Source organism: Bartonella sp. AP3QHHD (assembly GCF_042195765.1).
In the GTDB taxonomy this organism is placed as follows: Bacteria; Pseudomonadota; Alphaproteobacteria; order Rhizobiales; family Rhizobiaceae; genus Bartonella.
Genome location: NZ_JBHIPC010000111.1, coordinates 57,672 through 115,342 on the forward strand (window position 1 = coordinate 57,672; position 57,671 = coordinate 115,342).

44 protein-coding genes and 2 pseudogenes (2 of these 46 cut by a window edge) are annotated in these 57,671 nt (G+C 37.5%); 33 read left to right on the forward strand and 13 right to left on the reverse strand.

Annotated features, from left to right (window positions below; all coding sequences use genetic code 11):
* Positions 1 to 573 carry the end of a lytic transglycosylase domain-containing protein gene (locus tag ACFIL7_RS09380; RefSeq protein ID WP_375636265.1) on the forward strand. 1,521 nt of this gene lie to the left of the window's left edge, so 573 of the gene's 2,094 nt are visible here — the last part of the coding sequence; the start codon falls outside the window, past its left edge; its stop codon occupies positions 571 to 573.
* A 976-nt stretch (positions 574 to 1,549) separates the two neighbouring features.
* Here ACFIL7_RS09380 and ACFIL7_RS09385 read toward each other — a convergent pair.
* The gene (locus tag ACFIL7_RS09385; protein ID WP_375661839.1) at positions 1,550 to 2,320 is read right to left on the reverse strand and encodes an energy transducer TonB; all 771 of its coding nucleotides are present in this window, start codon (positions 2,318 to 2,320) and stop codon (positions 1,550 to 1,552) included.
* A gap of 243 nt (positions 2,321 to 2,563) precedes the next feature.
* Between ACFIL7_RS09385 and ACFIL7_RS09390 the strand changes: the two genes are divergently transcribed.
* From ACFIL7_RS09390 to ACFIL7_RS09410, 5 genes are all read left to right on the forward strand, one after another.
* The gene (locus ACFIL7_RS09390; RefSeq protein ID WP_375676869.1) at positions 2,564 to 4,741 is read left to right on the forward strand and encodes a TonB-dependent hemoglobin/transferrin/lactoferrin family receptor; all 2,178 of its coding nucleotides are present in this window, start codon (positions 2,564 to 2,566) and stop codon (positions 4,739 to 4,741) included.
* 263 nt (positions 4,742 to 5,004) lie between these two features.
* Entirely contained in the window at positions 5,005 to 6,048 is a 1,044-nt protein-coding gene (locus ACFIL7_RS09395) for a hemin-degrading factor (RefSeq protein WP_375683539.1), read from the forward strand.
* A gap of 18 nt (positions 6,049 to 6,066) precedes the next feature.
* Positions 6,067 to 6,969: a hemin ABC transporter substrate-binding protein gene (locus tag ACFIL7_RS09400; protein WP_375634174.1), complete on the forward strand. Its 903-nt coding sequence runs from the start codon at positions 6,067 to 6,069 to the stop codon at positions 6,967 to 6,969.
* 5 nt (positions 6,970 to 6,974) lie between these two features.
* Complete coding sequence (locus ACFIL7_RS09405; protein ID WP_375617630.1) at positions 6,975 to 8,072, forward strand: FecCD family ABC transporter permease; 1,098 nt, start codon at positions 6,975 to 6,977, stop codon at positions 8,070 to 8,072.
* Entirely contained in the window at positions 8,069 to 8,902 is an 834-nt protein-coding gene (locus ACFIL7_RS09410; protein ID WP_375634176.1) for a heme ABC transporter ATP-binding protein, read from the forward strand. Before ACFIL7_RS09405 ends, ACFIL7_RS09410 begins: the two co-directional genes overlap by 4 nt.
* 1,153 nt (positions 8,903 to 10,055) lie before the next feature.
* On the opposite strand, the gene ACFIL7_RS09415 is transcribed toward ACFIL7_RS09410, so the two are convergent.
* A complete protein-coding gene (locus ACFIL7_RS09415; protein ID WP_375679824.1) occupies positions 10,056 to 11,030 on the reverse strand; it encodes a tail fiber protein in 975 nt (324 codons plus the stop codon).
* Positions 11,031 to 12,895: 1,865 nt separating this feature from the next.
* Between ACFIL7_RS09415 and thiC the strand changes: the two genes are divergently transcribed.
* The 9 genes from thiC (at position 12,896) to ACFIL7_RS09460 (ending at position 24,604) form a co-directional block, all read left to right on the forward strand.
* Positions 12,896 to 14,731 (forward strand): phosphomethylpyrimidine synthase ThiC, encoded by a 1,836-nt coding sequence (thiC, locus tag ACFIL7_RS09420; RefSeq protein WP_375617627.1) that lies wholly within the window; start codon positions 12,896 to 12,898, stop codon positions 14,729 to 14,731.
* Positions 14,728 to 15,678: a glycine oxidase ThiO gene (thiO, locus tag ACFIL7_RS09425; RefSeq protein ID WP_375617626.1), complete on the forward strand. Its 951-nt coding sequence runs from the start codon at positions 14,728 to 14,730 to the stop codon at positions 15,676 to 15,678. The genes thiC and thiO overlap by 4 nt, the downstream gene beginning before the upstream one ends.
* 3 nt (positions 15,679 to 15,681) lie before the next feature.
* Positions 15,682 to 15,879 (forward strand): sulfur carrier protein ThiS, encoded by a 198-nt coding sequence (thiS, locus tag ACFIL7_RS09430; RefSeq protein ID WP_273791115.1) that lies wholly within the window; start codon positions 15,682 to 15,684, stop codon positions 15,877 to 15,879.
* 4 nt (positions 15,880 to 15,883) lie between these two features.
* A complete protein-coding gene (locus tag ACFIL7_RS09435; protein WP_375617625.1) occupies positions 15,884 to 16,657 on the forward strand; it encodes a thiazole synthase in 774 nt (257 codons plus the stop codon).
* Positions 16,654 to 17,259, forward strand: a complete 606-nt coding sequence (locus ACFIL7_RS09440; protein ID WP_375634178.1) for a thiamine phosphate synthase — start codon at positions 16,654 to 16,656, stop codon at positions 17,257 to 17,259. Before ACFIL7_RS09435 ends, ACFIL7_RS09440 begins: the two co-directional genes overlap by 4 nt.
* Positions 17,250 to 18,008, forward strand: coding sequence for a hydroxymethylpyrimidine/phosphomethylpyrimidine kinase (locus ACFIL7_RS09445; RefSeq protein WP_375634300.1), 759 nt, complete (start codon positions 17,250 to 17,252; stop codon positions 18,006 to 18,008). The genes ACFIL7_RS09440 and ACFIL7_RS09445 overlap by 10 nt, the downstream gene beginning before the upstream one ends.
* Positions 18,009 to 18,455: 447 nt before the next feature.
* Positions 18,456 to 19,295 (forward strand): uracil-DNA glycosylase family protein, encoded by an 840-nt coding sequence (locus ACFIL7_RS09450; protein WP_375634182.1) that lies wholly within the window; start codon positions 18,456 to 18,458, stop codon positions 19,293 to 19,295.
* A 73-nt stretch (positions 19,296 to 19,368) separates the two neighbouring features.
* Positions 19,369 to 21,996, forward strand: coding sequence for an aminopeptidase N (gene pepN / locus ACFIL7_RS09455; RefSeq protein WP_375683540.1), 2,628 nt, complete (start codon positions 19,369 to 19,371; stop codon positions 21,994 to 21,996).
* Positions 21,997 to 22,282: 286 nt separating this feature from the next.
* A complete protein-coding gene (locus ACFIL7_RS09460; protein WP_375634187.1) occupies positions 22,283 to 24,604 on the forward strand; it encodes an ATP-binding protein in 2,322 nt (773 codons plus the stop codon).
* Here the strand turns inward: ACFIL7_RS09460 and ACFIL7_RS09465 are convergent.
* Positions 24,601 to 25,125 carry a methylated-DNA--[protein]-cysteine S-methyltransferase gene (locus ACFIL7_RS09465; RefSeq protein ID WP_375620707.1) on the reverse strand — a complete coding sequence of 175 codons (525 nt, stop codon included), beginning with the start codon at positions 25,123 to 25,125 and terminating at the stop codon, positions 24,601 to 24,603. The genes ACFIL7_RS09460 and ACFIL7_RS09465 overlap by 4 nt on opposite strands.
* Positions 25,126 to 25,572: 447 nt before the next feature.
* On the opposite strand from ACFIL7_RS09465, the gene ACFIL7_RS09470 reads away from it, so the two are divergent.
* The 4 genes from ACFIL7_RS09470 (at position 25,573) to ACFIL7_RS09485 (ending at position 31,407) form a co-directional block, all read left to right on the forward strand.
* Positions 25,573 to 25,773 carry a hypothetical protein gene (locus tag ACFIL7_RS09470; RefSeq protein WP_375634312.1) on the forward strand — a complete coding sequence of 67 codons (201 nt, stop codon included), beginning with the start codon at positions 25,573 to 25,575 and terminating at the stop codon, positions 25,771 to 25,773.
* 167 nt (positions 25,774 to 25,940) lie between these two features.
* Positions 25,941 to 29,426, forward strand: a complete 3,486-nt coding sequence (gene carB / locus ACFIL7_RS09475; RefSeq protein WP_375634189.1) for a carbamoyl-phosphate synthase large subunit — start codon at positions 25,941 to 25,943, stop codon at positions 29,424 to 29,426.
* Positions 29,427 to 29,673: 247 nt separating this feature from the next.
* Positions 29,674 to 29,883 (forward strand): cold-shock protein, encoded by a 210-nt coding sequence (locus tag ACFIL7_RS09480; protein WP_012754908.1) that lies wholly within the window; start codon positions 29,674 to 29,676, stop codon positions 29,881 to 29,883.
* Between the two features lie 321 nt (positions 29,884 to 30,204).
* Positions 30,205 to 31,407, forward strand: a complete 1,203-nt coding sequence (locus tag ACFIL7_RS09485; protein ID WP_375634192.1) for a pyridoxal phosphate-dependent aminotransferase — start codon at positions 30,205 to 30,207, stop codon at positions 31,405 to 31,407.
* A 1,060-nt stretch (positions 31,408 to 32,467) separates the two neighbouring features.
* Here ACFIL7_RS09485 and ACFIL7_RS09490 read toward each other — a convergent pair.
* Positions 32,468 to 33,373, reverse strand: coding sequence for a LysR family transcriptional regulator (locus ACFIL7_RS09490; protein ID WP_273791217.1), 906 nt, complete (start codon positions 33,371 to 33,373; stop codon positions 32,468 to 32,470).
* Between the two features lie 42 nt (positions 33,374 to 33,415).
* Complete coding sequence (gene trxB / locus ACFIL7_RS09495) at positions 33,416 to 34,372, reverse strand: thioredoxin-disulfide reductase (RefSeq protein WP_375634193.1); 957 nt, start codon at positions 34,370 to 34,372, stop codon at positions 33,416 to 33,418.
* Positions 34,373 to 34,682: 310 nt separating this feature from the next.
* Here trxB and ACFIL7_RS09500 point away from each other — a divergent pair, with 310 nt between their 5' ends.
* Positions 34,683 to 36,077, forward strand: coding sequence for a TrkH family potassium uptake protein (locus ACFIL7_RS09500; protein ID WP_375634194.1), 1,395 nt, complete (start codon positions 34,683 to 34,685; stop codon positions 36,075 to 36,077).
* 1,202 nt (positions 36,078 to 37,279) lie between these two features.
* Here the strand turns inward: ACFIL7_RS09500 and ACFIL7_RS09505 are convergent.
* A complete protein-coding gene (locus tag ACFIL7_RS09505) occupies positions 37,280 to 38,338 on the reverse strand; it encodes a glycosyltransferase family 4 protein (protein ID WP_375642832.1) in 1,059 nt (352 codons plus the stop codon).
* 17 nt (positions 38,339 to 38,355) lie between these two features.
* Complete coding sequence (gene greA / locus ACFIL7_RS09510; RefSeq protein WP_007347010.1) at positions 38,356 to 38,829, reverse strand: transcription elongation factor GreA; 474 nt, start codon at positions 38,827 to 38,829, stop codon at positions 38,356 to 38,358.
* 338 nt (positions 38,830 to 39,167) lie between these two features.
* Between greA and ACFIL7_RS09515 the strand changes: the two genes are divergently transcribed.
* From ACFIL7_RS09515 to ACFIL7_RS09525, 3 genes are all read left to right on the forward strand, one after another.
* Positions 39,168 to 39,482 (forward strand): SH3 domain-containing protein, encoded by a 315-nt coding sequence (locus ACFIL7_RS09515; RefSeq protein WP_375612971.1) that lies wholly within the window; start codon positions 39,168 to 39,170, stop codon positions 39,480 to 39,482.
* Positions 39,483 to 39,742: 260 nt separating this feature from the next.
* Complete coding sequence (uvrB, locus tag ACFIL7_RS09520) at positions 39,743 to 42,052, forward strand: excinuclease ABC subunit UvrB (protein WP_375634198.1); 2,310 nt, start codon at positions 39,743 to 39,745, stop codon at positions 42,050 to 42,052.
* A gap of 628 nt (positions 42,053 to 42,680) precedes the next feature.
* On the forward strand, positions 42,681 to 43,469 hold the full coding sequence (locus ACFIL7_RS09525) for a BA14K family protein (RefSeq protein ID WP_375642833.1): 789 nt from the start codon (positions 42,681 to 42,683) through the stop codon (positions 43,467 to 43,469).
* Positions 43,470 to 43,538: 69 nt separating this feature from the next.
* Here ACFIL7_RS09525 and ACFIL7_RS09530 read toward each other — a convergent pair.
* Positions 43,539 to 43,849: pseudogene (locus ACFIL7_RS09530) on the reverse strand (MBL fold metallo-hydrolase); the annotation flags it as partial.
* A 4-nt stretch (positions 43,850 to 43,853) separates the two neighbouring features.
* Here ACFIL7_RS09530 and ACFIL7_RS09535 point away from each other — a divergent pair.
* Both ACFIL7_RS09535 and ACFIL7_RS09540 read left to right on the forward strand, forming a co-directional pair.
* Positions 43,854 to 44,252 (forward strand): annotated as a pseudogene (locus tag ACFIL7_RS09535) (sensor histidine kinase); the annotation flags it as partial.
* Between the two features lie 472 nt (positions 44,253 to 44,724).
* A complete protein-coding gene (locus ACFIL7_RS09540; RefSeq protein WP_375634202.1) occupies positions 44,725 to 45,348 on the forward strand; it encodes a BA14K family protein in 624 nt (207 codons plus the stop codon).
* A gap of 67 nt (positions 45,349 to 45,415) precedes the next feature.
* Here the strand turns inward: ACFIL7_RS09540 and ACFIL7_RS09545 are convergent, their stop codons facing one another.
* A complete protein-coding gene (locus tag ACFIL7_RS09545) occupies positions 45,416 to 46,066 on the reverse strand; it encodes an MBL fold metallo-hydrolase (protein WP_375634204.1) in 651 nt (216 codons plus the stop codon).
* Positions 46,067 to 46,210: 144 nt separating this feature from the next.
* On the opposite strand from ACFIL7_RS09545, the gene ACFIL7_RS09550 reads away from it, so the two are divergent.
* Together ACFIL7_RS09550 and ACFIL7_RS09555 are read left to right on the forward strand one after the other, a co-directional pair.
* Complete coding sequence (locus ACFIL7_RS09550) at positions 46,211 to 46,915, forward strand: response regulator (RefSeq protein ID WP_375612976.1); 705 nt, start codon at positions 46,211 to 46,213, stop codon at positions 46,913 to 46,915.
* A gap of 8 nt (positions 46,916 to 46,923) precedes the next feature.
* Positions 46,924 to 48,264 (forward strand): ATP-binding protein, encoded by a 1,341-nt coding sequence (locus ACFIL7_RS09555; RefSeq protein ID WP_375683541.1) that lies wholly within the window; start codon positions 46,924 to 46,926, stop codon positions 48,262 to 48,264.
* A 45-nt stretch (positions 48,265 to 48,309) separates the two neighbouring features.
* Here ACFIL7_RS09555 and ACFIL7_RS09560 read toward each other — a convergent pair whose 3' ends face one another.
* Both ACFIL7_RS09560 and ACFIL7_RS09565 read right to left on the reverse strand, forming a co-directional pair.
* Positions 48,310 to 48,810: a YbjN domain-containing protein gene (locus tag ACFIL7_RS09560; protein WP_375634206.1), complete on the reverse strand. Its 501-nt coding sequence runs from the start codon at positions 48,808 to 48,810 to the stop codon at positions 48,310 to 48,312.
* A 403-nt stretch (positions 48,811 to 49,213) separates the two neighbouring features.
* Positions 49,214 to 49,459 carry an accessory factor UbiK family protein gene (locus ACFIL7_RS09565; protein WP_273791228.1) on the reverse strand — a complete coding sequence of 82 codons (246 nt, stop codon included), beginning with the start codon at positions 49,457 to 49,459 and terminating at the stop codon, positions 49,214 to 49,216.
* Between the two features lie 321 nt (positions 49,460 to 49,780).
* On the opposite strand from ACFIL7_RS09565, the gene lgt reads away from it, so the two are divergent.
* From lgt to ACFIL7_RS09585, 4 genes are all read left to right on the forward strand, one after another.
* Positions 49,781 to 50,659: a prolipoprotein diacylglyceryl transferase gene (lgt, locus tag ACFIL7_RS09570; RefSeq protein WP_375634208.1), complete on the forward strand. Its 879-nt coding sequence runs from the start codon at positions 49,781 to 49,783 to the stop codon at positions 50,657 to 50,659.
* Complete coding sequence (locus ACFIL7_RS09575; RefSeq protein ID WP_375634210.1) at positions 50,634 to 51,713, forward strand: class I SAM-dependent methyltransferase; 1,080 nt, start codon at positions 50,634 to 50,636, stop codon at positions 51,711 to 51,713. Before lgt ends, ACFIL7_RS09575 begins: the two co-directional genes overlap by 26 nt.
* 102 nt (positions 51,714 to 51,815) lie before the next feature.
* Positions 51,816 to 52,607, forward strand: coding sequence for a peptidoglycan editing factor PgeF (pgeF, locus tag ACFIL7_RS09580; protein ID WP_375634212.1), 792 nt, complete (start codon positions 51,816 to 51,818; stop codon positions 52,605 to 52,607).
* A gap of 489 nt (positions 52,608 to 53,096) precedes the next feature.
* Positions 53,097 to 54,029 (forward strand): ribose-phosphate pyrophosphokinase, encoded by a 933-nt coding sequence (locus tag ACFIL7_RS09585; protein WP_375606345.1) that lies wholly within the window; start codon positions 53,097 to 53,099, stop codon positions 54,027 to 54,029.
* On the opposite strand, the gene ACFIL7_RS09590 is transcribed toward ACFIL7_RS09585, so the two are convergent.
* The gene (locus tag ACFIL7_RS09590; RefSeq protein ID WP_375634214.1) at positions 54,026 to 55,525 is read right to left on the reverse strand and encodes a helicase HerA domain-containing protein; all 1,500 of its coding nucleotides are present in this window, start codon (positions 55,523 to 55,525) and stop codon (positions 54,026 to 54,028) included. The genes ACFIL7_RS09585 and ACFIL7_RS09590 overlap by 4 nt on opposite strands.
* Positions 55,526 to 55,817: 292 nt before the next feature.
* Here ACFIL7_RS09590 and ACFIL7_RS09595 point away from each other — a divergent pair, with 292 nt between their 5' ends.
* Both ACFIL7_RS09595 and pth read left to right on the forward strand, forming a co-directional pair.
* The gene (locus ACFIL7_RS09595) at positions 55,818 to 56,447 is read left to right on the forward strand and encodes a 50S ribosomal protein L25/general stress protein Ctc (protein ID WP_375683542.1); all 630 of its coding nucleotides are present in this window, start codon (positions 55,818 to 55,820) and stop codon (positions 56,445 to 56,447) included.
* 76 nt (positions 56,448 to 56,523) lie between these two features.
* Complete coding sequence (gene pth, locus ACFIL7_RS09600) at positions 56,524 to 57,150, forward strand: aminoacyl-tRNA hydrolase (RefSeq protein ID WP_375634216.1); 627 nt, start codon at positions 56,524 to 56,526, stop codon at positions 57,148 to 57,150.
* Between the two features lie 193 nt (positions 57,151 to 57,343).
* Here pth and ACFIL7_RS09605 read toward each other — a convergent pair whose 3' ends face one another.
* On the reverse strand, positions 57,344 to 57,671 hold the 3' end of the coding sequence (locus ACFIL7_RS09605; protein ID WP_375634218.1) for a L,D-transpeptidase. The gene runs 416 nt beyond the window's last position; 328 of the gene's 744 nt are visible here — the last part of the coding sequence; its start codon lies off the right edge, out of view; the stop codon is at positions 57,344 to 57,346.

The following is a 57,671-nucleotide window of genomic DNA, read 5'->3' on the forward strand; positions in this document are numbered from 1 at the left end:
AGCCTCAGAATCGGAAAAATGGCTGCTTTCCTAGGAAAAAATGTCGGAGCACTCTCTCATCCTCTGGGAGCTATACCAGACTCTGCTCATATTTCTGTAGAAGAAAAATCGCTTATCTATGCCATTGCACACAAAGAAAGCGAATTTAATCCAACAGCCATATCACAAGCAGGTGCACAAGGGATACTCCAATTGCTTCCTACAACTGCAGAAGCACTAGCAAAAAAATACTCAATCGCATGGTCTCCTAAAAGATTTAGCAGTGATGCGCGTTATAATGTGACATTAGGCACCCATTTTCTCAATGAACAATTGGAACGTTTTAATGGATCCTATATACTAACTCTTATTGGCTATAATGCGGGTCCCCGTCGAGTCAATGAATGGATAAAACGTTATGGCGATCCTCGAGGTCAATCTCTCGATAACGTCATTGATTGGATTGAACGTATTCCTTATACAGAAACACGTAATTACGTGATGCGTGTCATGGAAAATTATGGTGTCTACAAAGCAAGACTCACTGGGAAAATAGATATAAAAACCGACTTGCTTTCTGGTCGACGGAAATAATATGCCTTAACTTCCCAAATAGCATTTGAAAGCGTTGATAAGAAGTGTTTTTATTCCTTTTTAAATAGTACCATACCCACTTTCTTAGGACGTATAAGAAAGTAATTTTAATTGATTCAGTATTAATAAATTCGAAATGATGAATTATCATTATAAATCAACAGGTAGTACAAATAATTCATTTCTTCTCAACATAGATGACAATATCATAGAGATTACAAATATAAGAGAAGAGTGAAACAAATAGCTCATCCTTTTACTGTTGCTTATTAGTCAATATTCAAATCTTGTGAAACAGCTTATTTTAAGACTATTTTTTCTGCTTACAATATTTCTATACCCAATAGGGGCGCATTATTGTGTATATCGTTTAGATTATCTCTGATAACAGAAAGAGAGACACATTGAGTTAGAAAGCCTTAAAGACAAACAATTCTCTTCTGCCCCTTCCCTTTTCATTCGGTTTTACGACTTTTAAATATGTCAATATCTTTTAATAATAAAGATGAATCTTTGCTTTTTTCTCATTTTTACATATAAGCTCACATCCTTTACACAAAACAGAGCATCCCCAAATAGTATGTTTTTCTTATTTATATTATTGTTTTATTTTAATGTTTCTAAGTCCATTTCACAACGGTGTATCTGAAAAGTACTTACGAAAATCCTCTCACGAATGGTATAAAAATCGATTAGACACGATTAACCTTTAATTAATAAAACCTATAGCTCTATCATCCCTTAACTCCCAATGTTGCAAAAGCCCTTTCATTTAGAGCACTCATAAGAAGTATATTCACTGCTTTTTAGAAGTTTTTTATTCATGCTCCTCCTCAACTTGTATCATAAGTAAGCAGATGGTTTTGATTGATTCAACATCAAAAAAATTCGAATAAATTATATTTGAACTTTCATCAAAATTATAAACAATCATTATAAATCAATATATTATAAGAAAAGCGCCCCGCATAAAAAATCAGCTAAATATTAGGGATACTCTAATTGTTTTATTCACTTTTGATGGTGGTGGTGGTGGAAAAGAACCAACGCGTTGAAGGGCTGCCATCGCTAATCGATCAAGTTCCGGATCACCAGCAGAGACTGCTACACGACTAGAAAAAATACTCCCCTGCTCATGCACCATAAATTCTAACTTCACCGTTCCTTTTGTACGATTGGTGCGCTGTCCCACAATATAATTTTTTTGCCTTTCTAATTGTGACTGTACCTTTGCTAACCACTCCATTAACAACATATCTTCAAGCCCTGCTGTACCACCGCCCTTGTTGATGGAAGAAGAACGTACCGCCTTTGCATTGGAGCGCTTTACTACAGCCTTTGGCATCGGTATTGTTTTTTTGATAAACGCTTTATGCTCCACTTTTTGAGGTAGGGGTTCTTCCAAAGGCTTTAAGTCATCTTGTTCTACTATATGCTGAGGTTCTTCCGATTGAACTTCATCCACGGATTCCAATCCTTCTGACTCCTGCTCTAGGAGATCAGACTGTAATACTTCTTGCTCTGTATTAATATCCGACTCTCTATGAATATCTGGCAAATCTGTATCAACATCCGGATATACAGTTTCTTGCACAAAATTCAGCATAATCTCCGACGAGAGCAAACCATTACTTATACCAGTACTTTGAAAATAAAACTGTGCTGCTAATAATACATGCAAAAAGAAAGCCCCAATAAATGCACCAATCCAAAGAGTTAATAATTGTTTCGTATTTGCAAAATTCATCGTTTCTTCTGCCACTATTTTAAGCTTAATATTGGTGTTCAATCTCATTAAAACAGGCTATTTTGAAATTGCAACTTTTTTCTTGACTGATTTTGTCATGTTTAATATGGTCTTCTAATGATTTTGTGCCGTTGTCAAAATCATTCCTACTTGGCTGGCAAGTTTTAATCAGTGAGTCCAGCCTTTTTGTATTAAAAAAATTTCAAAACAGAGAGGGGATGGTTAAAAGGGTTATGATGTGTTATGCAAATAAGACGAAAAAATATCTATAAAAGCTGTGTAATTTTAAGTGCATTATCGGTCTGTATACCTTCATTTGTTTTTGCACAAAATAAAGATGGAAGTGCTGTCACTGAACTTAAACCAATCCTTATTAAAGGAAAAAAAATAGAAGATGCTTCAAATTCAATAACCATTCTGACTGATCGTAAGACCAACAAGAATATTGATGAAAGACAAATAACTGATGTTTATGATGTGAGTCGTCTTAATCCTTCCGTATCCTATAACTCAGAAAATAACAGTTTCGTTATTCGGGGTTTAGATGCAAACCGTGTTCTTACGACAATGGATGGTATTTCTCTTCCATGGTTTAATGATATATTCCGTGGTGGAGGTGGAAACACAACTTTTGATTTCAATGCTCTTTCTACGTTTGATACTATTCAAGGATCAGATTCTAGTCTTTATGGTTCTGGCGCCTTAGGGGGAATCATTGCGTTGCGTACTCTTGATCCTGAAGACCTGATCGTGGAAGAAAAGAATTGGGGAAGCCTTATAAAAGGTGGTTATAATTCTGTTGATAACAGCTGGCGCATCGATCAAACTTTTGCTGTGCGTAATTACCGGACATTTTTACTTTTTCAAGGATCTTATGTAGAAGGTCATGAGCGCAAAAATATGGGAACAGTAGAAGGGTATGAAGAACGCACGCGCAAAAACCCTTCTCACTTTGATAAAAATAACTTGCTTTTTAAAATTCATCAATATTTGAGTGATAATCACCGCCTTGGTTTTACCGCAGAGCGTTTTGGTCATAATAGTAACACACATGAATTAAATTCGTCTAAAAGATACGCTCCAGGTTCCGTTTATGAGCAGGATAATAAACTTCGTGAGCGCTTTTCTCTTTCTTATAATTATAATGGTAATGGTGATGCAGTTCTTGATGTGTTTAATGGGCAGCTTTATTGGCAAAGGCAATCAAGTCGTTACGTTATGACAGGCGTTCGTGTTTCAGCACCCAAAGGGGATTATTTGAGAGATAATTTCTTGCGTAATATCAATTATGGTTTCAATGCTGATGCCCTTAAAAAAGTGGATTTTGGCACTATAAACCATACGTTAAAGTTTGTAATGAATGTTTCGTCATCTAAATTTCATCACTATTTGTTAGGTAAAGACAACTGTCATATAAAAGAATACGCTCGGGGATGTCTTTTTGTTCCTGCTAATCGATCAGATTCACCAGACACAAATGGTTACAATTTAGGTTTTGTTTTTGAAGATGAAATTGGGTTGGTTGATGATCGTTTTCGTGTAATACCGGGAATCCGGTATGATTGGTACAAATATGTTCCTCAGAAAACACCTTCTTATGAGAAAGCACTGATTTCTGATAAATTTCCTCCAGAAAGAAGTGGTTCACGCTTTTCTCCTAAATTACGCGTGGAGTGGGATGTTCGTAATCAAGTAACGCTCTATGCTCAGTGGGCACAGGCTTTTCGTGCACCACGTATTTCAGAACTTTACGTCTCTTATATCAAACCTTCTGCTTATTATGTGAAAGGGAATCCTGATCTTCAACCAGAAACAAGCAATGGGTATGATGTTGGTCTACGGTATGGAAATGTAAATTTCGGTGGTTCCTTCAATGCCTTTTTCAATCAATATAAGAATTTCATAGATACTGAGGATAGAGGGCCATCAGAGGAATTTAGATTTGCGCGTCGGCATTACATGAATCGTTTTCACGTGCAAATTTTTGGTGTTGAAACAAAAGCCCATTTAGTTCTTAAAAATGGTTTTCATAGCAATGTTGCTCTTGCTTATTCACAAGGAAAAGATCTTGATAAAAAGGAGTATCTTAACTCAATTCCTCCTTTGAAAGCAGTTATCGGATTAGGATATGCAAAAGAGGTTTGGGGAAGCGATATTATCCTTACTTTGGCAGCTAAACGTGACAAAGTAGCCGGAGAATCTGATTACCAAAAAATTCCAGGATATCATGTCGTTGATATGACAGGGTGGTGGAAACCATTCGGTGAAACGGGACCTATTCTAAGAGCCGGTGTTTATAATCTTTTCAATACAAAATATTGGAATGTATCTGAACTTCCTTCAGGTAAAAGTTCAACACCAAAAGATTATTATAGCCAGCCTGGTCGTAACTTTAAGGTGTCGTTTGTACAAAAGTTTTAGTCACTTCTGTTAATTATTCGGTCAATAAAATCGTATTGATAAAAGGATTAATTATTGTGTTTCTATTTTCAACATCTTTTAAATTACAAAGATTTGGTAGAAAAGTTTTAATTCTTTCTGTTTTATCGTTTTTTGATTGCTCAGCTGTTGGCGATAGAGTGTTATTTTGTGATAGATTGAACTCTTAAAAGAATTTAATTTATTGCCTTGGAATTGTAAAATTTGAAAGTTAGTTTTTGAGTTAAGTAACATAAGGTAAATTCATGGCACATACAGCTGAGATGATTCTTCGTTTGCGTGAAGAAAAAAAAGAAATGCGAAACCGCGATTTTGCGGTTTCGATTGGTATATCTGAAGCAGAGCTTATTGCGGCTTATTGTACCATTGGAAAAGCAAAAAGGCTACAAACTGATGTTGCTACTCTCTTAGAAAATGCACCTCGACTTGGAACCGTCATGGTCTTAACTCGCAATGAATATGCTGTTCACGAAATAACGGGACGCTTTGAAAAAATTGTTCAAAACGAACATATTCCTATCACACTTGGTGAAATTGATTTGCGTATTTTTACAAAACAATGGAAGTTCGGTTTTGAATATGATGTCGTTATTCTTGGAAAACCTACAAAAAGTCTGCAATTCTTTGATCAACATGGCGTTGCTATTTTAAAGGTCTATTCTAAAGATATGACAAATATGGAAGCGTGGAATAAACTTGTTGAAAAGCTCCTTCTTGAAGATCAGTCTCCTGTTCTTAACATTCTTCCCGTTTTTCTCCCAGCCCAATGTGACATAACAGAATTGGATATTGAGAGTTTTCGGGATCGTTGGCGGAAAATGACAGATGTACACCAACTTCACAAAATTATTTCCGAATTTAAAATTAATCGACATCATGCTGTAAAATATGTTGGTAATGAATTTGCCGATGAATTACAGGTAAATGCTGTTGAAATAATGCTTAACCAAGTCGCACAACAAGAACTGCCAATCATGTGTTTTGTTGGGAATAAAGGGTGTATTCAAATTTTTAGTGGGACTGTAAAAAATATTAAGCAAATGGGACCTTGGCTTAATGTTCTTGATCCAAGATTTGACCTTCATTTACTCACGTCCGGAATTGCTAGAGTATGGCATGTTCGCAAACCTACCCGTGATGGTTATGTCAGTTCACTTGAAGTTTTCGATAAAGATGATGAGATGGTTATTCAATTCTTTGGCGTACGCAAGGAGGGTCAAAAAGAACGTGAAGATTGGCGTTCTTTATTGAATAGTTTGCCATCATGCCAAGAAAACAGCAGTAACTAAGATAAGATAAGGTTAGACATGTTCATATCTCTTTTACATAGGTTATCAAACCTTTTTCTTATGTGTTTACTGCTCTCTCTTACTTGTTTTTCTAAACAAGTAATTGCTGAACCTGCAACGCGTTTTCCTGAAAATGCTCGAATTGTTTCTATCGGCGGAGCACTTACAGAAATTGTCTATGCATTGGGAGCCCAAGATCAACTTGTCGCCCGTGATAGTACAAGCGTCTACCCACAAGAAGCGCTCAAGCTTCCTGTGCTTGGATATATGCGTGCTCTTTCACCTGAGGGGGTTTTATCACTTGCTCCAGAGGGTATATTGCTTGTTGAAGGAAGTGGTCCCGCTTCAACAATTGATATTCTCAAAAAAACATCGATACCTCTGGTGATCATACCAGAAGACTACTCCCGTGAAAATGTGATAGAAAAGATTCGCCTCGTTGGTCAAGCCATTCATCGGGAAGTGCAAGCCGCGGCGTTAATTGAGAAATTGAAGCGTAATTTTTTAGACAACGATGCGCTTTTGGCGAAAGTAACAACACCAAAGCGTGTTCTTTTTGTTTTCTCTGTGCAAAATGGACGCGTCATGGCATCTGGAACAGGTACTGCAGCTGATAGTATGATCAAACTTTCAGGCGCTATCAATGCTATCACCGATTATAAAGGATATAAACTTCTCAACGGCGAAGCATTATTGAAATCAGATCCTGATGTTATTTTGCTTGTAAAACATGGTGCAAGATCAACCAGCATTGATAAGATTTTAGCCATACCGGCAGTTCAAGCAACAACTGCAGCGAAAAATCATGCCATAAAACAGATGGATGCTATGTATTTTTTGGGATTTGGTCCACGTACTGCAGACGCATCAAGAGAACTTATTGAGATACTTTATGGTGCACATCAAAACGGTAAGAGCTGATAAAAATGGTAGACGGTACATCCAGGATGCATTTACCTAAAGAAAAAGAAGGTAAAAAAATAAACCGTTCAAAACAGGGGAAGATTTTATTATTAAGCTTAATAATATTCCTTATTTTCAGTATTTTTGGTGGGCTCTTGAATGGTGCAGCAAAGGTTTCTTTCGTTGATCTCCTCCATGTGATGCTTACACAAGATTTTTCGGTAAGTAGTAAAACGCGTGATTACCTCGTGCTCATCGACATAAGGCTTCCCCGTGTTATCTTGGGATTATTGATTGGAGCAGCTTTAGCTGTCTCCGGTGTTCTTATGCAAGGGCTTTTTCGTAATCCTCTTGCAGATCCCGGAATTGTAGGTGTATCAGCAGGTGCTGGACTTGGAGCAGTCTTAGCAATTGTTGTCGGCATTGCTTTTCCTGTTTCTTTTGCACCTTTTCTAGAGCCTTATAAAGTTATCATAGGTGCTTTTTTTGGTGGACTTTTATCAACGATTATTCTCTACATAATAGCAACGCATAACAGCTTTACCTCTATTGCAACCATGCTGCTTGCTGGCATTGCTCTTGGTGCATTAAGCAGTGCTGTTGTCGGAACATTGATTTTTGTCGCAAATGACCAACAACTGCGTGATATCACTTTTTGGAGTCTGGGCTCTCTTGCGGGCGCTACATGGTTGAAAGTATGGCTCGTTCTCCCTTTTATCGTTATTGGTCTTCTTTTCTCTCCCTTTTTATCACGAGCACTTAATGCCCTTGCTCTTGGAGAAGCTGTTGCTGGCCATATTGGTTTCCATATTCAACGCGTCAAAAATATTGCTATTCCTCTTGTTGCTCTTATGTGCGGCAGTGCTGTTGCTGTCAGTGGTGGTATTGGTTTTATTGGTATTATTGTTCCTCATATTTTACGTCAGCTCATTGGTCCTGATCATCGCTATCTCATTCCTTGCTCTGCTCTCTTGGGAGCAGCATTACTTATTTTTGCTGATATGTTTGCACGCTTAATTGTTGCCCCCGCAGAATTGCCGATTGGGATTGTAACAGCACTTTTTGGTGCACCTTTCTTTCTATGGATCCTTATATGCAAACGAGGAACAGACTTTTCATGATTGAAGCGACAAATATTTGTGTTCAGCGCGGAAAGAAGCAGATTCTTAAACACATTAATCTTCAAGCTAAAAGTGGTGCTTTTACCATTATTATTGGTCCTAATGGATCAGGAAAAAGTACTTTTATCAAAGCTCTGAGTGGTGAAATTCCTTACAGTGGAAAAATAACCTTAAATGGTTATAATGTATGCCAAACAAAAACTCATGTAATGGCAAAAATGCGCGCTGTACTACCACAATCAACAACGCTCGTATTTCCATTCTTAGTCCATGAAGTTGTAGGGCTTGGCCTTTCTGTAAACCAATTTAGCATTGCCAAAGCCGAATTGCAAAATCTTATCCAGAAAGCTTTAGAGTGCGTTGACCTTTCTGATTATGGCAACCTGTATTATCACCAATTATCAGGCGGAGAACAAGCTAGAGTGCAACTTGCCCGTGTACTTTGCCAAGTCTGGAAACCTGTTCATAATGGGATTCCTCGCTGGATGATATTAGATGAACCTATTGCTAGCCTCGATATTCAACATCAAATCATCGTTATGGATATTGCTAAACAATTTGCTCATTCTGGTGGCGGTGTTCTTGCTGTTCTTCATGACCTCAATCTCGCGGCACATTATGCAGATAACATGATCTTGCTCAAGGAAGGTAAGATTTATTGCGAAGGAAATGCAACTAATGTTTTGACAACACAAAATCTCCGCAATGTTTATCATTGTTCTTTAAACGTTTCTGAATTACCTAAAGAAGATATCCCTTTTATACTCCCTCAAACGACATCCTCCTATGAAATTAGATCTCTAAGCTATCGGCTTCAATCTAAAAACTAAAGTCCATAGCAAAATAAAACACGCAAATATTCAAGAATCTTTTTTATTTTTATATGAATTCCTTTTTGTCATCTATCATAAAAAAAGAAGACCAATTACCCTAAAGATATTTTTTGAAAAAAATACCAGTTTAAAATCTTTCAAGATTTTACGTAACTAAAAACATGTGAAGTTTTGTTTTGTTATCAAATTTTTAGATAATACGAATTTATACAACATAAATATGCGTTTTCTCACTCTTTCTATCACTTTTATCTTTATAAAAATGATTCAAGAAATACATACAAATGCCTTTGTTATAATAACGGGTGTATTATTTATATCTTCTAAGGACTATATAGAAATCAAGTACCTTTCTTCCCTCCATAAAAGATTTATTTGTAGCTTTAATGGTAATGTTTTCTTTATAACACATATACTTTAGCTTTTTTTATAAATAAATATTGATTTACAATGATATTTTTACTTTTCTCTCTCTATTAAAAAATTGTTTATTGGCATATTATAAAGAATTAACCTATTGAATAAAAACTTTAAAATAAACTCAATAACGCTTCTTGTAAGCCCCCTAATGCAAAAACAATACGGAATATAGGGATGAGGAGAGAGTATAGAAATAGCGTTGCTCTGCTGCTTCACAAGCATAACGATGATTCCACTCAAAGGGGTACACTATCATTTACAGATAAAGCCTCCTACCATGGCAATGCAAAGAAATGAAATCGACAACAAGGTGAAAAATATCTTTATAAGATGAATTAACTCATACAGGGTTATGCTATTTTTGCACAAAAAACGCTAAAAATATTGTACTTTTTTATGCCTCAGGTTGAATAATTTTATTACCTTCCCCTATCAAAACACCTTATGAAAAAATATATCTCCAGATCTCTTCACGGCACAGTTTAAATGATTTTTACACATTTTCCCTATGTTATCGTACAATTATAAAAAAGTTATGATTTTCTTTTTTTTATAATAAATTATATCCTTAACTCTTTCTTTCAATCATTTTAAAATTGTTTTTTGACTCTCTCAAGTATCCTATTAACAATATAGATTTCCTTTTCATATGCATAGAAAATAACGCGGAATTGCTCCGCGTTAACAAAATTATCAAGGTGTATAGATTATTATTATTACTTAAACATACTCATGATTTTATAGCATAGACAACGGTTGTATTAACAGGGCGCGTTTCTGCCTCACCCGTATGGGAAAGAGTTACCTTGTGTGTATGTGCACCAGCAGAAGCTGTTCTCCCTTTCAGGGTCGCATTATAAGTATAATGATTCGGGAGTCTCCCAATATCACCAACGGGCCATCCTACCCCTTGATACTCAAAATTATGCGCATGCTCGCCTGCGTTTTCAATACTCCCAATATGCGTATGTGATTTTATGCTATCTTGTTGTTCATCTGCAAACTTTCTACCACCATCTAAACCCCGACCATTATCAAAGCCGCGTAAAAACATGCCTCTAAAATCAGGAACTTTAAAAGTTTTATTGCTGTCTTTTCCCCATTTATCACCTATTGCCTCGAATAACTGCGGATAATCTTCACGCTTATAGGCCTTACCATCACATAAAAGCCAACCATTTGGCACATTTTGCATAGCAAATGTTGCAATGAATCCAGAGGGGAAACTTTCTATCTTTGGTGGTGTAGGGTTTAATAAATACCAACCCTCATGCTCTTTTATTAAAACACCATTATTGTATACCATTTCATAAATGCCATCTGTTTGAAATTCTCCACCTTCTAATGGTATAATCCCCGCATCAGTGGCTTTATAGATAAGCTTTTCTCCTATATTATTAACAGTTATTGTTGTCACGCCAATATTTACACCACAAGCTTTAAAACGTATGACGATATCATTGTTGTATTTCTTTATAGGCGAAACTGTCTTTAAGGTAATTAATGTTGTTTTATCTTCCAAATTTACTATAAAGCTTGAATTAATAGATCCACCATTATCTGCAAGATATTCGCGCACGCGCTGCATCATCGCCCGTGCACTATCATTAACAGAACTAGGCGGCTGTCCTTCTGCCCAATTAATGATACTATCTGAATAAGCATTTTCATCAGCCTTTAGAGACCAATCGTAAATATTAGACATTTTAAATCCCCCATTATTTTCATAGTTTTTCTAACAACTTCTCGTTCTGTGCACTAAAATGTGCTGCCGCTGTTTATTGGTACATCATAACCACTGCACCATCCTTATTTACGCATTTTATCTCTCTTCACTCCTTCCAATTTTATAACCTAAATTCACCAGACGCTTTTCATAACATTAGTATTAATGCTTTCTCTTCTAATGTATAATGTAACCACCTCATCTGATGTTACTTAATATCTTGTTTTGTTGCTTTGCTGTTGTTATATAATTATTTTTCAAATCCTGCATCTTGTTGCAAAATTTATAAATACTATTCAAATTTTTCCTTATTATGGATTTCATATAACCATTACTGAATGTAATAACTTATCATCTACATAGAAAGTTTCTGACTTAAACATTATCTTTTTTTATTTTTTTCAATAGTTTAAATCTATCTCGTCGATATTTTATACCATATATTTTAAACAAAGAAATTCTATCTTTTGGCTATCATTTGTATTAAAACTTTAAAAATTAGCTTCAAATTTTTTGCATGCTTCATTATGTTTTTATTCACATGCAGATAGTTTGTTCTATTTTATTCAATTGATTTCTGAAATTGTGTCACAAGATTAGCACCAATGTTTTTTTTGAATAAGCTTTTGTTCAATCTAAATGTATCACAGAGAATATATTCAATATGGACATTTGCTCCACACTTTCATTAAACTGGAAATAAAATACTTTGAAATATTCAATATCACACACCTTCACAAAATTTGAAGGTTGTATCCGATCCGGAAAAAATTAAAAAGCATAACCTAGCCTCTCCCCCAATTTTTATGAACAATATCCTTGTTTTTTAAACGCCCCATAACCAACTTTTCCCCTCCCACAGTTAACACATCTACCTCTATATATTATTATATGTATATTTTTTTTGCAAGAACAATAAATCATTCTAAACAACATCTTGCAATTATTGGTGTTCTTCTTAATTCAAGACAATATTATTTTTAATAATAAAGATTAGGTATTGTTTCACGCTTTTGTTTATCGCATTCTTAATGGGAACATCCCCCTCATGAAGAATAGAATGCCCCAAACAAAATATAATGATATTGCATATTACGCACTTTTTAAGAAATATTGCTCAAAATATACTCCTTTCATTTTACGACAGCGCACGTCCATGATACAATAGCAAGCCATTATAGATCATCAGCTTTAAGATTTTGAAGATACAAGTGGAATCCATCATACATTTTGTTGTCCCCCACGTTTTGACAGCCTCACATCTTAGAATGTTCATTAAATGACATTTGGCTTCCTTTCTTCAAGTGCTTTGCCCCATACGCTCCCATTTATGACGTGCAAGGAAATGTTTTTATATGAAAAGATATATGATGAGAGGATCTTATGGTATTCTGAGTTATTATTTTAATATGAAAAAAATCTCAATCAGAGCCATAAACTATCTACTTTTCCTTGATAGTCCGTTTTTAACTTTATTCTGGTTTATAAAAGCTTCAATATCATAGTTTATCACTTCATAATATCTATTTTCACTCTTAAAAACAAACCAAAATTGTTTAAAATATATTTTTATGATTGACAATATAGATATTTAAGCCAACCATATTCGTATTAACAAAAATACTTCAAGTGGGAGGAGGCATGCAAATATTAGAATAGATATTGTTTTAGTTTTTCAAAATAATTTTTCTTGAGATGTATTGGGTTTTCTTTGCTATAAAGCAATACTATCCCTATTCTTCTGAATGCTCGTAATTGATAATTTGAATACATCTCCATTAACATCATAACTCCATTAACATCGCAACCTATTTTTGAACTCTGTGTCTATAAGGAAAAAGTTTGTGCAGAAAAATACTCCATCAATCAGTTGTAGCCCCTTTCCCGCTTCACGCAAAATTTATCAACAGAGCCTTCTCTTTTCTGATGTGCGCGTACCATTGCGTGAAATTTCACTGGCTGATGGCAGTGGTGAAAAACCTTTAAACGTCTACGATACTTCTGGCCCCTACACAGATAAAGATATGATCATTGATATTACAAAAGGCCTGCCAGCAATTAGCTTGCCTTGGCTCTCTAAGCGGGATGATACTGAAACTTATCCTGCACGATTAGTTAAACCTGAAGATAATGGATTGACTTCTGATAAAAACCTTACACCAGCCTTTAAGCAAAAACGTTCTATTTTACGAGCAAAAAATGGCAAAGCAATTACACAAATGGCTTACGCACGCGCAGGCATTATTACCGAAGAAATGGAATATGTGGCTATACGAGAAAATGAAGGATTAGCAGTAGAAGAACGGCAGAATGTACCATCAAATGAAACATTTGCTGGATCAATACCAGAAATTTATACTGCGGAATTTGTTCGCAATGAAATTGCTTGTGGACGCGCCATTATCCCACAAAACATTAATCATCCAGAATGCGAACCCATGATTATTGGACGTAATTTTCGTGTTAAAATTAATGCCAATATTGGCAATTCAGCAGTGACTTCATCTATGGAAGAAGAAGTTGATAAAATGGTTTGGGCCATTCGCTGGGGAGCAGATACAGTTATGGATCTCTCAACAGGTCGAAACATTCACAATATTCGTGAGTGGATTATTCGAAATGCCCCTGTTCCCATCGGGACTGTTCCTCTGTATCAAGCACTCGAAAAAGTACAGGGTATTGCCGAAAACTTAACATGGGACATTTTCCGTGATACCCTTATTGAGCAAGCAGAGCAAGGGGTTGATTATTTTACCATTCATGCGGGATTAAGACTACCTTTTATCCCTTTGACCGTTGATCGGGTAACAGGTATTGTTTCACGAGGTGGTTCTATTATGGCAAAATGGTGTTTGCATCATCATAAAGAAAGTTTTCTTTATGAACATTTTGATGAAATTTGTGATATTGCAAAAACGTATGACATCTCTCTTTCATTGGGGGATGGATTGCGTCCTGGCTCTATTGCCGATGCCAATGATGAAGCCCAATTTGCAGAGCTTAAAACCTTGGGAGAATTGACAAAAATTGCTTGGAAAAAAGATGTACAGGTTATGATTGAAGGCCCTGGGCATGTCCCAATGCACAAAATTAAAGAAAATATGGAGCAACAATTAGATCTTTGTCATGAGGCGCCTTTTTATACTTTGGGACCTCTTACAACAGACATTGCTCCTGGTTATGACCATATTACATCAGCAATTGGTGCCGCTATGATTGGATGGTTTGGAACTGCTATGTTGTGTTATGTAACACCTAAAGAACACCTAGGACTGCCCGATAGGAATGACGTAAAAACTGGTGTGATTACTTATAAAATTGCTGCTCATGCCGCAGACCTTGCCAAAGGTTTGCCTAGAGCACAATTGCGCGATAATGCTCTTTCGCGTGCACGATTTGATTTTAGATGGCATGATCAATTTAACCTTTCTCTTGATCCAGAAACAGCCTGTGCCTTTCATGATGAGACAATGCCTAAAGAAGCCCATAAATTGGTGCATTTTTGTTCCATGTGTGGACCAAAGTTCTGTTCTATGCGTATTTCCCATGATATTCGTGAGGCAGCCGCAATAAGAAAAACAAAAGGGGAAGGTATGATCGCCATGGCCGAAAAATATCAGAAAAATGGTGACCTTTATATGGAAATTGTTCCTCCTCAAAAAAAGAAAGTAAATAGTTGAAGAACATTCTTATCAAAGGTGCAGGTGTAGGCGGCTTAACAGCTGCCTTTATGTTAAAGCAAAAAGGTGCTTCTGTTACTGTATCAGCCCCCTCTCATTCACCTATAGGAAGTGCTAGTTGGTATGCAGGAGGAATGCTCGCACCTTACTGTGAAAGGGAAAGTGCAGAACAAATTGTTGAAGATCTTGGTGTACAAGCTATACAATGGTGGCGTAAAACGCTCCCCAACCTTGTCATACAAAAAGGCACTTTAGTGGTTGCACCTACACGAGATAGAGGAGAGCTTGAACGATTTTCTGTGCGTACGCATAATCACAAAACCATAGATAATACAGAAATAGCTCATCTTGAACCAGATCTTGCTGAACGTTTTAACTGTGCACTCTTTTATGAAAATGAAGCCCATATTGACCCTCGCAAAGCACTTATGGCTTTAAAAGAAAAGCTTCTCAACAATGGAGCCTGTTTTGTTGATGTAGAGAAGGCTGAAAAAAATTTTGATATTGTTATTGATGCGACAGGAATAGCACGTTTAGGAAAAGATAAAAATATACGGGGCGTACGCGGTGAAATGCTTCTCGTGCGCTGCACCGATATTAAAATTTCGCGTCCAATTCGTCTTCTTCACCCACGGTTTCCTCTTTACATTGTACCTCGACAAGATAATATTTTTATGATTGGTGCAACGATGATTGAAAGTGACTTTGATGGTGCAATCTCTGTAAGATCAATGATGGAACTGCTCAACGCGGCTTATACTTTACATCCTGCTTTTGCTGAAGCAGAAATTATTGAATCTGGCGTTGGTGTTCGTCCATGTTATCCTAATAACTTCCCTTCTGTGCATAAAGATGGTAACTTTATTTCTATTAATGGATTTTATAGACATGGTTTTCTGTTGTCTCCAGAAATGGCAAAACGAGCAATGAAATTGGCATTGGAATAAAGCATGCAAATATTTGTTAATGGTGAAACAGTCCAAACAGAAGTTATGACTCTCGGTCTCTTGCTTGAAGAATTGGGGTATGAAGGGAATTGGCTTGCAACTGCTGTTAACGCTGAAGTTGTTCCTATAGATGCACGAAGCCAATTTGTCTTGCATGAAGGAGATAAAATTGAAATTTTAAGCCCAATGCAAGGAGGCTAAAATTATGCTGAATCTTTATGGACGACAATTCTCTTCCCGTCTTCTATTAGGTACAGCGCAATATCCTTCACCAGCAATCCTTCGTGATGCTATTCATAAATCGAATACGGAAATTGTAACTGTTTCCTTGCGCCGTGAAACTGCAGGAGGAAAACAAGGCGGACAATTTTGGCAATTTCTTCAAGATCTTGGGGTAACAGTGCTTCCTAATACTGCTGGTTGTTATACTGTTAAAGAAGCCGTAACCACAGCGCAATTAGCAAGAGATCTTTTTAAAACAGCTTGGATTAAACTCGAAATTATCGGTAATTCAGACACCTTACAGCCAAATATTTTTTCCTTAATCGAAGCTGCTCAAATTTTAAACAATGAAGGTTTCAAAATTTTTGCCTATACAACGGATGATCTCATTGTTGCTGAAAAACTTTTCGACATTGGTTGCCGTGTTATTATGCCTTGGTGTGCTCCTATTGGTTCTGCCAAAGGACCTCATAATACTGATGGATTGCGTTCTATCCGTGCTTACCTTCCTGATGCTACTCTTGTTATTGATGCCGGCATTGGACGCCCATCACATGCCGCCATTGCGATGGAACTAGGTTATGATGCAGTACTGCTTAATACCGCAGTTGCTAAAGCAGCTGATCCTGTCTTAATGGCTGAAGCATTTTCTAAAGCTGTTCAAGCAGGACGTATGGGATATAAAGCTGGCATGATCGAAGCACGCAATGTAGCAGTCCCTTCAACACCAATCATTGGAAAAGCGGTATTTTCATGAAACTGGATCCATTTTACCTCATCGTTGATAACGCTGATTGGATTGAACGTTTGCTTCCTCTTGGTATCAAGCTCGTACAATTGCGTATGAAACATGAAAATCAACAAATAATCCGTCAACATATTAAGCGTGCAAAAAACATATGCAATAAATTGGGAGCACAATTAATTATTAATGATCATTGGGAAATAGCAATTGATGAAAAGTGTAATTTTATTCATCTGGGACAAGAAGACCTGAGCAATGCTGATCTTCACGCAATTCGTAAAAGTGGTATAAAAGTTGGTCTTAGTACACATGATGAATATGAATTGGATACCGCACTCTCTGCTAATCCTGAGTATATTGCACTTGGTCCTATTTATCCGACAATCTTAAAAAAAATGAAATGGATGCCGCAAGGACTAGAGAAAATCAAACAATGGAGAAAGCGGATTGGTGCTTTACCTTTGGTGGGTATTGGTGGTTTAACACCAGAACGCGCAGTTGGTGTTTTAAAAGCAGGAGCAAATAGTGCTGCTGTTGTGACTGATATTATCCTCCATAAAAAACCTGAAGAACGTGTACAGCAGTGGATAAAAGTGACACAAACATGGCGTTGATACCTTCCATTCTTATTGTTGCGGGCACTGATCCAACAGGAGGTGCTGGTATTGTTCGTGATATAGAAACCACTGCGCATTTTCAAATAAAAGCAAATTTAGCAATTACTTGTGTTAACGTACAAGATGATAATCGCGTTGTCGAAATCATTCCAATGCGTGGAGACCTCGTCGCTGCGCAAATGCGTGCTGCCCTAGAAGCAAATCCAATAAGCGCAATAAAAATCGGTATGACGGGGACAAAAGCAATTATAGCAGTAATCTGTAACGTACTCAAAGACTATCCCCATGTTCCAGTTATTTTGGACCCTGTACTTGTCGCTTCATCAGGAGGAAAACTAATAACGGAAACAATCATCGACACTATGATCGATAAACTGCTTCCTCATGTTGATCTTTTAACACCGAATAGAGAAGAACTCGCTCTTCTTAGCCAAAGTCCATTGGCATCTCATGATAAGCAAGCAATACAACAAGCAAAAAAACTTTTGTCATTGGGAGCTCGCTCTATTTTAGTAAAAGGGGGACATGCAGAAGGTCCTCTTGCAATTGATAGCTTCATTGACAAAACTGAAGTCATAAATATCTCTACTCCACGTTTAAAAGGAACAATGCGAGGAACAGGTTGCATTCTCTCAAGCGCTATTGCAGCGCATTTAGCATTAAATGAACCTCTCATTTCAGCTGTAAAAAAAGCAAAAGCATATATCCACACATTGCTTTTAACCCATTGTAAAAATAGTTTATAACGTCTTAGTATTTTCTTATATAAAAGTAATATTTATATATTTCAATTAATATATTTAATATTTTTAATAAAAGTTATTAAAAAATATAATAATATAAAATTTATACTTAATTTTATAAATAAAATACTACAAAATTCACTTTCATTAAGTATTGAATATAGAATATAATGATAAAAAATATTATCACACCACTTGCATTCAGTAAAAAATTCTTTTATTATGAGTGAGTTTAGTCTGTTTAAAAAGTTAAAATAGCGCAATTTAAACAAATTATACATTTAAAGATGCATATAATCGCGAACACTCGCATTTTACGATTTGCCTTTTTTGTGAAAAGAGAGAAGCCTATCAGCGTTCTTATACATTAATGGCTAGCGAATACATTTAATAAAACTTGAAGGATAATTTTGTTTGATCTATAATCGCTAGATCATTAGAAAAAGTAAAATGTTAAATCAAACGCCTTGCTCAATTTCCTATGAAGAACTCTTAAACTTTTATAAAGAAAGTGGTGCGGATGCCGTTCTGACAGATTTTCCTATTGATCGTTTTAAGCAGTCTGCTTGTTCAGAGAGAAAATTAACGCCTGTTGTTAACATTTCTCATAATCAACAAGCATCTCCCAAAACATCTCCAACCGTAAAATTAGATCATCATCAGCTGCATAACTCTAGGACTATACAAAATGAATCCACAGCTATAGAGAGTGCAAAAAGTGCAAAGACACTTGATGAATTAAAATCTGCTCTCCTTGCATTTAATGGCTGTTCATTAAAATTGACAGCAAAAAATACCTGTTTTTCAGATGGAACAGCAGGAAGCCCCCTGATGCTTATAGGCGAAGCACCAGGACGAGACGAGGATATACAAGGAATTCCTTTTGTGGGAAAAGCTGGGATGTTGCTTAATAAAATCCTCGCATCAATTGGCTTAACAAGAAATAATGTTTACATTGCCAACACTATTCCTTGGCGTCCACCAGGAAATCGTACACCAACACCAAGAGAAGTTGCCTTGTGCCGCCCTTTTATTGAACGGCACATTTATTTAGCGCGTCCTCGTGTTCTTATAGCACTGGGAGGCGTTGCTGCACAGTTTCTTACTGGATCTCAAAATGGGATTATCCGAACAAGAGGGAAATGGCATATCTATGAAAGCGAGGATAATATAAAAATACCTGTTATGCCAACTTTCCACCCAGCTTACCTTCTTAGAACCCCTAGTCAAAAGAAGCTTACATGGATAGACTTCTTAGAAGTAAAAAATCGCCTCGACAGCCTTTTGTAATTCTTTAATCCTATATTGCTTCTAAAATTAACACACCCTTCTTTAACTCTTAAAATACAAATGGGAAAAAACTATGAAACAGCCAATAACATCTATTTATCGTTTGGAAGACTACCAACCAACCCCTTACGTTATCCCTAAAACACAACTTTCTTTCCAATTAGCACCGACAAAAACCTATGTTACAGCCATATTGTCTATTGAATCCCGTCACGATACAAAAGAATTAGCACCTCTTGTTCTTTCTGGTGATGATCTTACTTTAATTTCTGTTTCTATTAATGATGAGATATTAGCCCCAAACACTTATAAAGTGACGCCTTCACGTTTAGAAATTACAACGCCACCAACGGCTCCTTTTACATTGAAATTGGTTACGGAACTGAATCCTGAAAGCAACCGCCAACTTATGGGGCTTTATCTTTCAAATGGTGTTTATTGCTCACAATGCGAATCGGAAGGTTTTCGTCGTATTACTTATTTTTACGACCGCCCAGATGTTCTTTCTACCTATAGAGTGAAAATTGAAGCAGATACCCAAACAATCCCAATCTTGCTTTCAAATGGTAATCTGGTGGAAACAGGAACTTTAGAGAATAATCGCCATTTTGCCATTTGGGAAGATCCTTATCCCAAACCATCTTATCTCTTTGCTTTAGTAGGTGGAGATCTTGATAAGTTAGAAGACCATTTTACAACTGTATCTGGACGACGTATCGAGCTTGGTATCTATGTAGAAAAAGGAAAAACCGAACGCGCAACCTATGCAATGGATGCTCTTAAACGTTCCATGCGTTGGGATGAACAATGTTTCGGACGCGAATATGATCTTGATGTTTTCAATATTGTTGCTGTGTCCGACTTTAACATGGGAGCAATGGAAAACAAAGGCCTTAACGTTTTTAATGATAAATATGTTCTTGTCGATCCTGAAACAGCAACCGATCAGGATTATAGAAATGTTGAACGTGTCATTGCACATGAATATTTCCATAATTGGAGCGGTAATCGTGTTACCTGTCGCGATTGGTTTCAACTCTGTTTAAAAGAAGGATTCACTGTTTATCGTGATCAGGAATTTTCATCAGATCAAAATGTACGCAGCCTACAGCGAATTGAAAATGTAAAAGCATTAAAAGCGACGCAATTTGCAGAAGACGCAGGACCTCTTGCGCATCCTGTACGTCCTCGTCAATATAGCCAAATTAATAATTTTTACACCACAACTGTTTATGAAAAAGGTGCTGAAGTTGTTCGCATGATACGAACTATTTTAGGTCCTACTCTGTTTCGTAAAGGCACTGATCTTTATTTTCAACGTCATGATGGACAAGCTTGTACAATTGAAGATTTTATTACCTGTTTTGCTGAAGTGTCTGGTCAAGACTTCTCCCAATTCATGCTATGGTATGAACAAGCAGGAACACCCAATGTAGAAATCGATAGTCATTATAGCGATGGTGTTTTAACAATTCATACAAAGCAACATATTCCCGCAACCCCACAACAAAATACAAAAAAGCCTATGCTTATCCCTATCGTATTTGGCTTGTTAGGATCTAACGGAGAAAACCTCACCTATGAAGCAGATACAGATATTCAATCAAATGTTATGCTTTTATCCAAGGAAAGCCAAACGTTTACATTAAAGGGACTGCATGAAAAACCCGTTTTATCACTGCTGCGAGACTTTTCAGCACCAATCATTCTACACACTCCATTCAATGAAAGAGAACTTATTTTTCTTGCACAACATGATGACAATCACATCAATCGCTGGCAATCTCTTAATCATTTAATGACGCAAGCTTTGATTCACAGCATTCAAGATAAAACACAAGAAAAAGCAACACTCCCTTCTGCTTTGCTAAAGCTGATTGAAACGATCATAACAGATGAAACCTTAGAGCCTGAATTTCGTGCCTTCTGTTTAAATTTACCTAGTGAAGTTGAGCTTGCTCATACAATCGGTAAAAATATTGATCCAGATCGTATTCATTATGTCCGCCATCAGTTTTTAGCTTCACTTGCACAAACTCATCAAGAGCTCTTAACAAAATTCTATGGACAAATGCAAACCCAAGAGCCCTATTCACCAAACACAGCACAAGCTGGAAAGCGAGCATTAAAGAATATCATACTGGATTACCTTTCCATTGCTGAAGCCAATCCAAATCGAGCTGCTATACAGTATGCAACAGCTGATAATATGACTGACCGTATGGCGAGTATCGCTGTTCTCGTGAAGCGTTTTAATGAAAGTGAGCAGGCACAAAATGCCTTAAATGATTTTGAAAACCGCTATCAGCATGACCCTTTGGTCATGGATAAATGGTTTTCTATTCAAGCAATGGTTGCTGGCACATCAACACTCGAGAATGTTCAAAAGCTCATGCAACATCCGCTTTTTTCACAAAATAATCCTAATCGTGTACGTTCCCTAATCGGTGTTTTTGCCTCTAACAATCTCACGGGCTTTAATAGGATGGATGGAGCGTCTTATCATTTTCTTTGCCAAGTCATTTTGGAAATTGACAAAAAAAATCCACAGCTTGCTTCACGATTATTAACAATGATGCGCTCTTGGCGACAATTAGAACCTATTCGACAACAAAAACTTGAAACTGAATTAAAAATGATTGCTGCTGCGCCAAAATTATCAAGCGATGTTGCTGATATCATCAACCGTCTGCTCACTTGAAACAAAAAAATATTTTAAATCAATATGCTATAATATTTTTTAAAATAAATTCTATAAACTATTCGATCATCATTAAATCTATAAACAGGCAATCTAAGCCTGTTTATAGATCACGTTTAAAGTACTTTTTTCTTTTCATATTCCAAAATCATAAAAGTAAAATTATTTTTTTTAAAAAAAAGACTGGACAGAAGACTCCTGTTTTGATTCATTGCACTCGATGGGGTTACTATGAATATCGAAGCAGTTTTTAAATCACATTATTCCAGAATTAAAGGAACGCGAGATGGCTAAATTGGACGCATATAATGCGCCAAGGGAGGTGTATGCTGATTCAAAATCAAGCGCTCAAAGTCGCAAGAAGCGGACAGAGCGTACCAATCTATTTTCTGGTTCTGCCTATAAAAAACTTCTTTTTATTGAACCTTGGCTGCGACGTTCACTCCCATTTGTAATTCTTGCATTTCTTGTTATACTAGCAGCAATCCGTTTCCTATCAATCTATGATTGGCGCAACACAATTGATAAAAACACGCATTCTACCATCACTCTCTTAGCTTCTCATATTACCAATACAATCGACCGTGACTTACTTGCCGCCACTCGACAAGGAAAAGCTGCTGCTCTTTCTCATAATCATTTACAAAATATCCTAACCAATTTTCGTAACAAAGGTTTTATAAAAACCAGCGCTGTTATTGCTATTGTCGATCAAAAAGGCAATGTCCTAGCTTCATCAAGTTCCGAGATTGTCTTAGGAAAACCCTTACAGGATTTTACCTCTGAAAGCATTACTTTACAAGCTCTAGGAAAACATGCTGGAATCATGAAAATTACAATAGGAAAAGATATTCCTGCTCTTGCTTCCTTTCAGCAAACAGAAAATGGACAATATGGGGTATTCATCAGTAAAAAAATGCAACATATTTACATGGAATGGCGGAAAGCTCTCTCGTTAAATATAACCATGTTCATTGGAACTAGTGGCGTTATCCTCGCTCTTCTTTATGCTTATTATAACCAAATTGTACGAGCACGCAAAACAGATCTTGTTTCAGAAAAAATTCAAAACCGTATTGATATGGCAATGATGCGTGGACGCTGTGGACTATGGGATTGGAATATGGCAAGTGGACGCGTCTACTGGTCACGAGCAATGTACGAAATGCTCGGCTATGTCCCTCAAGATGCATTGCTCTCAATTTCCCAAATTAGCGCCATTATCAATCCAAATGATGCGAATTTTTTTGACCTTGCTCAGGAATTAATGAGCGGTAAAAAAAAGCATATCGATATTAACGTTCCTATGCGTCATGCTGATGGTCATTATGTATGGATGCGCATTCGTGCCGAAGTGACTGAAGAAGAAGAACCCCATTTGGTTGGTATTTCCTTCGATATTAGTGAACAGCAACAATTGGCTGAACAAACGGCGCAAGCCGACCTTCGTATCCGTGATGCGATTGAAAACATTTCAGAATCTTTCGTCTTGTGGGATGCTGAAGGACGTTTAGTCATGTCCAACAGCAAATTTTGCGAATATGCCGCTATTCCTAAACAAATTCTACAATCAGGTATCCAACGTGCAACCGTCGAAGCCATGGCACGCCCTGCACTCAGTGAATATCCCCTTAAAGATGATGGTACTGGTAACTTAACCAGTATTCGCCAAACGGCAGATGGTTGTTGGCTCAAAATTAACGAACGACGAACCCAAGATGGAGGATTGGTTTGTATTGGTACTGATATTTCTGAGCTTAAACAACAACAGGAAAAATTTGAAGACAGTGAAAGGCGTCTTTTTTCTTTCATTCAAGAACTCAAGCGCGCGCGAGGGAGTGCTCAACAACGCGCAACAGAAGTTGAAAAACTTAATAAAAGTTTGAAAGCAGAAAAAGAACGCGCCGAAAGTGCTAATAAGGCTAAATCAGAATTTTTAGCCAATATGTCTCATGAATTGCGCACGCCTCTGAATGCTATTCTTGGTTTTTCAGACATCATGTTGCAATCAACTTTTGGTCCTCTTGGTTCACAACGCTATAAGGAATATATGCATGATATTTACAATTCAGGAACCCATCTTCTAACCCTTATCAATGACATCCTTGATATGTCAAAAATCGAAGCAGGAAGATTTACGCTTGATTGTAAAAATACCGATCTTGAGCCCATCATTAGTGAAGCAGTACGAACATTAACGCCTCAAGCTCAAGAAAAAAATATTGTTGTTACAACAAACATTACCCCAGAACTTCATGCTGAAGTTGATGGTCGTGCAATGAAACAGATTTTCCTTAATCTCATCTCTAATGCCGTTAAATTTACGCCTTCTGGTGGAAATATTGATGTCTGCGCTTTCAAGAAAAAAAATAATCTTATTTTTAAAATTACAGATACAGGTGTTGGTATTCCCCAATCAGCAATTAAAAAACTTGGGCAACCTTTTGAACAAGTTGAAAATCAGCTTACTAAATCTCATACGGGCTCAGGTCTTGGCTTAGCCATTTCACGCTCCTTGCTAGAACTCCACAAAGGAAAACTTGAAATTACTTCAAAAGAAATGAAAGGAACAACTGTAACGATTATAATGCCCATCACACAAAGTTAAATTTCTCCATTTTGTTCTCGTTGTAGTAAAATCTGTTTCCGTTTGTCCCCCCAACGATACCCTGAAATAAAACCATTTTTACGCACAACACGATGACAAGGAATGATAACAGCCAATTCGTTACGTGCACAGGCATTAGCAACGGCACGAAAAGCTTTCGGCATACCAATACGGCACGCTAAGATCTCATAGGAAATTGTTTCACCACATGGTATATCACATAATACTGCCCATACTTGTCGTTGAAAAACTGTACCATTTATATCTAAGGGAAAATTATATTTTTTTACCAGCTTAGGTGTTTCTATCATGGCTATAATATGGGCAACTTCTCTCTTAAATGTATTGTCACCTACAACTTGTTGTGCATCACCAAAGCGTATCGTAAACTCCTGTAATAATTGCTCTATAGTGTCTCCTAACGCTATATGACAAATCCCTTTTTGAGACCTAGCCACCAAAAGCTTTCCTATTGATACATCTTTCAAACAGAATACTCTTGTTTGGGAAATGTTCAGCATTTTAGCCTTCTTTATATTTTAAATAAGTCTTGAACATCATCAATAAAGTAAAAGGAGAGTATTCACTATCTTTTAAAAACAAACAAAATCATTCTGAAATTATATCCTTAGCCATTGTATTAAAATACACTCTCACCCTTTTATGAAATGGAAAGATACATAGATTGACTGTCTTCCTACCCTAAAACAGAAACTTCGACCAGAGCCGATCTATCAACAATCTTGCTTTTTATATAACAGATTCCAACTGAAACCATTTTATATGGTTTATTTCATAAGCTCTCTACAGACAAATCCTGTCCTGAATTCTATCATACACTCTAACAAAAAACACCTTAATGTGGTAAATTTTCATACCTTATATCACAGCTCTAAACGGCAGTATTTTACGGAAAAACACGATAAGCTTCCCATTTCATTTTACGAAATCCCATCGAACCATAAATAATGGCTTATGTTTTACAAGCAACAGAAAAAGCGCGTGCTCTCTTAAGCAAAAAACGTCATAAAACACAAAATATGCCGGCAATGGATTGGAAAGATGTTCTGGCTTTTTATGCTCCACGTATGCTTGAATATTCTAATTTGTTGGAGCACTGTTATTATTTTTTTATCAAAGGTCATACTTTTGATAGACTGATGAGATGACTCAACTCAAAAAAGAAATTTATCTTCAATTTTATGAAAAAAAGCATGGAAAAGGTATTTTAATGCTTACTTTCTTTGTCACTTAACTTATAAAATGATTGTAGCCTCAGAACTGAAATATTTTGCCCGCAACAATCGCACATAGATATTTGTCATAGGAAAAAGTCATGCCCAAACGCACAGATATAAAATCTATTCTTATCATCGGAGCAGGACCTATTATCATTGGTCAGGCATGTGAATTTGATTATTCAGGCACTCAAGCCTGTAAAGCATTAAAAGAAGAAGGTTACCGAATTATTTTGGTAAATTCTAATCCTGCCACGATTATGACAGATCCAGATCTAGCTGATGCAACTTATATAGAGCCCATTACTCCTGAAATAGTTGCCAAAATTATTGCCCACGAGCGTCCCGATGCCCTTTTACCCACTATGGGAGGACAAACAGCCCTCAATACTGCTTTATCATTAAAGCGTATGGGTATTTTAGACCGCTATCATGTTGAAATGATAGGAGCCAATGCTGATGCTATTGATAAAGCTGAAGATCGTGCTTTATTCCGCCAAGCGATGGCAAAAATCGGTTTGGAAACGCCACGCTCTATGTTAGCCAATGCAACAGAACTGAAAGAAGAAAATCGCCAACAACACGCAAAAACGTGTGCTGAACTTAAAGCCAAGCTTTCTGGTGCTGCGCTTGACAAAGCACTCGAAGAACTTGAGCGCAACTGGCGACATACCGAAGCTGATCGCAAACAACATTATATCGCCCATGCAACAGCAAAAGCAGTTCAAGCTCTTGATGTTGTCGGGCTTCCAGCTATTATTCGTCCTTCATTTACCCTTGGTGGAACTGGTGGTGGAATTGCTTATAACCGCTCTGAATTCTATGAAATTATTGAACGTGGGCTTGAAGCTTCACCAACAACAGAAGTATTAATTGAAGAAAGTGTTTTAGGGTGGAAAGAATATGAGATGGAAGTTGTTCGTGATAAGAACGACAATTGTATCATCGTTTGTTCTATTGAAAACATTGATCCGATGGGGATTCATACCGGTGATTCGATCACTGTAGCACCTGCTCTCACCTTAACCGATAAAGAATATCAATGTATGCGTAATGCTTCGATTGCTGTTTTGCGTGAAATTGGTGTTGAAACGGGGGGATCCAATGTACAGTTTGCTGTCAATCCTGAAAATGGGCGCCTCATTGTTATTGAAATGAATCCGCGTGTTTCTCGCTCTTCAGCGCTTGCCTCAAAAGCAACGGGGTTTCCCATTGCTAAAGTAGCGGCTAAACTGGCTGTTGGTTATACACTTGATGAATTAAAAAATGATATCACGGGTGGTGCAACACCAGCATCATTTGAGCCTTCTATTGACTATATTGTGACAAAAATTCCTCGTTTTGCGTTCGAAAAATTTCCCGGTTCATCACCTGTCCTCACAACTGCGATGAAATCTGTAGGAGAAGTCATGGCAATTGGACGCACTTTTCAAGAATCGTTACAAAAAGCACTCCGTGGACTTGAAACAGAGCTTACGGGGCTTGATGAAATTGTGATTCCAGAGCATGCTGAAGGGGATGAAAAAAGTTCTATACGCTCCGCCATTGCCATACCAAGCCCTGATCGTCTACGCTATATTGCTCAAGCCATGCGCACAGGCTTACCCTTAAATGAGATTCACCAAATTAGCAAAATTGATCCGTGGTTTTTAGAACAAATAGCCTCCATCATTGAAATGGAACAGCGTATCCGCATTCATGGATTACCCCAAGACGCAGATAACTTACGTATGTTAAAAGCTATGGGCTTTTCAGATGCGCGATTAGCCTCCCTTACAGGGAAAGAACCCGATTATATCGCAGCTTTACGCAAATCACTGAATGTTAAACACGTCTTCAAACGGATTGATACTTGTGCCGCTGAATTTTCTTCTCCTACAGCCTATATGTATTCAACATATGAAGTTCCCTTTGCAGGTGTAGAGCACTCGGAAGCACACGTTTCTGAACGCAAAAAAATTGCTATTTTAGGCGGTGGACCAAACCGCATTGGGCAAGGTATTGAATTTGATTACTGTTGCTGCCACGCTGCTTTTGCACTGCGTGATGCAGGATTTGAAGCGATTATGATTAACTGTAATCCTGAAACAGTTTCAACCGACTATGATACCTCTGATCGCCTTTACTTTGAATCTTTAACAACAGAAGACGTTATCGCTATTTTAGAAGCAGAACAGGAAAAAGGAGATTTGGTTGGAGTCATCGTCCAATTTGGCGGACAAACACCCTTGAAATTGGCAAGCGCTCTAGAAAAACACAACATCCCCATCCTAGGTACTTCACCTGACGCTATCGACTTAGCAGAAGATAGAGATCGCTTTCAAAAACTGTTATTTAAACTTAATTTAACACAACCTCAAAATGGTATTGCCCACTCCATTGAACAAGCACGCCTCATTGCCCACGAACTAGGCTTTCCCTTGGTTGTACGTCCCTCTTATGTTTTAGGAGGACGTGCTATGCAAATTATCCGTGATGAACGTAGCTTACAAAATTATTTACTTGAGAGTGTCCCCGAATTAATTTCAGAAGATATCAAAGTCCGTTATCCTAACGACACAACAGGACAAATCAATATATTGCTTGGTAAAAATCCGCTTCTCTTTGATACCTATTTAACAGAAGCAATTGAAGTAGATGTTGATTGTCTATGTGATGGCAAAGAAACACTAATCGTTGGTATTATGGAACATATTGAAGAAGCTGGTATCCACTCTGGTGATTCAGCATGTTCTCTACCAGTCCATACGCTCTCAAATAAAATAGTTACTGAATTAGAGCGCCAAACCAAAGCATTAGCACAAGCACTTCATGTTCGCGGCTTAATGAATGTACAATATGCTATAAAAGATGACACCATTTATGTCTTAGAAGTCAATCCCCGTGCTTCACGTACTGTCCCATTTGTTGCAAAAACGATTGGTCGCCCTATTGCTAAAATGGCTGCACGTATTATGGCAGGAGAAACGCTTCATGATGCTCTTCAAGCTTATGGTGGATTACCTTCTTTGCAGAAAAAACAACATATTGCTGTCAAGGAAGCAGTATTTCCTTTTGCTCGTTTTTCAGGTGTTGATACACTTCTTGGTCCAGAAATGCGCTCAACCGGTGAAGTTATGGGTCTTGACTATGAATTTTCGCTTGCTTTTGCTAAAGCCCAACTTGGAGCTGGTGTAAAACTCCCTAAAGAGGGAACTTTGTTCGTTTCTGTAAGGGATGAAGATAAAAAACGCATCTTAAATCCTGTAAAACGTTTAACTGAGCTTGGCTTTTCTGTTGTCGCCACAAGTGGAACACAAAAATTTCTCACCGAACACCACGTTGAAGCAAAAAAAATCAACAAAGTTCTAGAGGGACACCCCCATATTGAAGATGCTATTCGTAATCGCCAAATTCAATTGATTTTTAATACAACTAGCACTGCCAGTGCCATCTCAGACTCAAAATCATTACGTTATGCAGCACTCATGCAAAATGTTCCCTATTATACAACAATATCTGGAGCCGAAGCCGTCGTAGAAGCGATCAAAGCACTCAAAAAAAGGCACCTTGAGGTACGTTCACTACAAAGTTATTTTAGTTGAATTTTTTTCTACTTAGCAAAATGTACACTGTTTTCTTATTTTTTCTTTATATAAAAATTGATTAAGACTTGCTTTTTGTTCTAAAAACTTTTATAGAGGTTTCATCGAATTTTCGGTTACGTGACTTTCTTTCCTGTGCAATCTGCACTTTCGACGAAACTTCTCCCACCTAATTTCGATCTACAACCGTATTGAAGGAATAAAAGCTTCAATGCTCAATATAATTATATATTCTAAGGAGTTTCCTATGTCTACAGGAACAGTTAAGTGGTTTAATACAACAAAAGGTTTCGGATTCATTCAGCCTAGTGATGGTAGTGCAGATGTATTTGTACACATTTCTGCCGTCGAGCGTTCAGGTCTAAACAGTCTTAATGAAGGGCAAAAAATCTCTTATGATGTTCTTCAAGATCGTCGTTCAGGAAAATTTGCCGCTGGTAACCTTGCAGCACTTTAAAGTTTAAATTCTGCAATATTTTATTTAGAAATCTTCGTCTGTAGAGACGAAGATTTTTTATTTTGTATAAAGCATTATTTTACCTTGTTAAAATAAAAGACTGTTTATCTCCTTTGCACAATTCATCAAACCTCTTTTATACTTCCTCAAAAACTTTCATAAAATCTACGAAGAGATTATCTTGTAAAATATCTCAAAAAAGAAGAATATAAAGCCCGTGTAAGAGTATTTTGGAAGTTTTTTATTGCATACAATATAATCTCTTATAGAATATCCTTAAAGCAATAACCATTTGTTGATATAATATAAGGATTTAAAATTATGGCTTTTATTGCCGACAAACTGTCTCGTATCAAACCTTCTGCAACAATTGCTGCTTCTCAAAAGGCCCGTCATTTAAAAGCATTAGGGCGCAATGTTATTGCTTTAAGTGCTGGAGAGCCAGACTTTGATACCCCAGACAACATCAAAAACGCGGCTATTGAAGCTATTCGAAGGGGAAAAACAAAATACCCTCCCATATCTGGAATTCCAGAATTGCGCCAAGCAATTTCTGCAAAGTTTAAAAGAGAAAATAACCTTCTTTATCAACCAGAACAAATTATTGTTGGTACTGGTGGAAAACAAATTCTCTTTAATGCATTCATGGCAACTTTGAATAAAGGAGATGAGGTCATCATTCCATCCCCTTATTGGGTTAGTTATCCAGAAATGGTCGCACTCAACGATGGTACGCCTGTCTTTTTAGAAACAAAAGCCGAATTTTCTTATAAACTCCAACCACAAGAGCTAGAAGCTGCCATTACCCCCAAAACCAAATGGTTCATCTTTAACTCTCCTTCAAATCCATCAGGTGCCGCTTATACACATAATGAATTGAAAAAACTCACAGATGTTTTAGTAAAATATCCTCATGTTTATATCCTTTCCGATGATATATATGAACATCTCACATATGAGGGTTTTACCTTTGTGACTCCAGCTCAAGTAGAACCAGCGCTTTATGAGCGTACACTCACAATGAATGGTGTTTCTAAAGCCTATGCGATGACGGGATGGAGAATCGGTTATGCAGGCGGACCACAAGAATTAATTAAAGCCATGGATACCATTCAAGGACAGCAAACATCTGGAACAAGTGTCATTTCACAATGGGCTGCGGTTGAAGCACTCAACGGGCCACAAGACTTTATTGCTAAAAATAAAAATATTTTTCAAGCACGCCGTGATCTCGTTGTCTCCATGCTAAATCAAGCTCCTGGCATTCACTGTCCAACGCCTGAGGGTGCTTTTTATGTTTATCCTTCTTGCACCGGACTTATTGGAAAGAAAACACCCAATGGTCAACGTATTACGAATGATGAAGACTTTGCCATAGCGCTTCTAGAAACAGAAGCTGTTGCTGTCGTCCAAGGATCTGCTTTTGGACTTGGATCAGCTTTTCGTATTTCTTATGCAACATCAGAAGAATTACTTGAAAAAGCTTGTATACGTATACAGCGTTTTTGCAACAGTTTAATTTAAAATTTTTAATATCATCTCTTGTGATTGTTTTTTGCCGAATGTTAGTATATCCGAGAAAATATCTGAAACTGTGTCATGGTCTAAATCTATCGATTCAGCAAAAATATCTATGAATAAACACAAAAATAGATGCTGTAGATAAAGATCAAAAAAATTTAGCTATCAAATAAATGAATCGGTCTATTATCATAAGAGATGACAAGCCTATTCTACTTTCTCCATTCAATTTATAACTCTAAAAAAGACCGAGCACTTTTAAACACAATTGCCCTTATAATCAAAGGCCCTTACAATAAAATCTCTTCTATTTCTCAGCTTCTTCTTCGTCCTAAAACGAAGAAGAAGCCACCTCCCATCGTTGTGTAAACAATCCAGTTTCCTTTAAGTTCTATTTAATAACTACTTGATTTACTTCATAGGCTTTATGAACAAGACCTGCCTTAAATATTCACCTCACATTCTAATAAAAAGCACTTCATGTATAAGGTTTTAAATATTTTATATCACGCCCCTAAAAGACAGACTTTTACAGTACAATAGAATACCCCCTCTCAAACTCCTCATTGAATTTTAGTATTCTTAAAAAATTGTTGGATATCCACCAGTTTCGAAATTTTTTCTTTATCATCTTCCCATATATTGCAATTTCTAGGGACTCTTTCAAAAATTAAAAAAAAGCCGGACATATGTCCGGCAAATTTGGAAAATCCTCAGAGATAAAATCAATCTGATAGATCTTCGTAAGGGAACACTCAAGAAAACGAAACTGGGAGGCAACATAATCAAGAGATAATATTCTATGTCATTTTATAAGGAAAAGCACAACAAAGACTTAAGCGTATCTGCTATGCAATAAACACATAGCTTTAAATTTGTCTCCATCATGTACCACTCTCTTTAATTAAATAGTAAAAATGTTAACTACACCATCACACGATTGTCCATTTTTCAATATATAATAACCCTCATGGTTGCTAGTATTCATAAAAAACATTTATCCCTCTTTTCAAAAATATTTACCCGCACAGCTAATTATTCCTTATAAATTAAGATATTAATATTAAAAAGACCACTGGCGAGCTTTTAAAAAAATATAATCTCGAAAAGCATTTAACCTTGCCAAATTCTTTAAATTATAAGGATAACAAAAAAAAGTATCAAAAGAAGGAATATCAACCATATCAGGAAAAAGACGCACTAAATGCTCATCATTATTGACGATATAATCAGGAAGCACAGCAATCCCAAGATCACGCATAAGCGCATTCTTTATTGAGATGATATTGTTGATTTGTAAAACTGAAACGCGCAATGATCCATCACTTCTACCAGCCTTTTCCAACCAATTTAAACCAGACAAATAAGGTGGAACAGGTTCACCGAACGAAATAATACGATGCTCATCGAGATCAGACAATTTTTCCGGCTTTCCATAATTTGCAATATACTTTTCCGAAGCATAAACATGCATATGAATTGTAAAGAGTTTTCTTTGTATAAGATCAGGTTGTTTGGGTTGATGCAAGCGAACAGCACAGTCCGCATGACACATTGTCAAATCAAGCTCTTCATCGGAAAGCAAAAGCTGAACCTGCATATCAGGATAAAGACTAAGAAATTCTGGCATACGCTCTGCAATCCACCCTGCCCCCATTCCAAAGGTCGAGGTCACACGCAAGTGCCCCGTTGGTTTTGCATAGCTTTCACTTAATTGCAAACGCACACTTTCAAGCTTCATCAAAACATCATGAGCTGTACGATAAAGAGTTTCTCCCTGTTCTGTAAGAATCAAACCACGCGCATGACGTTGAAATAAGGATACCCCAACCTCTTGTTCTAAAGCCGAAACCTGTCGTGAAACGGCTGATTGAGATAAATGAAGTTTTTGAGCAGCATGCGTAAAAGATCCCGCTTCTGCTGCAGCGTGAAAAACCCTTAACTTATCCCAATCCAACGGTGGCGCCACAATTAATTCTACCTCTATATTCTCTATGTTCTCAATGAGTGACTAACGCTTGGGTATATCCAAAAACCGTTCTGCTTCCAACGCTGCCATACATCCTCTTCCCGCAGCTGTTACAGCTTGGCGGAATGTTTCATCTGTCACATCCCCAGCAGCAAAAACACCAGCAATGCTTGTTGCTGTTGAGTCCGGTGCTGTCCATAAATAGCCGCCTCGTTTTTGTTTCAGCTGTCCTTCAAACAGAGAAACAGTAGGATCATGCCCAATGGCAATAAATATGCCCTCTGCATTCACTTTCATCTCGTGACCTGTCTTAACATTTTTCAGACGTGCCCCTGTTACAACAGCGCCCATTGAATCTTGAGCTGGCAGCCCCACAATTTCTTCAACCACATGATCCCAAAGAACACGTACATTATTACAAGCCAGCAACCTATCTTGCAAAATTTTTTCTGCCCGAAACTGCCCCCGCCTGTGAACCACGCTTACACTTTTAGCCAAATGCGATAAATAAAGTGCTTCTTCAACAGCCGTATTTCCTCCTCCCACGACAATAACGTCCTTATCACGATAAAAAAAGCCATCACATGTAGCACAAGCAGAAACACCTCCGCCCATAAAGGTCTGTTCACTTTCTAAACCAAGCCAGCGCGCTTGAGCTCCTGTTGCAATAATCAGTGCATCACAAGAATATTGTGTTCCTGAATCCCCATATAAGACAAAAGGATACTTCAACAAATCAGCCTTTATAATTGTATCATAGACAATTTTTGTCCCCATATTCTCAGCTTGTTTCGCCATTTGTTCCATCAACCATGGTCCTTGAATGGGATCTGCAAAACCTGGATAATTCTCAACATCAGTTGTAATTGTCAATTGCCCCCCCTGCTGCAAGCCCGTCACCAAAACAGGCTTAAGCATTGCTCTTGCTGCATAGATCGCCGCTGTATAACCAGCCGGACCTGAGCCAATAATCAGCAGACGAATATGCGATTGTACCATTAAATCCCCTTCACTTTATTATAACTTAATTATTCTATAAATGATAACGGAATGCAGCCTTTTAAAAAAATATTTTTCAAGAGCCCTAATTATGTTATGTATACTTCTTTTCAAGTTTTATGAAAAGGTCTGATTACTAATTCATCAAGGCACGCTAATGTTAAGAATTAATCCTTATCCTATAAAGAGAAAAATGTAACTTCTTATGAGCACAAAACCATAATAAAAAGAGATACAAAGATAGGGAACGATCATTTTTCAATTTATTATCAATGTCTGTGCACGTTTTGCCTTAATCATGGGAGGAGCAATGCTTTTGCCAATTTTTGTGGATTTGCACGACAACAATCGTAATTGGATAAGCTTTCTCTATTCTTGTGCCATAACCACCATGTTAGCAACGCTGATTCTTCTAGCAACTAAGGGAGCTACTTGTCGTTTTTCAGCACGGCTTGGCTTTATGCTCACTGTTTGTCTTTGGCTTACAGGAAGCATCGTAGGTGCCTTACCTCTTTATCTTTCTCCTCTTCCCATTTCTCTAGCAGGAGCCATTTTTGAATCTGTTTCTGGAATTACAACAACAGGCTCCACAGTCCTTTCTGATCTTGATAATTTATCGCGAAGTATTTTATTATGGCGTTCTCTTATATGCTGGATTGGGGGCATTGGTTTTATCGGTTTAGCCCTCTTAATTTTGCCTTCACTGCGTGTGGGTGGCGTGCGGCTTTTTCATATGGAATCATCTGATAAATCTGAAAAAATATTGCCTCGCATCAACCAAATTGCTAACGGAATTATCATCGCTTATGTTGGGTTAACATTGGCTTGTATGCTTTCTTATTTTGCTGCAGGCATGAATTTATTTGATGCCATTAACCATGCAATGAGTACAGTAGCAACAGCTGGTTTTTCAACGCATGATGCTTCTTTTGGCTATTTTTCTGATACACCAGCCATCTTAATTATTTCAACAATCTTCATGTTGCTTTCTGCTCTACCCTTCGTACTTTATGTTAAATTAGTCCTTCCTGGACACTCCAAACGCTTCCTTGACCCACAAGTGATTGTTTTTCTCCATATCGTTCTCCTTTTCAGCTTTGCTTTAGCGGCATGGCTACGGTTTTATGATCATCGCGCGTTCTACTTGATTTTTCTTGATGTCATTTTTCACCTTTCATCCATTATTAGCACCACCGGTTACAGCGCTGAAGATTATCAACTTTGGGGAGCGTTTGCGCTTGGAATTTTCTTTATTGTTTCTTTTACAGGCGGATGTGCTGGTTCTACTTCTGGTGGCATGAAAATCAATCGCCTCATTATTCTTTGGCGTATTACACAAACAAATATAGAAAAACTTCTTTCTCCTAATGTCGTTGTAAAAGCGCGCTACGATCACTCAAATATATCAAATGATGTTGCTCAAGCCGTTTTGTTTTTTGTCTGTCTTTATATGTTTTGCCTTGTTATCGGCACTGCACTTTTGCTTACAACCGGTCTTGACTTTACCTCTGCCTTTACGGGGGTCTTAACCGCACTTTCAAATGTTGGTCCAGGCTTTGGAGATATTATTGGCCCTACTGGTAATTTCTCTACAATCAACGATCATGCTTTATGGATTTTAAGTTTTCTAATGTTAGCTGGACGCCTTGAAATCATAACAATATTCGTCCTTTTTATTCCCGCTTTCTGGCGTGAACAATTCTAATGTATAGAGTATTTTATGCTACCATGATAAAAAATTGACAAGATAAAAAGGCGAGAACAGTATGCGTCATAATATTCACTCCTCACCCAATCTACTGAAGATTTCCTAAAATTTCATACAAAACATCATATCAATGATATAAAAATAATTCAACAAAAACAATCAAATACCGATATTCTCAAAGCCATAACATATAAAACTTCACTTTATTGATCTTCTTTATCAAATAAAGTGGACGCATAGAACATTCTTTTTTACGAATAATCTCTCATGCAAAAATATGAACATTTGCTGATAAAAGTGTTTTTCTTTTTAATAGAGTTACACCCTTATAGAAAATAAAATGCTATTATATTACGAACTCACAAGCTTGTAAAAAACATCTCACAATACTCATCACCCCCATTTCACGACAGCCCTTATGAAAGATATAAAATGGGCACCATCATTTTTACTTAAATAATAATAAGGTGCAAGTCGCTACTACAAAATAAGATATAAATTAGTACCACCATATTATTTTCTTTCTGCTAATATCGTAACAGCCTGCATTTCAGACAATTTATAAGAAATCTCTTTACACCCTGTCTTCAATAGTTTTTATCCACCACATGCCTTCTTCCAATTGTGATGTGCAAGAAGATAGCTCTCATTAATTTAATATCAACAGATTTTACATGAGAAAATCTTACGGTACTCAAAGCTCTTATTCAAATTGAAAAGGTAATTTATCTATAAAAATCATATATATTGATCTTAAATCCATCTTATTATGAATTTATTGAAAATATGTACGACTATTTTATTCATGGAGATACCATCATTATCTTTTTAAGACAAGAAAACGTTTTTTTGCTATCTATTTAAGTCTTACAAAACGAACAATATCAGTACGACACCGTATAAGATAGTGCATAAATCCCCAGACTTGAGTTAAAGCATTATTTTCTTATTATAAAATATCAATGAATAAAAGTAGCTTCCCTCTCTCCTAGTATGCTTTATCATAAACTACATCGCTCTCAAGCGTATACATTTTTAATCTTTTATCCAAAATTTTGAGAACTTCTTATAGCATTCTACTAAAGACATATAAATTTTGTAAAATAACATTTATATCATTGAGCTGTTTTCTTGATGACTATGAAAAACCTTTAAGAAAAATACTTTTATCATCCCTCAAGAAGATTTTTGATATCATATCAAAGTGTTTTTTCTGCAAACAGTTCTTTGTAGACACGCCCAATCTCCGCTGTCTCCTTTTCCAAAGGAAAGTGCGTACGAACATGGGTTAAAGCTTTCTTTCCGGCTGCCAATGTTTTTTCTACATCAGCAAAATAAGGTTCAATTGCTGCCGTTAAAGCCGCTCCATCTCCTGCTTTTACAACTGTTCCTGTCGCTTCTACAACCAATTCTTTATAAGCTCCTGCATCACTCGTTACAACCGCAACCTGTGATGCCATTGCTTCTAATGGTGTTAAACCGAAACCTTCTGTACGAGAGGGTGCAACATAAAGTGTTAAACGACGGTACCATAAAGGGATGTCCAGAATCTCACCAAGAAAAATAATGCGATCATCCAGACCAGCCTTAGCAATCTTTTGGCGTAATTCTTTTTCAAAATGATAATATTGCTCTGTCGTACGACCAGCGATAAGTGCTGTCCATTCAGGATAGTCAGGCAATAATGCTATCATGGCATCAACAAATAAATCTGTTCCCTTTGAGTAGCGCAGACGCCCAAAACATCCTACCGCATATTTTCCTGGAAATCCTGTCGAAGAAAAGCAATCATCAAGAGTGTGTGGTGGAGTAAAACGCCTCACATCCACCCCATGCATAATAACCTTATGAGGCACTTCTAAATAGACGCCCGTACGTGTACTGGTAGCGATAACCCTATCCATACAGCGAATCAACCATTTGGTAAAAGGCTTATGATGACGTTGTGAAGCCGATGTGAAGATAAGTTTCAGCTTCATTCGCAAAACATCGCGCAAAAAAATCCCGCAAAGCATCTCAATATTGCGTCGTGCATGCCAAATACGAAATGGCTTCCCTTTCGGACTTTTCCAAAGTCCGAAAAGGTCCCTAAAGGCAAGAGTTGGCAAAGTTCGTGGTAAACCAAACCCCAAAGTGGATATACGCACACCTTGTTCGCGTTGCAGTGGAATAAGCTGAATAATCGTAGATGTTACTCCCGATAAACGCCTTTTCAAGTGAGGCGCAATAATCTCAGTTTCGTCCAAAGATACACGCATAATAATCCATATGTTATTTAGATGTACTGAACCTTAATGATCTCGTAATTATGCGCACCACCTGGTGCATTCACCTCAATCACATCACCTTCTTGCTTGCCAATAAGTGCACGTGCGATAGGCGAAGAAATAGAGATTTTACCAACCTTTACATCAGCTTCTTGATCTCCTACGATCTGATACACTTTTTTTTCTTCAGTGTCCTCATCCAAGAGTTTAATGGTTGCGCCAAATTTTATTTTGTCACCTGAAAGACGCGAGACATCTATAACTTCTGCTCGTGCGATATAATCTTCAAGCTCATTTATACGCCCCTCATTATGACTTTGCGCTTCTTTAGCTGCATGATACTCAGCATTTTCAGATAAATCACCATGCGCACGCGCCTCAGAAATTGCTTCAATAATTCGCGGACGCTCCTGTTGTTGACGCCAACGCAACTCTTCTTTAAGACTCTCAAAACCAGCTGTAGTCATCGGAACTTTTTCCATAATCCGTCCCTTTCTATTACACGGAAGGTTTAATAAAAATACAAAAAACGGCTTCCAAAATTACTTTTGGAATCCGAAAACTACGATCTTTTTTATTATATAGTACAGTATCGCTGTTTTCCATACAAAAATAAATAAAGGAAACAAAACATGCACAAATAGTGATTAAAACATCTCATTTTGGTGTTTAAAACGTTAAACTTCACTCTTCTCTTTAAAGTATCCTAAAGAAGAAAGAATTGTATTTTTTTCTGTTTTATCATAATCTAGTAAAAGAAATTATATGGAATATGAAGAGAGAAGGATAGAAAATCTCTAAAGAAATTCTTTACAGAAAAATGAAAAAAATCGTCATTTTTTTTATGTTTGGCTCTTTCTTTTTAGCCACAACAATATCAGAGGCAGCAGATGCTTTTGTTACGAGAAATCTTAATTTTAGAACAGGTCCCAGCACTCAGTATGCACTTTGCGGCTTAATCTCTGCTGGAGAATTAGTTTTTGTTAAAAACTGTGAAGGAAATTGGTGCCATATCCGATATAACACTCAAATAGGTTGGGTGTCATCTCGTTATCTTTCATTTAAAGATGGAAATGATCTTTATCACACATATACAATGTCTTTAATGCCCAAACGTACCGATTATTCTCCATAACAGCCATAATAACTTATGCCCTCTTGAATATCATTATGGTAAAAATGCAATAGTGTTCACGAACAACCACAAATATGCTCCCTCCAAAGAAATACTTCGAAGAAGTTGTCTCATAGAAAAAACTTGATCAATATCCTAATGAAGGCTCCAATAAACCAAAACAAATCTGTTCAATAACGTTTTGCTGTTGTCGTAATGAAATTGTAAAAATTAGTATTTTCTTTAAAATCACCAGCACTTTTCTATCAAAGGATACAACAATGAAAAATGGTGTTACTGCAACAGTAGAAGCTCTTTCTGCTCTTATTGCTTCAGGCAATCCTCTTTTTAAGAATGGTGCATTATGGACACCTCACCGCCCTATTCGTCCTGAAAAATCTGAAGGTGGCATTCCATTTCAACTCGAAACATCTTTTAAACCAGCGGGGGATCAACCTCAAGCCATTAAAACTCTGGTTGAGGGAATTCAAAAAAATGAACGTACACAAGTGCTTTTGGGTGTTACCGGCTCAGGAAAAACCTATACAATGGCCAATATCATTGAAAAAACACAGCGTCCAGCTTTAATATTAGCTCCCAATAAAACTCTAGCAGCGCAGCTTTATGGGGAATTTAAAAGTTTTTTTCCCCATAATGCCGTCGAATATTTTGTTTCCTATTATGACTATTATCAGCCAGAAGCCTACGTTGCACGCTCTGATACCTATATTGAAAAAGAATCCTCAATTAATGAACAAATCGACCGTATGCGCCATGCTGCAACACGTGCTGTCTTAGAGCGTGATGACGTCATTATTGTCGCATCTGTATCCTGTATCTACGGGATTGGTTCAGTAGAAACTTATACTGCTATGACCTTCCAAATAGCAAAAGGGGACAAACTCAATCAACGAAAACTCTTGGCTGATTTAGTCTCTCAACAGTATTATCGACAAGATATCAATTTCATTCGTGGTTCCTTTCGTGTTCGAGGGGATACAATCGAAATTTTCCCTGCCCACCTCGAAGATCGTGCTTGGCGTATTTCGCTCTTTGGTGATGAAGTGGAAACAATTACAGAATTTGATCCTCTAACGGGTCAAAAAACAGGCGATCTTCAATCGATTAAAATTTATGCCAACTCACACTACGTAACACCACGCCCAACACTTAACCAAGCGATGAAATCGATCAAAATGGAACTCGTTCAACGCCTCGATGAATTAAATGCGGCTGGACGTCTTTTAGAAGCACAACGTTTAGAACAACGTACAATTTTTGATTTAGAAATGTTGGAAACTACCGGCTCATGCTCTGGAATCGAGAATTATTCACGCTTTTTAACGGGACGAAAACCCGGAGAACCACCACCAACCTTGTTCGAATACATTCCAAATAATGCTCTTGTTTTTATCGATGAAAGCCACGTAACCATTCCCCAAATTGGTGGCATGTACCGAGGTGACTTTCGTAGAAAAGCAACCTTAGCAGAATATGGTTTTCGCCTCCCTTCTTGTATGGATAACCGTCCTTTACGCTTTGAAGAATGGGATGCTATGCGCCCACAAACGATTGCTGTCTCCGCAACACCTGGACGGTGGGAAATAGAACAATCTCACGGCACTTTTGCAGAACAAGTTATTCGCCCCACAGGGCTTGTTGACCCACCAACAGAGGTTCGTCCAGCCAAAAATCAAGTCGATGATGTTGTGAATGAAATTCGTAAAACAATTCAAAAAGGCTACCGTACATTGGTGACAGTTCTCACAAAGCGTATGGCCGAAGACTTAACTGAATATCTCCACGAACAAGACATTCGTGTACGCTATATGCATTCTGACATTGATACATTAGAGCGCATTGAAATTCTACGCGATCTTCGGCTTGGCACCTTTGATGTCCTCATCGGTATTAACTTGCTCCGAGAAGGCTTAGATATTCCAGAATGTGGTTTTGTTGCCATTCTAGATGCCGATAAAGAGGGCTTTTTGCGCTCTGAAACTTCCCTCATACAAACAATCGGACGTGCTGCACGTAACGTAGATGGCCGTGTTGTCCTCTATGCAGATACGATCACTGGTTCCATAGAACGAGCCTTACAGGAGACACAAAGACGTCGACAAAAACAAATAGCCTATAATGAAGAACACCATATCACACCGAAAAGTATCAAAAAAAATATCGGAGATATTCTTAATTCAGGCTATGAAACCAACCATATTCATACAAATATCCCTGATGTCATCGAGAAAAAAAATATGGTTGGCAACAATTTAGCATCTCATATTAAACACCTCGAAAAATTAATGCATGAAGCAGCTGCTGATCTTAATTTTGAAGAAGCAGCACACCTTCGCGATGAAATCAAACAATTACAAAAGATAGAACTAGAACTCGCGGAAAATCCCTTAACACATCATAGCGAACAATCCACCCATGAGCGCGTATTACAACCAAGTCTTTTCTCCAAACCAGACCTTGCACACATGGGACCAACCATGGACACTGGTATTTTGGAAAATCAAAAAGGAAAATCTCGTAAAAACACCCCTAATCAAGCAACAATAAAACGAAAAAAACGCAATCAATGAAGGAGCAAAAAATTTCAAACCGCATAAAATAATCTTCAGCTCTTCTAAAAAAAGACGAAAGCTCAAAAGCAAACAGCGTTATCCGAAAAATAGACAACCTCCAACATCAAGGGTGCTTCAATTTGTCTAAAACAACATGAGAGAGAACATTTTATAAAAAATTTCTAAAATATATTATCTTTATACAGTTATACTCTGATATCTAACTCAATATTATTTATCCTTACAAGAAAATATTCAAATAGGACACTGTCCTATAACACAAATAAAGTAAAATAAGACTTTCTCATAGAACCATAAGCCTATGATAAAAAATGATAACTTTTATTCATATCCCTATTGTTCAATTCATATTGTACCAAACAATAAAAAATTATCCCTAAATAAAGAGTTTATATCCCATAGTAAAAATCGGGTACTACAAATACAAACTTATTAATTAACCTCAAGCAGAGTACATTAATTGAAATCAAAATTCTGTTATGATTTCATTTTACTGTCTCCGCGATAGATTTAACTAAATAAATTTTTATTTTTTTGTCACAATAAAGCCCAAAATTGTTCAGGCTCTATTCAGTTTGAAACGTGTAGGATGTGAAAAATACGAATTTACACAAGGAGCATCATTATGAAAAAAGTGATCAGGTTAGCGGTATTATCAGCAATGTCAACTGTGACCGTTTTGATGCCGCTAAATGCAACGCTTGCGGATATGGCATGGAATCGTAGTGACTCTATCTCGAGAGAAATAGATGATATGATGAGGAAGATGCGTAAAGAAACAGATGATGCGATAAGGGAAATGAGGAAGAAAGCTGATATTCTGCCTTGCGGTTTTTCTCGCTCCCATTGTTCTGATAAAAAACGTGGCTTTTTTTCTGATGATTTCCAAAAGTTTGTTGATGATTTCCACAAGAGTTCTGATGACAACAAGAGAAGATTTAAAGCCAAACATGAAAGGTCTGTAGCCAAACAGAGTAAGACGGAACAACAACAACAACATCATCATCATCACCACCACCATTATCATCATGTTGAAAACAAAACATATCATTACGTCGAGCGCAAAAAGACAAAACACAGTAATATTCATATAGACAACTCAGGAGATGCTTTAGCGGTGGGTATTCTTGGTCTTGCAACAGGTACGATTCTTGGTACAATTTTAAAAAAACCAGAACAGCCACAAGTGGTTTATCAAATAGTACCACAAAATCAGGTAATTTATCAAAAAGTTCCGCAAAATCAAAGAGTTTATCAAGTGCAGCAAACGGTGGCATATGAGCCACTCCAGCAATCATTAGAATCTGATTGGCTTAACTATTGCAAGAAAAAATACCGTTCCTTTAACCCTAAAACAGGGACCTTTCGAGACCGTAATGGTTTGGAGCACATTTGTTATGCCCCAATAAATTAACTTCTGTTCCGTCCTACTAAAAAGTCTTAAATGGCAAAAAAAACGCTTCAAAGCGTTTTTTTTGTTTGCTCATATATTAAAATATTGAAGAAAAGGATTATTTGGCGCCCATAGCCTATACTACTTTTGGGATCATGCCCACAGATAAAGCAAACATCATCGCCTAAAGGTAAAACTTTTTCTCGAAGGGATTGCATCAATTTTTCATAAGAACAGAAGGGGAAGTCCGTACGTCCAATAGAACCACGAAAGAGAACATCACCCAAGAGGGCTAAGCGCTCTTTTTCATTGAAATAAAGAACATGACCAGGGGAATGCCCCAGTGTATGTAAAACCCTAAACTCATGTCCAGCAAAATACACACACTCACCATCTTCTAACTATATCGAACAACGCCCCATGATGCTTTCGGGTATAAGCCATGATTTAAGAACCATTCTCACCCGTTTTAAACTTCAGCAAGCGTTAGCAAATACTGACTTTGATATCAAGCCGCTTGAACAAGATGTGAGCGACATGCAAAATATGTTAGAAGATTACCTTGCTTTTGCCCGTAGTGAAGAAAGTGAGTATGTTAAAACTTTTGATTTAAATGCTCTTATGCAAAAATTCTCTACCGATGCGCATCTTCACAAACGTCAATTTTCCTACACCATTGAAAGCCCTACACAAATACAAGCACGCCCACGTGCCTTCACGCGTCTCATCAGCAATCTTGTGTCAAATGCATTTTGTCATGTCAATACTGTCAAACTAACAGCCATATCCCAACAAAAATGTTTCCCATATATCAAAAAAAGTTCCCGCAATATATTATATTTATACAGTTATAATATGATATCGAACTCAATATTTAGCCTCACAAGAGAGTAGTCAAACAGGACTGTATTCAATCACACAAATAAGGTTCTATCTTAGCACCATAAGCCTATAATAAAAAACGATAACTTTTGTTCATACACCTATTGTTCAATTCATATTGTATCAAGCAATAAAAAAGTACTCATCAATAAATAATTTATAACCAATAGTAAAAAATCTGGTGCTCTAAATACAAGCTGCTTAATTAACCTTAAAAAGAGTACATTAATTGAAATCAAAATTCTGTCATGATTTTATTTTATTGTATTGATAATAGTTTTAACTAAATGAATTTTTATTTTTTTGTCACAATAAAGTCCAAAATTGTTCAGGCTCTATTCAGTTTGACACGTGTAGGATGTGAAAAATACAAATTTACACAAGGAGCATCATTATGAAAAAAGTGATCAGATTAGCGGTATTATCAGCAATGTCTACTGTAACCGTTTTGATGCCATTAGATCCAACGCTTGCGGATATGGCATGGTATCATAACTATGACATGAGAAGGGAGGCTGGTTTACCGTCTCACAATTTTAGCTCCCATTTTTCTCATAGTGAACATCACTCTTTTGATAATCCCCACAAGCGTCATTATGTTAGCCATAAATGGGGAGCACAACAACACCATCATGTTGAACACAAGACATATCATTATGTCGAGCGCAAAAAGACAAAACACAGTAGTATTAATATAAATAACTCAGGAGAAGCTTTAGCAATGGGCATTCTTGCTCTTGCAGCAGGTGCACTTCTCGGCAAAATTTTTAAAAAATCAGAACAACCACAAGTTGTTTATCAAACCGCACCACAGCATCAAATTGTATATCAACAGGTTCCACAAGAACAGATAATTTATGAAGCTCCGCAAACGGTGGAATATGAGCCAGTACAACAATCATTAGAATCTGATTGGCTTCAATATTGCAAGAAAAAATACCGTTCTTTCAACCCTAAAACAGGGACCTTTCGAGACCGTAATGGTTTGGAACACATTTGTTATGCCCCAATAAATTAACTTCTGTTCCGTCCTACTAAAAAAGTTTTAAATGGCAAAAAAACGCTTCAAAGCGTTTTTTATTTGCTCATATATTAAAATCTTGAAGAAAAGGATTATTTTGTCGCTCATAGCCTATGCTACTTTTGGGACCATGCCCACAGATAAAACAAACATCATCGCCTAAAGGTAAAACTTTTTCTCGAAGGGATTGCATCAATTTTTCATGGGAACAGAAGGGGAAGTCCGTACGTCCAATAGAACCACGAAAGAGAACATCACCCAAGAGGGCTAAGCGCTCTTTTTCATTGAAATAAATAACATGACCAGGGGAATGTCCTGGGGTGTGAAAAACCTTAAACACATGTCCAGCAAAATGAACGCACTCACCATCTTCTAACCATTGGTCAGGAATACAGATGCAAGCATCAGTGATACCATAATTTTTTGCGCTTTCGCTCACGGCATCCATCACAGGCTTATCATCGCGATGTGAACCAATAATTTTTACATTAAGCGCTTCTTTCACTTGCATTGCTGCTCCTACATGATCAAAATGACCATGTGTTATCCAAATAGCCTCAACGATAACACCATTCTTTTCGATTACGTCTTGAATCCGCGGCCAATCACCACCAGGATCAACGAGAACCCCCGTTTTACATTCACTATCAAAAAGCAAAGTACAATTTTGTTGGAATGTTGTAACTGGAATAATATGTATATTAAGACTACCCATAATATCCTTTTCAAAAATAACTTTTTTAAATTTATAAATAAAACTTTCTCTCTTTTAAGGTAAAGGTGCTGCTCGACAGCTTTATACAACTTATGTAAACTTGCATTTTGTGTAAACTAAATTTTTATCAAGGTTTTTTTAAGAATGAGCAATCACGTTCAAGTTTTGTGTGACGATGCCCCTCACCTTCTTGTGATTGATGACGATACACGTATTCGCAATCTTTTATTTCAGTTTCTCATTAAAAATGGATTTCGTGTTTCAGTTTCAGCCAATGCGAATGAAGCAAGACGACTGTTGGCAAGTTTAGATTTTGATCTTCTTATTGTTGATGTCATGATGCCTGGCGAAAACGGTATTGATCTCACTCATTCACTCCGCCAAACAAAAGATGTCCCTATCTTCATGTTAACAGCTTTATCAGAAATAGACAATCGTATCCGTGGATTAGAAGCAGGGGCAGATGATTATCTGGCTAAGCCGTTTGACCCTCGTGAACTTCTCCTTCGCATCAACGCCATTTTACGACGTGGTTTTCCCCCTCACCAACCCAAAATTGAGCAAATAGTTTTTGGTCCTTATATATTTTCAATTTCACGACGCGAACTCAAAAAAGGAGGAGAAATTATTAAATTAACAGATAAAGAACAAGAAATGATGGTCATGTTTGCCGAAAATGCAGGCGATACAATTCCGCGCCATAAATTCGCGACCGATGACAGCAATATAAGTGAACGTGCCATTGATGTGCAGATCAACCGCCTTCGTCGTAAAATCGAAAAAAACCCAGCACTGCCTATATGGCTCCAAACCGTGCGAGGAATAGGGTATAAACTCTCTATTGAATAGGCACAAGAATGATCAAACCTTTAAGATTTTTTCTTCGATGGTTAACGAAAAAAATGCCTAAACGGCTTTATGCTCGCTCTTTGATCATTATCATCGCTCCCATGGTGCTTCTGCAAACGGTCATTGCTTATGTCTTTATGGAACGACATTGGCAAATGGTAACCGAGCGTCTTTCAACGGCTGTCGTGCATGATATTTCAGCCATTATTGATATTCTTGAAACATATCCCCAACAAGATAACTATGAAGATATCAAGCGTATTGCACAACAACGTATGGGATTAAATATTTCTATTCTATCTCCTACCTCCTTACCCCCTCCAGGACCTAAGCCATTTTTTGCAATTCTTGACTATTTTTTAAGTGAAGAAATCACCCGCCAAATTAACCGTCCCTTCTGGATTGATACCGTAGGAGATTCTGATCTTGTTGAAATCCGTATCCACCTTGGTCACAACATCTTACGCGTCTTTGCTCCACGCAGCCAAGCCTATGCTTCCAATACTGCTATTTTTTTAAGCTGGATGGTAGGAACAGCTCTTGTTTTATTGCTGATAGCAATTTACTTTTTACGCAATCAAATCAAACCGATTCAACAATTGGCTGAAGCAGCAGAAAGCTTTGGACGCGGTCGTCCTTTACCAAAAGGATTTCAACCACAAGGAGCTGATGAAGTCCGTCGTGCAGGCATCGCTTTTTTACGTATGCGAGAACGTATTGAACGCCAAATCGAACAACGCACCATGATGCTCTCAGGAGTAAGTCATGATTTAAGAACCATTCTTACACGTTTTAAACTTCAGCTAGCATTAGCAAATACTGGCTTTGATATTAAACCGCTTGAGCAAGATGTAAGTGACATGCAAAATATGTTAGAAGATTATCTTGCTTTTGCTCGTGGTAAAGGAAGTGAAAGTGTCAAGACTTTTGATTTAAATGCTCTTATGAAAAAATTCTCCGCCGATGCTCATCTTCACAAACGTCAATTTTCTTACACTATTGAAGGTCCTACAGAAATACAAGTACGTCCCCGTGCTTTTACACGCTTGGTCAGCAATCTTGTATCAAATGCATTTTGTTACGGCACGACCGTTAAACTAACCGCTAACTCTCAACAAGAATCTTTTATATTGATAATCGATGATAATGGACCTGGAATTCATAAAAATATGCGCACAGAAGTTTTTAAGCCATTCTTTCGACTTGATAAAGCGCGAAATCAAGATGCAAGTGGAACAGGGCTTGGTCTTTCTATTGCTCAAGACATAGCACGCAGCCATGGTGGCAATATACAATTAGATGAGAGCCCACTCGGGGGATTGCGCGCTATTCTTGATATCCCCCTATGAGCAATATTTCAGCAAACCGTCTGTAAAAATAACAAACTGTATATTTTAGGCATTCCCTACAGTTTCAAACAAAGTGTACTGCAGTGCCTTGTAAGCACTTTCTCCCGACAAAGCAACCATCTGAAATGCAACATAATGGCTTTCACAGGCTTTAAGTGCATGTATCAATAATGTTTCAACCTGTATATGAGATGGATGCATCCCACCAGCCAAAAGAAGACCTTGTCGATAAATAACTGAATTATTTCTTTGCCAGTAATCAAAATGTCCCAACAACAACTTTTCATTAATTGCTAGCAATAAGCGCTGTATTTCAGCTGTTCGAGCATTTTTAATAGAAAGATCAAACGAACAAGCTAAATGAAGTGCTTCATGCTCTTCCATCCATGAAAAAGCAAGACGATAGTTTGCGCGTTTTCCTTCCACACAAACGCTAATTTCATCTTCTGCATACCGCTCAAACGACCAATCATATTCACAGGCAATCTGTTCGATAAAGTCGACAGGGTGCTCTTTTCTTTCTGTGGCGCAAAATGCAAGCCTCATCACAATCCTCAATCATCTTAAAACATTGTCAACAGAATATAAACCGTCTAAACTGTAACAACATTTTGCTACAATCAGAACCTTTACACCAAACAAATACACATAAAAACATCGACAGTACACAAACACCCAGAACACAATCGCGCTGTTTAGGGCAACCTGATAGTCATAAAACGAATCATCAAGTCTTTTCAGTGTATTGATACAATTTCATAGCGCCAGCCCCCCTGATTCAAAAAAATGTATTTTACCCCCAAAAAAAATCAAAAATAAACAAATGCTCCGCTCTAACAGACTCAAGATTAAGCATTTTTTAGTTTCACGCATCATATTGAAAAATTGGGGATATTTTTTTGAAGATTCTTTTTTTTAAACTATTTTACTTTTTTGTGTCTGCGTTTTTTTAATCATCTTTTTTTAAATCATCAAGGCGTCTTTTCAAATCAGCGTTATCAGCATGGATTTTCAGCACCATCTCCTTAAAAGTCTCAAACTCTTCGCGAGAAACAAGATCAAGTTTGTTTGCTATCTTTTCAGCCTGCACACGAAAAGCTGTTCCAGCTTCACGTCGTATGCCTTGCGCAACGTCAGCAGCATCCGTTGCTAATTTTGCTAATTCATCAAGAATACGATTTGATCCATTACGCATAACCTTTTTCCTTAAATTTTAATTATTGACGCACGCATTATAGCGTATTCTCATAATAGCGTATTCTCATAACATTTAGATACTGTAATTTGTTCCTTTTACTCTATATTTTACATACTGTGCAAATTTTTCATAATGATTTTGTTTAAGATTTTTTAATATTCCTTTTATCACCATATTTTTTACCGCGATAAATCAGTGGAAATCTACCCCCCTTTCTGACTAGCCTCCCTACTGACTTGACCATTGTGTATTCATCTGTCATTTCTGATCATCAGAGTCACTTCATATTCATCTCGTATAATGTAAGATGCTTAACTCATGAACAATTTGTCTTGTCCAGCCATTGCTTTTCCGTCTTTTCTTGATCCTGTTATTATCCAGCTAGGTCCCATAACACTTCATTGGTATGGACTTGGTTACGTGCTGGGTATTCTTTTTGCTTGGTGGTATGCGCAAAAATTATTAAAAGAAACATCTCTATGGTATAGAAACTATCCTCCTATGGATAAAGAAAAGATCGGAGATTTTGTTGTCTGGTCTGCCATAAGTGTTGTTGTCGGAGGGCGTTTAGGACAAGTTCTTGTATGGGATCCCATTTACTATTTTAATCATCCAAGTGCTATTATTGCCGTATGGGATGGGGGAATGTCCTTTCATGGCGGACTTATTGGTATTATCATTGCTATGATCTGGTTTGCCCGTAAAAATCATATTAACATACGAGCCATGTTTGATATCATTGCTGCAGGTGCTCCTATTGGTATCGGCATTGTACGAATCTGCAACTTCATTAACCAAGAATTATGGGGTAATATTACTACACGTCCTTGGGCTGTTTGTTTTCCTCTCGATCCTTACTATTTACCGCGCCATCCAAGCCAGCTTTACGAAGCATTTATGGAAGGATTTCTTCTCTTCATCATCCTGTGTCTTCTTATTTTTGGGTTCAAAGCATTAAAACGTCCCGGTACTGTATCAGGAACATTTATTATAGGCTACGCAGTAACACGCAGCATTTCTGAAATTTACCGTGCGCCTCAAGAAGATCCAGAATGGTTTTCGACTCTTTTCCATTCTACTGGTTTTACCTATGGCATGGCTTTATCTCTTCCCATGCTTCTTGTAGGGTTTTATCTTCTTCTCCACGCCTTTAAATATAAACCGACAGAAAATGGCCAATCTCAAAGAAAAAATTAAAGAAATTATTGTCCTTAATGGACCAATCACTGTTAGCCAATATATGACGTTGGCACTTACAGATCCTCAATTTGGTTATTATCAAACACAAACACCTTTCGGACGTGCTGGTGATTTCATTACAGCACCTGAAATAAGCCAATTATTTGGAGAAATGATTGGCATTTGGACTCTTGCAAGCTGGAAAGCTCAAGGTTATCCTCATCCTTTTATCCTCGCTGAGATAGGTCCAGGACGTGGAACTTTGATGGATGACATTTTGCGAACTATCCAAAAGCTTTCTACAAGAGCATTTAATGCTGCTGAAATTTTTCTGATCGAAATAAGCAAAAAACTTGCAAAAGAACAAAAAAAGCGCCTTTGCTCTTATCAAAAACAAATCCATAGCATTGAAAATTTTAATCAAATTCCTTCAAAACCTCTCTTCCTCATTGCTAATGAATTTCTCGATACACTCCCTATCAACCAATATATTAAAATCAATGGAGAATGGAAAGAGCGCCGCATTACAGTCAATCAAAATGGAGATTTCATCTTTATTGCTGCCCCGCATAAACTTCCCTCTTCTTGTCTACAAACCTATTGTTCTAAAGTGCCTGACGGAACAATTTTTGAACATGCCCCCTTACGGCATCAATTCATGCAACAAATCAGCCACCATTTAGTGCAAGTGACGGGTTCTGCTTTACTTATCGACTATGGTGCTTGTGAACTTGCCTTTGGCGATACCTTGCAAGCACTCTCAAAACATAGATTTCGTGATGTTTTTGATGCCCCTGGTGAACATGATTTAACATCCCATGTTGATTTTTCTTTTTTAAAAAACATAGCTCTTGAACAGGGCTGTTTTGCTGAAATCTTAGAGCAAGGAGAATTTCTTTTTAAAATGGGGCTACTGGAGCGCGCAAACCAGCTTGGAGTTGGCAAAAGTGCTCCTTTGCAAGACAAAATCCGCCAAGACATCGAACGGCTCGCTGGTCCAGATCAGATGGGAAAATTATTTAAAGTTTTACATTTCAGTGATAAAAATATCTCCATACCTCCCCAATTTTAGTGATCGGCGCTTTTGTCAATAAACACATCATTATCTGAAATATTCATTGACAAATATGAACATCTCCATCCTCACTTTAAATAATCTCCATAAGGAACTTTTATGAAATCTATCCCTCATCCCATTCTTGCAAAAAATCTTTCTACTTTACACACCCATGGAATAAAACATGGATTTTTTACACGTCAAGGTGGTGTTTCAAAAAATCTTTATCATAGTCTTAATGTTGGGAAAGGTTCAAATGATCAACTTGAATATATTGTACAGAATCGTCTTTTGATTGCCAATTATTTTTCTATTGAAGCACAAAATTTAGTCACAGTTAATCAAATACATTCCTGTAACGTTGTCGTAGCTCATCAAGCAACTATCGGTGCACCTCCTCAAGCTGATGCTCTGGTTACAACCACCCCAGAACTCGTTATTGGGGTTCTTACAGCAGATTGCGGACCCATTCTGTTTGCTGATCCACAAGCTAGAGTCATCGCTGCAACTCATGCTGGCTGGCGTGGAAGCTTAAATGGAATTATCGAGAAAACAATTGCTGTTATGGAAAAACAAGGAGCCAAAAGACAATCAATAACAGCAGTCCTGGGACCTTGTATTGGCCCTTATCACTATGAAGTAACAAATGAATTTTACGACCAATTTATTGATTACCACAGCAAATACCAAAAATATTTTTTAAAAACAAACAAAATAAATCGCTTTTATTTTAATCTATGGGCATTTATTATAAATCAACTCAAAGAAGCAGGTGTTAATGCTTCTTGTGTAGAGCTTTGTACCTATCAAGATGAACAGCGTTTTTTCTCCTATCGCCGTGCAATACACCGCAACGAACCCGATTACGGACGGCAAATTTCTGCTATTATGCTGAAAAACAAAAGATGAGCCCCTTTTATGCTTGAGAACAATACCAAAACTGCAAAACTAAACTTTTTACCCAAATGGAAATTACCAAAATGGAAAAATAAACCCCATTGTACTTTGCTTTTTTCACGAAATTATCTACCAGCCCATAAAATATGATAGCCTTCGCTATGATCATTTTCAATGTTTGGTTATAATGATTGAAGGCAAGATGATACTTCTTTTTATTATTCCCCTTCATTCATCTTAAATATGAAACATTCCCCATATTGAAAGTATTTTTATAAAGTAATAACTAAAAAGCTTAATCAATATGTATTTCTTTGCCGCATGGAGAAAAAACTTTGCTCTAAAAGTAACAAACTTTTGGAAAAAGAGAAAACATACTGCATAGCTCTTTAATAATAATCAATAAAATTGTAAGGCTTTTGTAATTGTTCTCTTGCAATTTAATAAAAAGAAATTAAAAACCGTGTCGCATTCCCACCATGATGATTCAGAGGTTCTACTATGAAACTTTTCTGCGGAAATTCTAATCCACGCCTAGCTGAAGATGTTGCAAATTATTTGAACATCCCCTTAGGCAAAGCAACTGTAAAGCGCTTTGCTGATCAAGAAATTTTCGTAGAACTGCATGAAAATGTACGTGGACAAGATGTTTTTGTTTTGCAATCTACATCCTATCCCGCAAATGATCATTTGATGGAATTACTCATCATGATTGATGCCCTTCGTCGTTCTTCTGCGCGTCGTATTACAGCTGTTATCCCCTATTTTGGCTATGCCCGCCAAGATAGAAAACCAGGACCACGGACTCCTATTTCTGCAAAACTTGTTGCCAACCTAATTACGGAAGCAGGGGCCCATCGTGTTTTAACATTGGACCTTCATGCAGGACAAATTCAAGGTTTTTTTGATATCCCTACGGATAATCTCTATGCTGTTCCTGTCATTTCTCGCGATGTCAAAGTGCATTATTCTCTTGAAAATGTTATCGTTGTTTCACCTGATGTGGGTGGTGTGGTGCGTGCGCGCGCACTCGCCAAGCGCTTGAACAGTTTGCTCGCTATTGTGGATAAACGTCGCGAAAGCCCCGGTGAATCAGAAGTTATGAATATCATTGGAGATGTATCGGGAAAAGATTGCCTTTTGCTTGATGATATTGTTGATTCAGGTGGAACTTTATGCAATGCAGCAAGTGCTCTGCTTAAACATGGTGCCAATAGTGTCACGGCTTATATCACGCACGGTGTTCTTTCTGGTAATGCAATCGAGCGAATTGCCAATTCAGAGATGAAAGAATTGGTTATTACAGATTCAATTATGCCAACACAAGCTATTGAGAAAACCCATAATATTCGTGTTTTGCCCATTGCCGACCTTATGGGAGAAGCAATAGCAAGGACAGCAGCAGAACAATCGGTTTCCAGCTTATTTGGTTAAAGTGGTTCCTTGGGGTCTCCTGGTGCTGTTTCAACACCAAGATCAGGAAATGCAACAATACGTCGACCACTAAAATGCGTGTGAATAACAATAAGTCCACGCTCTTCAAAGTAGGTTAAAAGTCGGCGTACACGGCTTAAAGAATGAGTCCCATAAAGACGTGCTAAAAATGCATCAGATGGACATGATTTTCCCCCTAATGCGGCCTGTGCCACGTTCAAGAAGACTCCTTGAACATCTTCTTCCAAACTTTCTGATATCTGCAAAATATGTTTCCAATGTTCACTGACAGCCGTTTGTTCATCAACAAAAGCCTGAGCAATAGCCAATTTACGCCGAAATTGTGAAAGATTAAAAGGAACCTTTGACATACCATGGATACGGCAACGAACTGAAAAATCTTGATAAAGCACCGCTGTTGAACGATAAAAAGCCTCAGAATCCTCAAGAATCTCCCGAATAATATGTTCTGCTTGGCCGTCACGCTCAACATCAGAAAGTTCAGGAAATAAACTCGGGTTTTCTTCCAACAACTCTTGTTTTTTATGCACTACCTCCTCTAACATCTCGTGCATTGACTTTTCCCTCATCGGCTCTCGTGTTTGTTTAAATGGCGTTAAAATTTCCTCTGGTGAAGCAGTAAAAACGAGCTCTTGCACATCATCCCGCTCTGTTGGAAGTGGCATTAATTTAGGACTAGAAGAGCGTGCCAAAGTTTCAACAGAACCGATAATGATTGGTAAGGGACGTCGTGATAAAGCAGGTCCTAAAGCTATAAAATTTCCCCGTTCAAGATCTCTAAACATTTCCGCTTGGCGACGCTCCATTCCCAAGAGATCAGCAGCGCGCACCATATCAATATCTAAAAAAGTCCGCCCTATTAAAAAGTTTGAAGCTTCCGCAGCAACATTTTTGGCAAGCTTAGCCAAACGTTGTGTCGCAATAACACCAGCAAGACCACGTTTACGTCCTCGACACATAAGATTGGTCATAGCGCTCAAAGAAATTTTACGCGCTTCATCAGAAACTTCTCCTGCTGCAGTTGGAGCAAACAATTGTGCTTCATCGACAACGACAAGCATAGGATACCAATAATCACGTTCTACATCAAACAGTGCCCCAAGGAAAGCCCCTACAGCACGCATCTGTTGTTCAGTATCCAAGCCTTCAAGATTAAATACCACTGAAACTCGATGTTGTCGAATGCGATGGGCAATACGAGTCAATTCTAATTCACTACGTTGAGCCTCTACAATAACATGACCAAATTTATCTGCCAAAGTTACAAAATCGCCTTCTGGATCAATTACACAATGCTGCACCCACTTAGCACTTTGCTCCAAAAGACGGCGTAAAAGATGTGATTTTCCTGAACCGGAATTACCTTGTACAAGAAGACGTGTCGCCAATAATTCTTCCAAGTCAAGAAGTGCTGGCATCGATTTATGCAAAGCACGACTCTCTGACATCTCACCCAAGGCAATCTCAACCTTCATAACATCTCCAGTGTTTGATTTTGAACATATCAGCGCCAGCACATATTGGTTGATTCTCCATCCACACCGTAATTTGTAACATTTCCTCCTTTTTAACGGTAGAAATCATCGATTTTTCCCACAACTCTTGCATCTATGAATAGTTTGAACTATAGAACAAACTTCTGCGTAGACACCCTTGGAGGCAACGCAGAATGGAGTGATCGCTGTTGGTTAGCGCATATCTTCATATCCATGCAAAAACTATTACTGTTTTTGAAGGATCTCCAATCATGTAAAAAGGACTTAAATTATGAGCAAAAGCTACACTCTTAAGGCCGAAAAACGCGAGCGGGTTGGTAAGGGGTCCTCCCGTGAACTTCGCCGCAACGGTCTTATTCCTGCTGTCATTTATGGTGAAAAACAACCACCCTTGGCAATAACAGTTCCCTATAAAGAAATTTTCTACAAAATTCATGCCGGTGGCTTTCGTACCACCATTGCAACGATTATTCTTGACAAGCAAAAAATTATGGTTTTGCCAAAAGATTATCAATTAGATCCCGTGCGTGACTTTCCCCTCCATGTAGACTTTTTGCGCATCTCAGAAAAATCCGTTGTAGAAGTGAATATTCCTGTCCACTTCCTCAATGAAGATACGGCACCTGGACTTAAAAAAGGTGGTGTCCTCAATATTGTTCGGCACGAAATTGAATGTACAGCTCCAGCAAGTGCTATTCCTGAAGCTATTGAAATTGATCTCTCCAGCTACTCTATTGGTGATTCTATTCACATTTCAGCAGTGCAACTGCCAAAAGATGTGACTCCCATCATCCAAGATCGAGATTTTACCATTGCAACCATTGCAGCTCCTGCTGGCATGGATGTCAGCGATGAAACTTGTGAACAAGAAAATGATGAAGAAGACACGGAAACTTCATAAAACTCAAAAGGCGGGAATTTTTTCCGCCTTAATTTATGAGACATTACCCTTACTCATACTTTGACTGAAGATACACATGTGGCTTATTGCTGGTCTTGGCAATCCTGGTTTACAATATCAAAATAACCGCCATAATATCGGTTTTATGGCTGTTGATGCCATTTATCAGTCCTTCTCTTTTTCTCCATGGTCAAAGAAGTTTCAAGCAGAAATCTCCAATGGTTTCATAAATAATGAGAAAATTTTTCTTATAAAACCACAAACTTTCATGAATCTTTCTGGTCAAGCTATCGGTGAAGCTTTGCGATTTTATAAATTAGATTTAAAGAATTTGATCATCATTTATGATGAGCTAGACCTGTCACCGGGGAAAGTTCGTATAAAAATTGGTGGAGGAAATAATGGGCATAATGGCATTAAGTCTATTGATGCCCATTGTGGTACTGACTATTGTCGTATACGCATAGGAATTGGTCATCCTGGAAGCAAAGAACTTGTTCATCAGCATGTCCTGGGAAATTTTACCAAATCTGATCAAGAATGGTTATCCCCTCTCTTAGAGACAATCGCAAAAAATATCGCTCTCCTTATAAAAGATGATAAATCCCTCTTTATGAATGAAGTTTCACAAACGATAAAAAACAATCAGAACCATTGGCTTGCGTGTCCCAGTCGCGTGAAGAATATGAATAAGAACTCTTAAAAAAATCCTCTTATAAACTTAAGGCAAAATCTGTTGGCAACGTGAGAAGCTAGAAAATAGAACAGAATACAAGCTTGTATACACCTTTGAAAAAGAAAGGCTTATATTCTCTTTTATTCTCTTTTAAGAGAAAGAGAAGATTGAACAGCAAACCAAAATACTCAAACGGCTCTCTCCAATCTTCTCCCCTAAATTAAAAAAAATCATTTGGCTGAATGGTCGACTGTAGCGGATCGTAACCATTTGATTGTTGATTATAAACTGTAGGAATACTCCTATTGTTTTGCAATACCACAACACGCGAACCAACGGGAACACGATCATAAAGATCGATAATATCTTGATTAAGCAAACGGATACACCCACTTGAAATAGCACGCCCAATTGACCACGATTCATGTGAGCCATGAATACGGAAAAGTGTATCTTTCCCATTTTTGAACAAATAAAGTGCCCGCGCACCTAATGGATTATCGGGCCCTGGTGGCATTCCTTTCCCAAGATGACCATAACGTTCTGGT

What these genes read in the sequence shown, in the direction of transcription:
- ACFIL7_RS09385 (WP_375661839.1), bottom strand. Translation starts at nt 2,320, where the DNA reads ATGAATTTTGCAAATACGAAACAATTATTAACTCTTTGGATTGGTGCA.
- ACFIL7_RS09390 (WP_375676869.1), top strand. Translation starts at nt 2,564, where the DNA reads ATGCAAATAAGACGAAAAAATATCTATAAAAGCTGTGTAATTTTAAGT.
- ACFIL7_RS09395 (WP_375683539.1), top strand. Translation starts at nt 5,005, where the DNA reads ATGGCACATACAGCTGAGATGATTCTTCGTTTGCGTGAAGAAAAAAAA.
- ACFIL7_RS09400 (WP_375634174.1), top strand. Translation starts at nt 6,067, where the DNA reads ATGTTCATATCTCTTTTACATAGGTTATCAAACCTTTTTCTTATGTGT.
- ACFIL7_RS09405 (WP_375617630.1), top strand. Translation starts at nt 6,975, where the DNA reads ATGGTAGACGGTACATCCAGGATGCATTTACCTAAAGAAAAAGAAGGT.
- ACFIL7_RS09410 (WP_375634176.1), top strand. Translation starts at nt 8,069, where the DNA reads ATGATTGAAGCGACAAATATTTGTGTTCAGCGCGGAAAGAAGCAGATT.
- ACFIL7_RS09415 (WP_375679824.1), bottom strand. Translation starts at nt 11,030, where the DNA reads ATGTCTAATATTTACGATTGGTCTCTAAAGGCTGATGAAAATGCTTAT.
- thiS (WP_273791115.1), top strand. Translation starts at nt 15,682, where the DNA reads ATGCAAATATTTGTTAATGGTGAAACAGTCCAAACAGAAGTTATGACT.
- ACFIL7_RS09435 (WP_375617625.1), top strand. Translation starts at nt 15,884, where the DNA reads ATGCTGAATCTTTATGGACGACAATTCTCTTCCCGTCTTCTATTAGGT.
- ACFIL7_RS09440 (WP_375634178.1), top strand. Translation starts at nt 16,654, where the DNA reads ATGAAACTGGATCCATTTTACCTCATCGTTGATAACGCTGATTGGATT.
- ACFIL7_RS09445 (WP_375634300.1), top strand. Translation starts at nt 17,250, where the DNA reads ATGGCGTTGATACCTTCCATTCTTATTGTTGCGGGCACTGATCCAACA.
- ACFIL7_RS09450 (WP_375634182.1), top strand. Translation starts at nt 18,456, where the DNA reads ATGTTAAATCAAACGCCTTGCTCAATTTCCTATGAAGAACTCTTAAAC.
- pepN (WP_375683540.1), top strand. Translation starts at nt 19,369, where the DNA reads ATGAAACAGCCAATAACATCTATTTATCGTTTGGAAGACTACCAACCA.
- ACFIL7_RS09460 (WP_375634187.1), top strand. Translation starts at nt 22,283, where the DNA reads ATGGCTAAATTGGACGCATATAATGCGCCAAGGGAGGTGTATGCTGAT.
- ACFIL7_RS09465 (WP_375620707.1), bottom strand. Translation starts at nt 25,125, where the DNA reads ATGCTGAACATTTCCCAAACAAGAGTATTCTGTTTGAAAGATGTATCA.
- ACFIL7_RS09470 (WP_375634312.1), top strand. Translation starts at nt 25,573, where the DNA reads ATGGCTTATGTTTTACAAGCAACAGAAAAAGCGCGTGCTCTCTTAAGC.
- carB (WP_375634189.1), top strand. Translation starts at nt 25,941, where the DNA reads ATGCCCAAACGCACAGATATAAAATCTATTCTTATCATCGGAGCAGGA.
- ACFIL7_RS09480 (WP_012754908.1), top strand. Translation starts at nt 29,674, where the DNA reads ATGTCTACAGGAACAGTTAAGTGGTTTAATACAACAAAAGGTTTCGGA.
- ACFIL7_RS09485 (WP_375634192.1), top strand. Translation starts at nt 30,205, where the DNA reads ATGGCTTTTATTGCCGACAAACTGTCTCGTATCAAACCTTCTGCAACA.
- trxB (WP_375634193.1), bottom strand. Translation starts at nt 34,372, where the DNA reads ATGGTACAATCGCATATTCGTCTGCTGATTATTGGCTCAGGTCCGGCT.
- ACFIL7_RS09500 (WP_375634194.1), top strand. Translation starts at nt 34,683, where the DNA reads ATGCTTTTGCCAATTTTTGTGGATTTGCACGACAACAATCGTAATTGG.
- ACFIL7_RS09505 (WP_375642832.1), bottom strand. Translation starts at nt 38,338, where the DNA reads ATGCGTGTATCTTTGGACGAAACTGAGATTATTGCGCCTCACTTGAAA.
- greA (WP_007347010.1), bottom strand. Translation starts at nt 38,829, where the DNA reads ATGGAAAAAGTTCCGATGACTACAGCTGGTTTTGAGAGTCTTAAAGAA.
- ACFIL7_RS09515 (WP_375612971.1), top strand. Translation starts at nt 39,168, where the DNA reads ATGAAAAAAATCGTCATTTTTTTTATGTTTGGCTCTTTCTTTTTAGCC.
- uvrB (WP_375634198.1), top strand. Translation starts at nt 39,743, where the DNA reads ATGAAAAATGGTGTTACTGCAACAGTAGAAGCTCTTTCTGCTCTTATT.
- ACFIL7_RS09525 (WP_375642833.1), top strand. Translation starts at nt 42,681, where the DNA reads ATGAAAAAAGTGATCAGGTTAGCGGTATTATCAGCAATGTCAACTGTG.
- ACFIL7_RS09540 (WP_375634202.1), top strand. Translation starts at nt 44,725, where the DNA reads ATGAAAAAAGTGATCAGATTAGCGGTATTATCAGCAATGTCTACTGTA.
- ACFIL7_RS09545 (WP_375634204.1), bottom strand. Translation starts at nt 46,066, where the DNA reads ATGGGTAGTCTTAATATACATATTATTCCAGTTACAACATTCCAACAA.
- ACFIL7_RS09550 (WP_375612976.1), top strand. Translation starts at nt 46,211, where the DNA reads ATGAGCAATCACGTTCAAGTTTTGTGTGACGATGCCCCTCACCTTCTT.
- ACFIL7_RS09555 (WP_375683541.1), top strand. Translation starts at nt 46,924, where the DNA reads ATGATCAAACCTTTAAGATTTTTTCTTCGATGGTTAACGAAAAAAATG.
- ACFIL7_RS09560 (WP_375634206.1), bottom strand. Translation starts at nt 48,810, where the DNA reads ATGAGGCTTGCATTTTGCGCCACAGAAAGAAAAGAGCACCCTGTCGAC.
- ACFIL7_RS09565 (WP_273791228.1), bottom strand. Translation starts at nt 49,459, where the DNA reads ATGCGTAATGGATCAAATCGTATTCTTGATGAATTAGCAAAATTAGCA.
- lgt (WP_375634208.1), top strand. Translation starts at nt 49,781, where the DNA reads ATGAACAATTTGTCTTGTCCAGCCATTGCTTTTCCGTCTTTTCTTGAT.
- ACFIL7_RS09575 (WP_375634210.1), top strand. Translation starts at nt 50,634, where the DNA reads ATGGCCAATCTCAAAGAAAAAATTAAAGAAATTATTGTCCTTAATGGA.
- pgeF (WP_375634212.1), top strand. Translation starts at nt 51,816, where the DNA reads ATGAAATCTATCCCTCATCCCATTCTTGCAAAAAATCTTTCTACTTTA.
- ACFIL7_RS09585 (WP_375606345.1), top strand. Translation starts at nt 53,097, where the DNA reads ATGAAACTTTTCTGCGGAAATTCTAATCCACGCCTAGCTGAAGATGTT.
- ACFIL7_RS09590 (WP_375634214.1), bottom strand. Translation starts at nt 55,525, where the DNA reads ATGAAGGTTGAGATTGCCTTGGGTGAGATGTCAGAGAGTCGTGCTTTG.
- ACFIL7_RS09595 (WP_375683542.1), top strand. Translation starts at nt 55,818, where the DNA reads ATGAGCAAAAGCTACACTCTTAAGGCCGAAAAACGCGAGCGGGTTGGT.
- pth (WP_375634216.1), top strand. Translation starts at nt 56,524, where the DNA reads ATGTGGCTTATTGCTGGTCTTGGCAATCCTGGTTTACAATATCAAAAT.